31 protein-coding genes and 1 pseudogene are annotated in these 57671 nt (G+C 74.0%); 13 read left to right on the top strand and 19 right to left on the bottom strand.

From position 1 onward, the window contains the following. The first annotated feature begins 97 nt into the window (after positions 1 to 97). From ACZ6TD_RS40475 to ACZ6TD_RS40450, 6 genes are all read left to right on the top strand, one after another. Complete coding sequence (locus tag ACZ6TD_RS40475) at positions 98 to 895, top strand: IclR family transcriptional regulator (RefSeq protein WP_470014047.1); 798 nt, start codon at positions 98 to 100, stop codon at positions 893 to 895. 323 nt (positions 896 to 1218) lie between these two features. Continuing rightward, complete coding sequence (locus tag ACZ6TD_RS40470; protein WP_471346175.1) at positions 1219 to 2304, top strand: S-(hydroxymethyl)mycothiol dehydrogenase; 1086 nt, start codon at positions 1219 to 1221, stop codon at positions 2302 to 2304. Between the two features lie 95 nt (positions 2305 to 2399). Further along, positions 2400 to 4838 carry a GcvT family protein gene (locus ACZ6TD_RS40465; RefSeq protein ID WP_471346173.1) on the top strand — a complete coding sequence of 813 codons (2439 nt, stop codon included), beginning with the start codon at positions 2400 to 2402 and terminating at the stop codon, positions 4836 to 4838. Between the two features lie 128 nt (positions 4839 to 4966). Beyond that, complete coding sequence (locus ACZ6TD_RS40460; RefSeq protein WP_471346171.1) at positions 4967 to 6124, top strand: aromatic ring-hydroxylating oxygenase subunit alpha; 1158 nt, start codon at positions 4967 to 4969, stop codon at positions 6122 to 6124. After that, positions 6121 to 7587 carry an aldehyde dehydrogenase family protein gene (locus ACZ6TD_RS40455; protein ID WP_471346169.1) on the top strand — a complete coding sequence of 489 codons (1467 nt, stop codon included), beginning with the start codon at positions 6121 to 6123 and terminating at the stop codon, positions 7585 to 7587. Before ACZ6TD_RS40460 ends, ACZ6TD_RS40455 begins: the two co-directional genes overlap by 4 nt. Before the next feature lie 206 nt (positions 7588 to 7793). Continuing rightward, a complete protein-coding gene (locus tag ACZ6TD_RS40450; RefSeq protein WP_471346167.1) occupies positions 7794 to 17423 on the top strand; it encodes an Ig-like domain repeat protein in 9630 nt (3209 codons plus the stop codon). A 27-nt stretch (positions 17424 to 17450) separates the two neighbouring features. On the opposite strand, the gene ACZ6TD_RS40445 is transcribed toward ACZ6TD_RS40450, so the two are convergent. The 8 genes from ACZ6TD_RS40445 to ACZ6TD_RS40410 form a co-directional block, all read right to left on the bottom strand. Next, positions 17451 to 23279 (bottom strand): hypothetical protein, encoded by a 5829-nt coding sequence (locus ACZ6TD_RS40445; RefSeq protein ID WP_471346165.1) that lies wholly within the window; start codon positions 23277 to 23279, stop codon positions 17451 to 17453. A 62-nt stretch (positions 23280 to 23341) separates the two neighbouring features. After that, on the bottom strand, positions 23342 to 24202 hold the full coding sequence (locus ACZ6TD_RS40440; RefSeq protein WP_471358486.1) for a hypothetical protein: 861 nt from the start codon (positions 24200 to 24202) through the stop codon (positions 23342 to 23344). 67 nt (positions 24203 to 24269) lie between these two features. Continuing rightward, complete coding sequence (locus tag ACZ6TD_RS40435; protein WP_471346163.1) at positions 24270 to 25802, bottom strand: hypothetical protein; 1533 nt, start codon at positions 25800 to 25802, stop codon at positions 24270 to 24272. A 130-nt stretch (positions 25803 to 25932) separates the two neighbouring features. After that, positions 25933 to 27057 carry a DUF2891 domain-containing protein gene (locus tag ACZ6TD_RS40430; RefSeq protein WP_471346161.1) on the bottom strand — a complete coding sequence of 375 codons (1125 nt, stop codon included), beginning with the start codon at positions 27055 to 27057 and terminating at the stop codon, positions 25933 to 25935. Next, on the bottom strand, positions 27054 to 27698 hold the full coding sequence (gene pcp, locus ACZ6TD_RS40425) for a pyroglutamyl-peptidase I (RefSeq protein WP_471346159.1): 645 nt from the start codon (positions 27696 to 27698) through the stop codon (positions 27054 to 27056). Before pcp ends, ACZ6TD_RS40430 begins: the two co-directional genes overlap by 4 nt. Before the next feature lie 14 nt (positions 27699 to 27712). Then, entirely contained in the window at positions 27713 to 28681 is a 969-nt protein-coding gene (locus ACZ6TD_RS40420; RefSeq protein WP_471346157.1) for a DUF979 domain-containing protein, read from the bottom strand. Next, complete coding sequence (locus ACZ6TD_RS40415) at positions 28678 to 29400, bottom strand: DUF969 domain-containing protein (RefSeq protein WP_470014066.1); 723 nt, start codon at positions 29398 to 29400, stop codon at positions 28678 to 28680. The genes ACZ6TD_RS40420 and ACZ6TD_RS40415 overlap by 4 nt, the downstream gene beginning before the upstream one ends. 140 nt (positions 29401 to 29540) lie before the next feature. Further along, on the bottom strand, positions 29541 to 30296 hold the full coding sequence (locus ACZ6TD_RS40410) for a GntR family transcriptional regulator (protein WP_471346155.1): 756 nt from the start codon (positions 30294 to 30296) through the stop codon (positions 29541 to 29543). 223 nt (positions 30297 to 30519) lie between these two features. Between ACZ6TD_RS40410 and ACZ6TD_RS40405 the strand changes: the two genes are divergently transcribed. From ACZ6TD_RS40405 to ACZ6TD_RS40395, 3 genes are read left to right on the top strand one after another with little or no spacing between them, the layout of a single operon-like run. Continuing rightward, positions 30520 to 31299, top strand: coding sequence for a LamB/YcsF family protein (locus ACZ6TD_RS40405; protein ID WP_471346153.1), 780 nt, complete (start codon positions 30520 to 30522; stop codon positions 31297 to 31299). Further along, complete coding sequence (locus tag ACZ6TD_RS40400) at positions 31296 to 31946, top strand: 5-oxoprolinase subunit B family protein (RefSeq protein ID WP_471346152.1); 651 nt, start codon at positions 31296 to 31298, stop codon at positions 31944 to 31946. Before ACZ6TD_RS40405 ends, ACZ6TD_RS40400 begins: the two co-directional genes overlap by 4 nt. Next, positions 31943 to 32854, top strand: coding sequence for a 5-oxoprolinase subunit C family protein (locus ACZ6TD_RS40395; protein WP_471346150.1), 912 nt, complete (start codon positions 31943 to 31945; stop codon positions 32852 to 32854). The genes ACZ6TD_RS40400 and ACZ6TD_RS40395 overlap by 4 nt, the downstream gene beginning before the upstream one ends. Here the strand turns inward: ACZ6TD_RS40395 and ACZ6TD_RS40390 are convergent. From ACZ6TD_RS40390 to ACZ6TD_RS40360, 7 genes are all read right to left on the bottom strand, one after another. Next, positions 32851 to 33117, bottom strand: coding sequence for a WhiB family transcriptional regulator (locus tag ACZ6TD_RS40390; RefSeq protein WP_471346149.1), 267 nt, complete (start codon positions 33115 to 33117; stop codon positions 32851 to 32853). The genes ACZ6TD_RS40395 and ACZ6TD_RS40390 overlap by 4 nt on opposite strands. Before the next feature lie 220 nt (positions 33118 to 33337). Next, entirely contained in the window at positions 33338 to 34330 is a 993-nt protein-coding gene (locus tag ACZ6TD_RS40385; RefSeq protein ID WP_471346148.1) for a hypothetical protein, read from the bottom strand. Beyond that, entirely contained in the window at positions 34327 to 37971 is a 3645-nt protein-coding gene (locus ACZ6TD_RS40380) for a hydantoinase B/oxoprolinase family protein (protein ID WP_471346146.1), read from the bottom strand. Before ACZ6TD_RS40380 ends, ACZ6TD_RS40385 begins: the two co-directional genes overlap by 4 nt. Continuing rightward, positions 37968 to 39227 carry an SGNH/GDSL hydrolase family protein gene (locus tag ACZ6TD_RS40375; protein ID WP_471346144.1) on the bottom strand — a complete coding sequence of 420 codons (1260 nt, stop codon included), beginning with the start codon at positions 39225 to 39227 and terminating at the stop codon, positions 37968 to 37970. The genes ACZ6TD_RS40380 and ACZ6TD_RS40375 overlap by 4 nt, the downstream gene beginning before the upstream one ends. Beyond that, the gene (locus tag ACZ6TD_RS40370; RefSeq protein ID WP_471346142.1) at positions 39224 to 40480 is read right to left on the bottom strand and encodes a glycosyltransferase; all 1257 of its coding nucleotides are present in this window, start codon (positions 40478 to 40480) and stop codon (positions 39224 to 39226) included. Before ACZ6TD_RS40370 ends, ACZ6TD_RS40375 begins: the two co-directional genes overlap by 4 nt. 118 nt (positions 40481 to 40598) lie before the next feature. Next, positions 40599 to 41765 (bottom strand): glycosyltransferase family 4 protein, encoded by a 1167-nt coding sequence (locus tag ACZ6TD_RS40365; protein WP_471346140.1) that lies wholly within the window; start codon positions 41763 to 41765, stop codon positions 40599 to 40601. A gap of 383 nt (positions 41766 to 42148) precedes the next feature. Then, positions 42149 to 43573 (bottom strand): HEAT repeat domain-containing protein, encoded by a 1425-nt coding sequence (locus ACZ6TD_RS40360; RefSeq protein WP_471346138.1) that lies wholly within the window; start codon positions 43571 to 43573, stop codon positions 42149 to 42151. A gap of 313 nt (positions 43574 to 43886) precedes the next feature. Between ACZ6TD_RS40360 and ACZ6TD_RS40355 the strand changes: the two genes are divergently transcribed. Then, positions 43887 to 45416 carry a PP2C family protein-serine/threonine phosphatase gene (locus tag ACZ6TD_RS40355; RefSeq protein ID WP_471346137.1) on the top strand — a complete coding sequence of 510 codons (1530 nt, stop codon included), beginning with the start codon at positions 43887 to 43889 and terminating at the stop codon, positions 45414 to 45416. 192 nt (positions 45417 to 45608) lie between these two features. Here the strand turns inward: ACZ6TD_RS40355 and ACZ6TD_RS40350 are convergent, their stop codons facing one another. Continuing rightward, positions 45609 to 47117, bottom strand: coding sequence for a DNA-binding protein NsdB (locus ACZ6TD_RS40350; RefSeq protein WP_471346135.1), 1509 nt, complete (start codon positions 47115 to 47117; stop codon positions 45609 to 45611). A 247-nt stretch (positions 47118 to 47364) separates the two neighbouring features. On the opposite strand from ACZ6TD_RS40350, the gene ACZ6TD_RS40345 reads away from it, so the two are divergent. Both ACZ6TD_RS40345 and ACZ6TD_RS40340 read left to right on the top strand, forming a co-directional pair. Then, positions 47365 to 48468, top strand: coding sequence for an aminoglycoside phosphotransferase family protein (locus ACZ6TD_RS40345; RefSeq protein WP_471346133.1), 1104 nt, complete (start codon positions 47365 to 47367; stop codon positions 48466 to 48468). 168 nt (positions 48469 to 48636) lie between these two features. Continuing rightward, on the top strand, positions 48637 to 50661 hold the full coding sequence (locus ACZ6TD_RS40340; protein WP_471346131.1) for an N-acetylmuramoyl-L-alanine amidase: 2025 nt from the start codon (positions 48637 to 48639) through the stop codon (positions 50659 to 50661). Between the two features lie 102 nt (positions 50662 to 50763). Here ACZ6TD_RS40340 and ACZ6TD_RS40335 read toward each other — a convergent pair whose 3' ends face one another. Together ACZ6TD_RS40335 and ACZ6TD_RS40330 are read right to left on the bottom strand one after the other, a co-directional pair. Further along, a complete protein-coding gene (locus tag ACZ6TD_RS40335) occupies positions 50764 to 51264 on the bottom strand; it encodes a hypothetical protein (RefSeq protein WP_020873536.1) in 501 nt (166 codons plus the stop codon). A gap of 61 nt (positions 51265 to 51325) precedes the next feature. Next, a pseudogene (locus tag ACZ6TD_RS40330) lies at positions 51326 to 54253 on the bottom strand (ATP-binding protein). A 252-nt stretch (positions 54254 to 54505) separates the two neighbouring features. Between ACZ6TD_RS40330 and ACZ6TD_RS40325 the strand changes: the two are divergent. Further along, entirely contained in the window at positions 54506 to 55660 is a 1155-nt protein-coding gene (locus tag ACZ6TD_RS40325) for an isoafricanol synthase (protein ID WP_471346129.1), read from the top strand. Here the strand turns inward: ACZ6TD_RS40325 and ACZ6TD_RS40320 are convergent. Beyond that, complete coding sequence (locus tag ACZ6TD_RS40320) at positions 55648 to 57480, bottom strand: AMP-dependent synthetase/ligase (protein WP_471346127.1); 1833 nt, start codon at positions 57478 to 57480, stop codon at positions 55648 to 55650. The two genes, ACZ6TD_RS40325 and ACZ6TD_RS40320, sit on opposite strands and share 13 nt — an antisense overlap. Positions 57481 to 57671: the final 191 nt, after the last annotated feature.

The raw sequence follows: 57671 nt of genomic DNA, 5'->3' as shown, positions 1-57671 counted from the left end.
GCGATGCGCAACAGAATCCAGATTGGGAAGGCAGCCGTCAAGAGTTCCCCGGCCCGAGGGGCCCCACGCAGAGCCGCCGGATGGTGAGATCAGAACCATGACGAACACGACCGAGGATCGGGCCGAGGAGAAGCGGGGGGCCGCCGGGGCAGTGCAGTCGGTGGACAGGGCGGTCAGCGTCCTGGAGATCCTTGCCAGACTCGGCGAGGCCGGAGTGACCGAGATCGCCGACGAGCTGGGGGTCCACAAGTCGACCGCCTTCCGGCTGCTCGGCGTACTGGAGAACCGCGGACTCGTCGGGCAGGAGCGGGACCGGGGGAAGTACTACCTCGGCGCCGGGGTGCTCAGACTCGCGGGCGCCGCCGCCATCCGCCTGGACATCTCGCAGGAGGGCGCCCCGGTGTGCCGGGCACTGGCCGACGAGACCGGCGAGACGGCCAACATCGCCGTCCTGGACGGGGACGCGGCGGTCAACATCATGCAGGCGCGCGGCGCCGCCGCGGTGACCGCCTTCAACTGGCTGGGGCGGCGCACCGCGCTGCACGCGACCGCGAGCGGCAAGGTGCTGCTCGCGCATCTGTCGGGCGAGCGCCGGGAGCGGCTGGTGACGCGGAAGCTGCCGCGGTTCACCGAGCACACCATCACCACCTCCGCCGAGCTGCGGCAGCAGCTGGAGACGGCGGCCGAGCGCGGGTTCGCCTACTCCTGCGAGGAGCTGGAGATCGGGCTGAACGCGGTGGCGGCGCCGGTGCGCGGCCACGACGGCGCGGTCATCGGGGCGATCGGCGTCTCGGGACCGGCGTACCGGATGGCGCAGAGCCGGCTGCCCGATCTGGCCGAGTACGCCGTGAAGACCGCCGAGGAGCTGTCCCGACGGATGGGCTTCCCGGGCTGAGCCACCCCACCACCCCACCCACCCGACGAGGGGGCCGGACGACTCCGGCCCCCTCGTCGCGTCCGTGACCAGGGGCACCGAGAGGCGTGCGAGCTACGCGAATTCCCCCGTCAGCACCGGTTCACAGACGGTTTACGCGCACCCCTTGACCGCACGGGGCGGCGACTTTCAGGATGTCTCCCATCGCGCAACACGCCGCGCTATACGCAACTGGGGGGTAACCGGCGGCCGTTGAACGGCCTCGGCCTCACCCTCCTTCGAGGCAGTCATGCCAGCTCCCGTGCACCGGTCCCTGCGAGCGCAGGAGAACAGAGGAGTGAGCCATGCCGCAAGAAGCCCGCGCCGTCGTCGCGGTCAAAAGGGGCGCCCCGGTGGAGGTGGTGCCCGTCCTCGTGCCCGAGCCCGGCCCCGGTGAGGTGCTGGTGGGAGTGCAGGCGTGCGGCGTGTGCCACACCGACCTGCACTACCGGGACGGCGCGATCGGTGACGAATTCCCGTATCTGCTCGGGCATGAGGCGGCCGGAATGGTCGAGGCCGTGGGCCCCGGCGTCACCGCGCTCGCCCCCGGTGACTATGTGGTCCTGGCCTGGCGGGCGCCGTGCGGCGGCTGCCGCTCCTGCCGCCGGGGCCGCCCGTGGTACTGCTTCGACAGCCGCAATGCCGCCCAGCCGATGACCCTGACCGACGGCACCCCGCTCAGCCCGGCCCTGGGCATCGGCGCGTTCGCCGAGAAGACGCTGGTCGCGGCCGGGCAGGCGGTGAAGATCGACCCCTCGGCGCGCCCCGAGGCGGCGGGCCTGATCGGCTGTGGGGTGATGGCCGGGTACGGCGCGGCCGTGCACACCGGCGGGGTGTCCAACGGCGACACCGTCGCGGTCATCGGCTGCGGCGGCGTCGGCAACGCCGCGATCGCCGGGGCCTCGCTGTCCGGGGCGCGCCGGGTGATCGCCGTGGACATCGACGACGCCAAGCTGGACGCGGCGACCCGCTTCGGCGCCACCGACACCGTCAACTCCCGTGGTACGGACCCGGTCGAGGCGGTGCGCGAGCTGACCGGGGGCTTCGGCGCGAATGTGGTCATCGACGCGGTGGGCCGCCCCGAGACCTACACCCAGGGGTTCTACATGCGCGACCTGGCCGGGGTGCTGGTGCAGGTCGGGGTGCCGGACCCGGAGATGCGCATCGATCTGCCGCTGATCGATCTGTTCTCGCGGGGCGGCGCGCTCAAGTCGTCCTGGTACGGCGACTGCCTGCCCAGCCGGGACTTCCCGGTCCTGGTCGACCTCCACCTCAGCCGGAAGCTGGATCTGGAGGCGTTCGTCAGCGAGACGATCACGCTGGACGAGGTCGAGGCCGCGTTCGCGAAGATGCAGCGCGGCGAGGTGCTGCGGTCGGTGGTGGTCCTGTGAGCGACGCGCGCGCGGCCGCCGGGCCGCAGACGACGACGAAGCCCGCACCTGCGCCGCGCGGGCGGAGAAGCGAACAAAAGGGTCCTGTGAACACCGTGGATGCCCGAGTCGTGATCGTCGGGGCCGGGATCGTCGGCTGCTCGCTCGCCGATGAACTGACCGCCCGTGGCTGGCGGGACGTCACCGTCCTGGAGCAGGGCCCGCTGCTCGCCCCCGGCGGCTCGACCTCGCACGCCCCCGGCCTGGTCTTCCAGACCAGCCCCTCCAAGACCCTGACCGACTTCGCCCGGTACACCGTGGAGAAGTTCTCCTCCCTCGAGGTCGACGGGCTGCCCTGCTTCAACCCGGTGGGCGGTCTGGAGATCGCCACCAGCGAGGAGCGCTGGGCCGATCTGCACCGCAAGGCCGGTCTCGCGGCCTCCTGGGGCGTACGGGCCGAGCTGCTCGGCCCCGCCCGGTGCGCCGAGATGTGGCCGATGCTGGACCCGGAGCGGATCCTCGGTGGCCTCCACACCCCGGACGACGGGCTGGCCCGGGCGCTGCTCGCCTCCCGCGCCCAGATGGAGCGGGCCACCGCGCACGGCGCCCGCTTCCTGGACCGGCACACCGTGACCGCCATCGAGCGGGAGGGGGGCCGGGTGACCGCCGTCGTCACCGACCGGGGCACCTTCCCGGCCGACATCGTGGTCTCCGCCGCCGGCTTCTGGGGCCCGCTGATCGGCGACATGGCGGGGGTTCCCGTCCCGCTGCAGCCGCTGGCCCACCAGTACGCCAAGACCGGGCCGCTGCCCGAGCTCGCGGGGGTGAACGACCCCCGTACGGAGGCGAGCAAGCCGATCCTGCGCTTCCAGGACCGCGATCTGTACTACCGCGAGCACACCGACCGCATCGGCATCGGCAGCTACGCCCACCGCCCGCTCCCCGTGGACCCGGCGCGGCTGCCCGCGTACGACGACGCCCCGGTGATGCCGTCCTCGCTGCCGTTCACCCCGGAGGACTTCGCCCCGAGCTGGGAGGACAGCGTCCAGTTGCTCCCCGCGCTCGGCGCGAGCCGGGTCGAGGAGGGCTTCAACGGCGTCTTCTCCTTCACCCCCGACGGTATGCCGGTGATCGGCGAGTCCCGCGAGGTGCGCGGCTTCTGGCTGGCCGAGGCGGTGTGGGTGACCCACTCCGCGGGCGTCGCCCGGGCCGTGGCCGAGTGGATGACGGACGGGCGGCCGGGCATGGACGTCCATGAATGCGATCTGTACCGCTTCGAGGACGCCCAGCGCTCCCCCGCCTACGTCACCGAGCGCGGGCAGCGGAACTTCGTCGAGGTCTACGACGTCATCCATCCGCTGCAGCCGATGGAGCAGCCCCGCCCGCTGCGGGTCAGCCCCTTCCACGTCCGGCAGCAGGAGTTGGGCGGGTACTTCCTGGAGGCGGCGGGCTGGGAGCGGCCGCACTGGTACGAGGCGAACGCCGCGCTCGCCGAGTCCGTCGAGCTGCCCCCGCGCGACGCCTGGTCGGCCCGCTACTGGTCGCCCATCGCCGCCGCCGAGGCCAGGGCCACCCGGGAGCGGGTCGCGCTGTACGACATGACGCCGCTCAAGCGGCTGGCGGTCACCGGGCCCGGCGCGCTGGACTTCCTGCAGCGCATGACCACCAATCAGCTGGCGAAGAAGCCCGGCGCGGTCACCTACACCCTGCTGCTGGACGAGGCCGGGGGCATCCGCAGCGACCTCACCGTCGCCCGGCTCTCCGAGCACCATTTCCAGGTGGGCGCCAACGGCGGGCTGGACCTGGACTGGCTGCTGCGCCACGCGCCCGATGACACGTATGTCGCGGACATCACCCCGGGCACCTGCTGCGTCGGCGTCTGGGGCCCACTGGCCCGGGAGCTGGTCCAGCCGCTGACCCGCGACGACTTCTCGCACGAGGCGTTCGGCTACTTCAAGGCGAGGCAGACCTATATCGGCCATGTCCCGGTGACCGCGATGCGGCTGAGTTACGTGGGCGAGCTCGGCTGGGAGCTGTACACCACCGCCGATATGGGCCTGCGGCTGTGGGACACCCTGTGGGAGGCCGGACAGCGCCACGGGGTGATCGCCGCCGGGCGCTCGGCCTTCAACAGCCTGCGGCTGGAGAAGGGCTATCGCGCCTGGGGCCATGACATGACCACCGAGCACGACCCCTACGAGGCCGGGGTCGGCTTCGCCGTCCGGATGAACAAGGGCGACTTCATCGGGCGCGCGGCGCTCGAGGGCCGCTCCGAGGAGACCGCGGCGCGCAGGCTGACCTGTCTCACCCTGGACGACCCGGCCGCGGTCGTCCTGGGCAAGGAGCCGGTGTACGCCGATGGCGTCCCGGCGGGCTATGTGACCAGCGCGTCGTACGGCTACACGATCGGCCGGACCGTCGCCTACGCCTGGCTGCCCGCCGCGGCCGCGGTGCCCGGCACCGCCGTCCACATCGAGTACTTCGGCGAGAAGGTGCCGGCGACCGTCGCCGCCGAGCCCCTCTTCGACCCGCGCATGGAGCGCATCCGCCGCTGACACCGAGCGCCGCGAGAGCGGGAAACGACCGCTTGGAGGACCCCTTGGCACTCACCGGTGACACCGCCCACCCCATCGAGCTCTTCGACCCCCGCCGGCTGATCGCCGCGCCCGCCTGAGGAGAACCCATGACCGTGGCTCCCGAGTCCCCCGCCGTCACGACCTCCAGTCTGCTCGCCACTCTCCCCGGCCACTGGTACACCGCTCCCGGGGTCTTCCGCCGGGAGCAGGAGCACCTGTTCGAGGCCATGTGGTTCTGCGCGGTGCGCGGGGCCGACCTGGACCGGCCGGGCGCCTTCCGCACCGTGCGGATCGGCCGGGAGAGCGTGCTGATCACCCGCAACCGACGGGGTGAGCCGCGGGCGTTCCTCAACATCTGCCGCCATCGCGGCGCCCGGCTGTGCACCGAGGAGTCCGGTACGGTGCGGCGCTCGCTGCAGTGCCCGTACCACGCCTGGACCTACGATCTGGACGGCCGGCTCACCGCCGCCCCCAACCTATCGAAGATGCCCGATGTCGACCGGACCGAGCGCGGACTGGTGCCGGTACGGCTTCGCGAATGGCTCGGCTATGTCTGGGTCTGCCTGGCCGAGGAGCCACCGTCGTTCGAGGAGACGGTCATCGGGGCGGTGGCCGAGCGGCTCGGCGACGGGGAGTCCGTGGAGCGCTACGGCGTGGCGGGGCTCGCGCTGGGCCGCCGGATCTCCTACGACGTCGAGGCCAACTGGAAGCTGATCGTCGAGAACTTCATGGAGTGCTACCACTGCGCGACGATCCACCCCGAACTCACCGAGGTGCTCCCGGAGTTCGCCGACGGGCTGGCGGCGCAGTACTTCGTCGGGCACGGCGCCGAGTTCGCCGAGGAGGCCCAGGGATTCACGGTGGACGGCAGCGAGGGGTTCGACCGGTTCGCGGGGATCGCCGACGAGCAGGACCGCCGCTACTACGCGATCACGGTACGGCCGCAGGTCTTCCTCAATCTGGTCCCCGACCACGTGATCATGCACCGGATGTTCCCGCTCGCCCCCGATCGCACGCTGGTCGAATGCGACTGGCTCTACGCACCCGAAGTGGTGGCGTCCGAACGGGATCTGTCGAAGTCGGTGGAGCTGTTCCACCGGGTCAACACCCAGGACTTCGACGCCTGTGAGCGCACCCAGCCCGCCATGGACTCCCGCGCCTACCGCGACGGCGGGGTGCTCGTCCCCAGCGAACACCACATCGGCGCCTTCCACCGATGGGTGACCGACCATGTCCCGACACCGGAAGCGGAGGAATGCCCGTGACGGACCTCTTCATCGGTGGCCAGTGGACCGGCGCGATCGACGAGCGCACCCGGGAGATCCGCTGCCCGGCCGACGGATCGCTGGTGGCGGTCGTCGACGAGGGCGGCGGCAAGGACGCGGCCGAGGCGGTGGCCGCCGCCCGGGTGGCGTTCGACCAGGGGCCCTGGCCCCGTACCCCGGTCGGGGCGCGCGGCGATCTGCTGCTGCGCGTCGCCGGTCTGGTGGAGCGCGACAAGGCCGCGCTCGCCCGCGCCGAATCCCTGGACACCGGGAAGCGCCTGGCCGAGAGCGACGTCGACATCGACGGTGTGGTGGCGTGCTTCCGCTACTACGGGCAACTGGTGCGCACCGAGGCGGACCGGGTCGTGGACACCGGCAGCGAGCACGCCGTGAGCCGGGTGGTCTATGAACCGGTCGGGGTCTGCGCGCTGATCACGCCGTGGAACTACCCGCTGCTGCAGACCGCGTGGAAGGTGGCGCCCGCGCTCGCCGCGGGCAACACCTTCGTGCTGAAACCCAGTGAGCTGACCCCCAGCACCGCGATCGCCCTGATGCGGCTGCTGGCGGAGGCCGGGCTGCCGGACGGGGTGGCCAATCTGGTGCTCGGCCCGGGCGCCGAGGCCGGGGCCCCGCTCACCGACAACCCCGATGTGGACATGGTGTCCTTCACCGGGGGCCTGCGGACCGGGCGCCGGATCATGGCCGCGGCCGCGGGCACGGTCAAGCGGACCTCGCTGGAGCTGGGCGGCAAGAACCCCAATGTGGTCTTCGCCGACGCGGACTTCGACACGGCCGTGGACTACGCGCTCACCGCGGTCTTCCTGCACTCCGGGCAGGTCTGCTCGGCCGGGGCCCGGCTGCTGGTGGAGGACCCGGTGCACGACGCCTTCGTCGAGGAGGTCGTGCGCCGCGCCCGCGGGATCCGGCTCGGCGGACCGTTCGACGAGCGGGCCCAGACCGGCCCGCTGATCTCGGCCGCGCACCGGGCCAAGGTCGAGGCGTATGTGGCGGCCGGGCTCGCGGAGGGTGCCCGGCTGCGCTGCGGCGGCACCCGCCCCGACGATCCGGCCCTGGCCGACGGCTACTACTTCCTGCCGACCGTCCTCGACCGCTGCCACAGCGGGATGTCGGTGCTGGCCGACGAGTCCTTCGGGCCGGTGCTCACGGTGGAACGTTTCGCCGGTGAGGACGAGGCGGTACGGCTGGCCAACGACACCGTGTACGGGCTCGCCGGGGCCGTATGGTCCGGCGACGAGGGGCGGGCGCAGCGGGTGGCCTCCCGGCTGCGGCTGGGCACCGTCTGGATCAACGACTACCACCCCTGTCTCCCGCAGGCGGAGTGGGGCGGGTTCAAACAGTCCGGGACGGGGCGGGAGTTGGGGCCCAGCGGGCTCGCGGAGTACCGGGAGGCCAAGCACATCTGGCGCAATACGCGTCCGCGTCCGCAGGGCTGGTTCGCCTGACCCCCGCGGGGGGTCACCTGGCCCGGGCACAGGCCCAAGAGGACGGCGGGAGGAGGCGGCGCGCGGTGCGCTGCGCCATTCGGGTGAGCCCCGGTCAAGGATGTTGCCCGGGTCCCACCGGAATGGGTTACTGAATCCGTCCGATTCCGGTGGGCTGCCCATCCTTTCCGGCGGAGTGGAAGACGCCTTGCCAGATCGGAGCCGTCATGCCCCGTCGCCCGTTGGGACTCATCATCGTCACCGACCCCGGTGAGAACTGCATCGCCGTCGTCGATCCGGAATCCCACAGGCTCGTTCCGACGCTCAGCGCCCCGATCCCGCTCCCGGCGCGGAGCATGCCCGACCGGCTGGTGGTGCGCACCGCGCGCGACCGCCTCGACGCGCTGGCCTCCCTCCACCGCGGCACCCTGATGGACCCCCTCCCCGGTGGCCCGGACCGGCCGGTGCTCCCCGGGACGCGGACGGGCGTCGATGCCGTTCGCCCCCTGGGCACGTACGAGCTCTTCAACCAGTTCGCCGGGATCTTCCCCGACCAGGGCCCCTACAGCGGCGGCACGCTGGTGACCGTCATCGGCAGCCACTTCTCGGGCGCCACGGACGTGTTCTTCGGCACCCGCCGGGCGGCGAGCTTCTCCGTCCTCGACGACCAGACCATCGTCGCGGTGAGTCCCTCGGGGACGGGCTCGGTCCCGGTGTATGTCACCACCCCGAGCGGAACGGCCCCCATCGGCTCCTTCTTCTACCTCCCGTGGCCCACCCTGACCGGCATCGCGCCCGTCGCCGGACCGATCGGCGGGGGTGACATCGTCGAGCTCACCGGCGTCAATCTGGGCACCGCGCGGCTGGTGCGCTTCGGCGACTCCGTCGCCCACCCCACGGCCGTCTCCGACCAGCACCTCCTCGTGGCCGCTCCCCCGGCCTCGGGGCCCGGCACCGTTCCGGTGTACGTCATCACGGTGGGCGGGGTGAGCAACCGGCTGCTCTACACCTACGCCGCCGTGCCGGTCGTCACCGACGTCAGCCCGGCCACGGGGTCCACCGCGGGCGGCGAGCCCGTCGTCCTGACCGGCACCGGGCTCAGCCATGTCACCGCCGTCACCATCGGCGGCGTCCCCGCCACGTCCTTCGGGTCGATCTCCGACACCCTGCTCGTCGTGGTGACACCCCCGAACGTCCCCGGCCCCGCCGACATCACCGTCACCACCGCCGGGGGCAGCATGACGGTTCCGGACGGCTTCGGCTACGTGGCGCCGTCCACCACGGCCGTCACCTCCGCGCCCGACCCCTCCGTCGTCGGCCGGCCGGTGACCTTCACCGCCGTGGTGGCGGGCGTTCCGCCCACGGCGGGCACCCCCACCTCCACCGTCACCTTCGACTTCGGCGACGGAAGCCCGACCGTGGCCGTCTCCCTCACGGGTGGTACGGCCACGGTCGGCCACGCCTACGCCGCCCCGTCGATCGTCCCGTACGCCGTCACCGCCGAGTACGGCGGCGATCTGTACTTCACGGCCTCGACGGGCACGGACACCCAGACCGTCGGCCGGGCATCGACCACCACTGCGGTGAACTCCACCCCCGATCCGTCCGTGCCCGGACAGCCCGTCAGCTTCGTCGCCCAGGTGGCCCCCGCGCCGCCGGGGGCCGGTGCGCCGACCGGGACGGTGACGTTCGACTTCGGCGACGGCACCCCGGCCGTCACCCGGCCGCTGGCGAACGGTGCGGCGACGGTGACCCACGCCTACGCGGACGTCTCCGGGAGCCCGTACCCGGTCACCGCCACCTACGACGGGGACGCCAACTTCACGCCCTCCACAGGCACGGACGCCCAGACCGTCGAGCCGGCGGGGACGGCCACCGCGGTGGGCTCCGCACCGGGTCCGTCCGTCGTCGGCCAGCCGGTGACCGTCACCGCCGCGGTCACGGCCGTACCGCCCGGCGCGGGCACTCCCACCGGCACCGTCACCTTCGACTTCGGCGACGGCACCCCGACCGTGACGGAACCCCTCACCGGCGGCACGGCGGCCACCAACCACACGTACACCGACACCACCGGCAGCCCCTACACCGTCACCGCCACCTACAACGGCGACACCAACTTCACCGCCTCCACGGGGACGGACCTCCAGTCGGTGGGGCGGTCCTGGACCGCGACCGCCGTGTCCTCCGCACCCGATCCTTCGGCAGTGGGCGAGCCGGTGACCGTCACCGCCACGGTCACGGCGGTCTCCCCGGGGGCGGGAACGCCGACGGGCACGGTCACCCTCGACTTCGGCGACGGCACCCCGACCGTCACCCAGCCCGTGTCCGCGGGCCAGGCGGCGGCCACGCACACCTACACCGGCGCCTCCGGCAGCCCGTACGCCATCACCGCCACCTACAACGGCGCCGCGGACTTCCTGACGTCCCTCGGCACCGACTCGCACACCGTCCAGCCGGCCGCCACCGCGACCGCCGTGACCACCGCGCCCGACCCCTCGGCGGTGGGCGACCCCGTGACCTTCACCGCCACCGTCACGGCGGTGCCGCCCGGCGCGGGCACCCCCACCGGGACGGTCACCTTCGACCCCGGGGACGGCGCCCCGCCCCTCACCGCGCCCCTCTCGGGCGACACCGCGACCGCCACGTACACCTACACCGACAGCGCGGGCAGCCCCTACACGGTCACCGCCACCTACAACGGCGACGTCGACTTCACCGCGTCCAGCGGCACCGACACCCAGACCGTCGAACCGGCCGCCACCGCCACCGCCGTGGCCTCCGTGCCCGACCCGTCCAGCGTGGGGCAGTCCACGACGTTCGTCGCGAAGGTCACCCCCGGAACCCCGGGGGCCGGTTCGCCCACGGGCACGGTGACGTTCGAGTTCAGCGACAGCACGCCACCCGTCACGGCGCCCGTGGCCGGTGGCACGGCCACGGTGGCCCACACCAACCCGGAGTCGGCGACCCCGTACACGGTCGCGGCCACCTACAGCGGCGACACGAACTTCCACCCGTCCTCGGGGACGGACACCCATCAGGTCGTCCAGGGCGTGTCGGCCACGGTGGTGACCGCCTCGCCGTCCCCCTCGGTGACCGGCGAGCCGGTGACCTTCACCGCGACCGTCGCGGCCGTGCCCCCCGCCTCCGGCACGCCGACCGGCACGGTCACCTTGGACTTCGGCGACGGCACCGCGCCCGTCGCCCTCCCCCTCACCGGCGGTACGGCGACCACGGATCACGCCTACACCACCGCGGCCGGCAGTCCGTACACGGTCACCGCCACCTACGACGGCGACGCCGACTTCGTGGCGTCCGTCGGCACCCGGCTCCACCCCGTCGACCCGGCCGGGACCGCCACCACGATCACCGCCACGCCCGACCCGTCCGTCACGGGCGAGCTGGTCACGGTCACCGTGGCGCCCACCGGGCCCGGCGCGGGCACCCCGACCGGGCCGGTCACCCTCGACTTCGGCGACGGCACCCCGACGGTCACCGCCGAGTTGGTGAACGGCTCGGCCTCGGTCACCCATGCCTACGCCGGCACGGCGGGCAGCCCGTACACCATCGCGGCCGAGTACGGCGGCGACGCCGACTTCGCCCCGTCCGAGAACGCCCTGGTCCACGCCGTCGCACCGGCCGCGACCACCACCGTCGTGACCTCGTCGCCGACTCCGTCGGCCGTGGGCCAGACCGTGACGCTGATCGCGCGGGTGGCGCCGGTGCCGCCCGGCGCGGGCGCGCCGACCGGCACCGTGACCTTCGACTTCGGCGACGGCACCACGACCGCCACCGTGCCGGTCGCGAACGGTGTGGCCACGACGGCGCACGCCTACACCTCGACCGCGGGCAGCCCGTACACCATCACCGCCACCTACGGCGGTGACGGCAACTTCGCCACCTCCACCGGCACCGCCGTCCAGCAGGTGGAGATGAGCGTCTCCGCCACCGCGACCACGGTGACCACCACCCCGGACCCGTCCGTCGTCGGCGAGGCGGTGACCGTCTCCGCGACCGTGGCGGTCCTCCCGCCCGCCGTGGGCACCGCCACCGGGACCGTGACGTTCCACTTCGGCGACGACGCCCCGACCGTCACCGTCCCGCTGACCGGCGACACGGCGACGACCAGCCATGCCTACGCCTCCACCGCGGGCAGCCCGTACACCATCACCGCCGTCTACAGCGGGGACGACGACTTCACCGGGTCGACCGGGCTCGACATCCAGAGAGTCACCCCGGCCCCGTCGTCCACCACGGTGAGCTCCGCGCCGAATCCGTCCGTGACGGGCGAGCCGGTCACCTTCACCGCGACCGTGGCGTCGGGCCAGGCGGGCGCGGGGACCCCGACCTCCACGGTGACCTTCGACTTCGGCGACGGCAGCCCGGCGGTCCGGGCGCCCCTCACCGCCGGGACGGCGATCGCCGTCCACGCCTACCCGCACCCCGCGGGCAGCCCGTACACCGTCACCGCCACCTACACCGGGGACGCGAGCTTCACCGGATCCACGGACACCCTCACCCAGACCGTGAACCCGGCGGCCACCTCCACCACCGTCTTCTCCTCACCGGACCCGTCCCACGTCGGCCAGCCCGTGACCGTCACCGCCAACGTGGCGGTCACCGCCCCGGGTTCGGGCACCCCGGGCGGCACCGTCACCTTCGACTTCGGCGATGGCACCCCGGCGGTCACCGCCCCCAGCGTGGCCGGAGTGGCGACGGTGACCCACGCCTACACGGACACCTCCGGCAGCCCGTACACCATCAGCGCCACCTACGGCGACGACGGCGACTTCGCGCCCTCCACCGGCACCGACGTCCACACCGTCCATCCGTCCTCGACCACCACCACGGTGACCGCCGATCCCGATCCGTCGGTGGTGGGCGAGGAGATGACCGTCACGGCGACGGTCGCGCCGGTGCCGCCGGGGGCCGGGGTGCCGTCCGGCACGGTCACCTTCGACTTCGGCGACGGCACGGCACCGGTCATCGTGCCCCTCGCCGGTGGAGCCGCCGTCCTCTCGCGCGCCTACGCGAGCAGTCTCGGCAGCCCCTACACGATCACCGCGACATACGGCGGCGGTGATGACTTCCGGTCCTCGGTGGACACCGAGACCCAGACGGTTCTGCCGTCCGCGACGCTCACCACGGTGAGCCCCGCGCCGGAGCCGTCCGTCGTGGGCCGGCCGGTCACCTTCGCGGCGACCGTGGCGCCCGTGGCACCGGGCGCGGGCTCGCCGTCCGGGACGGTGACGTTCGACTTCGGAGACGGCAGCGCCCCGGCCGCGGCCCCGGTCGTCGACGGCCTGGCGACGGCAGTGCACGCCTATACGACCGCGGCGGGCAGTCCGTACCCCGTCACCGCCACGTACGGTGGCGGCCCCGACTTCACGGGCTCCAGCGACCTCGTCACCCACTCCGTCGGCCGGGCCCTCACCACGACGGCGGTGGTCTCGGCACCGGATCCGTCGGTGGCGGGCCAGCCGGTGACCGTCACCGCCACCGTCACGGCGGTCTCCCCGGGGGCGGGCACCCCCACCGGCACGGTGACCTTCGGCTTCGGCGACGGCACCGCCCCCGCCACCGCGCCGGTCACGGCCGGGGTCGCCACCGTCACCCACGCCTGGGCCGGCACCTCGGGCAGCCCGTACACCCTCACGGCGGACTACGGCGGCGACGCCGACTTCACCGCCTCCACCGGCACCGACACCCACACCGTCGCCCCGGCCGCCACCCACACCGATGTGGCCTCCGCTCCCGATCCCTCGGTGACGGGCCAGCCGGTGACCCTCACCGCCACCGTCTCGGCCGTCTCCCCGGGAGCCGGGACCCCCACCGGAACCGTCACCTTCGACCCCGGCGACGGCACGGCCCCCGTCACCGCGCCCATGACCGGGGGCGTGGCCACCCTCATCCACGCCTACACCGACGCCACCGGCAGCCCGTACACCATCACCGCCACCTACGACGGCGACACCAACTTCCTGACGTCCCTCGGCACCGACAACCACACCGTGGGCCGCGCCTCGGCCACCGTCGCCGTCAGCGATCTGCCGGATCCGTCGGTCACCGGCCGGCCGGTGACGTTCTTCGCGAGGGTGGCGCCGGTCGCCCCGGGTGCGGGCGCGCCCACGGGCACGGTGACCTACGACTTCGGCGACGGCACTCCCACGGCCGACGTCCCGGTGACGGACGGTGTGGCGACGGCCGCGCACACATACGCCACCGCGGCGGGCAGCCCGTACACGGTCACCGCCACCTACGGCGGGGACGCCCACTTCATCGGCTCGGTGAACACGGAAAGGCACCTCGTCGAGCGGGCGTCGTCGACCACGACGGTCGGCTCGTCGCCGAATCCGTCGGTCACCGGCCAGCCGGTGACCGTCACCGCCACCATCGCGGCCGTCTCCCCCGGAGCCGGAACCCCCACCGGCACGGTCACCTTCGACTTCGGCGACGGGACGGGGGCCGTCACGGCGCCGGTCAGCGGCGGGGTGGCGACCATCACCCACGCCTATCCGATCGCCTTCGACAGTCCGTACACCATCGCCGCCTCCTACAGCGGCGACGCCGACTTCACCCCGTCCACCGGCACCGCCATCCAGACCGTGAACCCGGCCGCGACCGGCACCACGGTGACCTCGACCCCCGACCCCTCGGTGACCGGCCAGGCGGTGACCATCGGCGCCACCGTGTCACCGGCCGTACCAGGAGACGGGATCCCCACCAGCACCGTCACCTTCGACCCCGGCGACGGCAGCCCACTGGTCACCGCGCCGCTCGTCCAGGGCTCGGCGAGCATCACCCACACCTACACCGGCACCTCCGGGAGCCCCTACGCCATCACCGTCTCCTACAGCGGCGACGCCGACTTCACCGCCTCCACCGGCACGGACACCCAGACGGTCGGTCGGGCGGACTCCGCCACCGCCCTGGTCACCTCTCCGGACCCGTCCGTGGCGGGTGAGCAGGTCACCTTCACCGCCAGGGTCTCCGCCGCGGCCCCGGGGGCGGGCAGCCCGACCGGCACGGTCACCTTCTCCTTCGGGGACGGCTCGCCGACCGCCACCGCACCGGTCAGCGGCGGGGTGGCCACCGTGGTCCACCCCTACGCGACCTCGGTCGGCAGCCCCTTCACGGTCACCGCCTCCTACAGCGGCGACGCCGACTTCGCGCCCTCCACCGCCACCAGGACCCATACGGTGCTGGTGAGCGCCGCCACCACGTCGACCACCGTGACCTCCTCCCCGGACCCCTCGGTGACCGGCCGGGCGGTGACCTTCACCGCGACCGTGGCCCCGACCCCGCCCGGTGCCGGGGTGCCCACCGGCAGGGTGACCTTCGACTTCGGCGACGGCACACCGACCGCCACGGCGCCGCTCTCCGCCGGGGTGGCGACCGTGGTCCACGCCTACACGACCGCGGTGGGCAGCCCGTACACGGTCACCGCCACCTACAGCGGTGACGTCAACTTCAGCTCATCCGCGGGCACGGACACCCAGAGGGTCAACCCCGCGTCCACGACCACGACGGTGGCCTCCGCGCCCGATCCCTCCGTGGTCGGGCAGCCGGTGGCCCTCACGGCGACGGTGGCCCCCGTCGCCCCGGGGGCGGGGGTGCCGACCGGCACCGTCACCTTCGACTTCGGCGACGGCACACCGGTCGCCTCGGCGCCGCTGGCCGGCGGGGCGGCCACCATCAACCACACCTATACGAGCGCCGACGGCTTCACGGTGACCGCGACCTTCGACGGTGGCCCCAGCTTCCTGTCGTCCAGCGGCACCGACGTCCAGACCGTGAACCAGGCGGCCACCACGACGGCGGTGGTCTCCTCGCCGGATCCCACGGTCAGCGGTCAGCCCGTCACCCTCACCGCGACGGTGGTGCCGATCGCCCCGGGGGCGGGGGTGCCGACCGGCTCCGTGACCTTCGGCTTCGGCGACGGAACGCCGACCGTCACCACTCCGCTCACCGATGGCCTCGCGTCCGTCACCCACTCCTACGCGGGGACCTCCGGCAGCCCGTACACCGTCACGGCCGCCTACGGCGGGGACGCCGGGTACACCGCGTCCATCGGCACCGATGTGCACAGGGTCAACAGGGCGGCCACCACGACGGCGGTGTCCTCCTCGCCCGACCCCGGCGTCACCGGGCAGACCGTGACCCTCACCGCCACGGTCTCCGCGCTCGCCCCGGGCGCCGGAACGCCCACCGGCACCGTCACCTTCGACCCCGGGGACGGCACCCCGGCCATCACCGCGCCGCTGTCCGGTGGCACGGCCACCGCCACCCACGCGTACGCCGGCGCCGCGGGCAGCCCCTTCACCATCACCGCCACCTACAACGGCGCCACCGGCTTCGCGCCCTCCACCGGCACCGACACCCAGACCGTGGGCCGGGCGGCCACCACCACGACCGTGATCTCCGCCCCCGACCCCACCGTCGCCGGCCAGACCGTGACCCTCACCGCCACCGTCACCGCGGTCGGGCCCGGCGCCGGAACCCCGACCGGCACCGTCACCTTCTCCTTCGGCGACGGCACACCGGCCGCCACGGCGCCGGTCGCCGGGGGCGTGGCCACCGTGACCCACACCTACGCGGGGACCTCGGGCAGCCCGTACACCGTCACCGCCACCTACAACGGGAACAGCGGCTACACGACCTCGACCGGCACGGACACCCAGACCGTGGGCCGGGCGGCCACGACGACGACCCTCGCCTCCACGCCCGACCCCAGCGTCACCGGCCAGACCGTCACGCTCACCGCCACGGTGGCATCGGTCCTCCCCGGCGCCGGGATCCCGACCGGGACGGTCACCTTCTCCTTCGGGGACGGCACGCCGACCGTCACCGCACCGGTCACCGGCGGGGTGGCCACCACCACCCACGCCTACACCACCAGGACCGGCAGCCCCTACACGGTCACCGCCACCTACAACGGCGACACCAACTACACGACCTCCACCGGCACGGACACCCAGACCGTGGGCCGGGCGGCCACCACCACGACCGTGGTCTCCGCCCCCGACCCCTCGGCGGCCGGCCAGTCGGTGACCCTCACCGCCACCGTGGCGCCCCTCTCCCCCGGCGCCGGAACCCCCACCGGCACGGTGACCTTCAGCTTCGGCGACGGCACGCCGACCGTCACCGCACCGGTCACCGGCGGGGTGGCCACCACCACCCACACCTACACCACCAGGACCGGCAGCCCCTTCCCCATCACGGCTGCCTACAACGGGGACATCGACTTCAACGCGTCCAGCGGTACCGACACCCAGACCATCAACACCAAGACCGCGACCACCACCGCGGTGACCTCGACCCCCGACCCGTCGGTGGTCGGCCAGCCGGTGGCCATCAGGGCGACGGTCTCGTCCGCGTCCGGCACCCCGGCCGGAGCGGTCACCTTCTCCTTCGGCGACGGCACCAACACCGCCGGGGGAATCCTGTCCGGCGGCATCGCGACCGTCACCCACACCTACACGACCACCACCGGGAGCCCGTTCACCGTCACGGCCGCCTACAGCGGGGCCGAGAACTTCGCCGCCTCCAGCGGCACGGACACCCAGACCGTGGGCAAGGCGGCCACCACGACATCCGTGGTCGCCTCCCCGAACCCCTCGACGGTGAGCGATCCGGTGACGGTCACCGCGACCGTGTCCCCCGTCGCCCCCGGAGCGGGGACGCCCACCGGGACGGTCACCCTGGCCATCACCGAGCGCACCCCCCAGGTGGTGACACTGGTGAACGGCACCGCCTCCGCGACGTTCAACCGCTGCAGAAGGGGACGCACACCGTCACCGCCAACTACAACGGCGACGTCGACTACGCGAACTCCTCGGCGTCCATCACCCAGACGGTGAACACCGGTCCGGGGTAGCCCGCCGGGCTCACGGCCGGTCCACCGCCTCGGCGGGCGCCTCCGCGTCCGCCTCGGGGCGGCGGTACATCCGGGTGGCGGTGATCTGGCCGTGCACCTGCTGCTCCTCCTCCGGCTCCCGGACCGGAAGGCCCGGCCGCAGATGCTCCTCGACGCTGATGTACTTCAGCCCGGCCCGCAGATCCGCGTCATTGCGCAACCGGATCACCAGCGGGAACTCGGCCAGCGCCGTGGTGTCGAACAGCCCCGTCGTATAGAGCAGCTGCACCCCCAGCGCGTCCGCCACCGCCCGCTGGAGCTCCAGCAGATAGGTGGCGTTGGCGCGGCCGATGGGGTTGTCGAGGAAGAGGGTGCCCGCGTGGCGGTGCTTGTCGCGGCCCCGGTCGTTGCTGCGCAGGGCCGCCATCGTGCAGTACAGCGCGATGGCGGCGGTCAGCAGCTGGCCGCCGGAGAACACATCGCCCATCTGCCCCACCGGCACCCGCTCGGCCCGCAGCACCGCGTCCGGCTTGAGGATCTCCACGGCCACGCCGCGCGGCTGGAGCGCGGCGTGGACCCCGCGCAGCAGCAGTGACATGCCGTCCCGGCGCAGATCGGAGTTCTTCCGGACGGCGGAGCGGGTGGCCTCGTCGATGACCTCGCCGAGCCGCTCGGTGAGCGTGGCCTGGTCGGGGTCCTCGAAGCGGATCCGCAGGAACTCCTGGCCGGACCACTCGCCGAGCCCCTCCGGGAGCCGGGAGAGCCGCTGCGCCGAACGCAGCGTGGCGAGGCAGGACTCGACCAGGCCGCGCAGCCGGTCCACGATCGAATCGCGGTTGCGCTCCAGCTGCTCCAGCTCGTCGGTGAGCACGCGCAGCCGGGGCGCGAACGCCTCCGCCCAGGCGGCGGCGTGCTCGGGCAGCGCGGCCGCGGGGAGTTCGCGGATCTGCTGGCGGGCGGGGGTGCGCACCTGCTCGTAGCGGGTGGAGTTGGCGTGCCGTACGAGGACGTCGCTCGCCTCCCGCACCGAGGACTCGGCCGCAGACAGGTCGGCGGCGCAGCCGCGCAGTGAGCGGCGGGTCTCGGCGGCGGCCTGACGGGCCTCGGCGAGAGCGCCGGCGTACGGCTCGGGCCGCTCGCCGTCGTCCTCCGCGCCGGGGCCGTCCCGCAGCAGGTCCCGCAGCAGGGCGGCGGTCTCGTCGAAGCCGCCCGCCGCGTCCTCGGCGGCGCGGTGGGCGCGCACCAGGTCGGCGTGGGCGGTGCGAGCGGTGTCCAGGGCGTCCGTACGGGCGGCCAGTTCGCCGTTGGCGGTGCGCAGCAGCTCCTTCGCCTGCTCGGCGTCGGCCGGGACCATCTCCTCCGGCAGCTCGGTGTGGGCGTCGCCGTCGGCGGGGGCGAGCCGCTCGGCCTCGCCGCGCAGCCGGCCCAACTGCTCGCTCGCCGCCGACGCGCGGCTCTCCAGCATCTGCACGAGCGACTCGGCGCGGGCGGCGGCGGCCTGCCGGGAGGGGCCGTCGGCGCCGTCGGTGCCCTCCAGGAGCTGGGCGGCGCGGGTGCGGACCTTGTTGGTGAGCCGGTCCAGGGAGGCCAGGGCCGCGCTCTCGTCGCTTTCGGCGCGGGCCTGTTCGGCGCGGAGGTCGGCGCCGACGCCGACCTTCTCGTAGACCTGGGAGGCGGCGCGGTACGCCTCGCGGAGCGCGGGCAGCGAGGCGGAGGGCGGCTCGGCGTCCTCGCCGAGGTCGTCGGGGGCGCCCGCGATCTCCGCGCGCTCGGCGCGCAGGGCGCGGGCGGTACGGCGCGCGTCGTCGGCCGCGCGCTGGGCGGCGCGCCGGTCCTCGTCGGCGGCGCGGGCCCGGTCCACGCAGCCCGCGGCGCGCTCCTCGTACTCGGCGGCCTCCTCGGCCAGTTCACGCAGCCGGGTCTGCCAGGTGGCGCGCTCCCGCAGCCGGTACGCCAGACCGGCCAGCGCGTCCGCCACCCGGCGGGCTCGCTGCGCCGCCTCCTGGCGCTCGTCCCGGACGCGGGCGGCCTCGGTGGCGGCCTCGTCGGCCTCGGCCCGTGCCGTACGCGCCTCCACGAGGTCGCTCTGCGCGGTGTCGGCGGTCTCCCGGGCGGTCTCGGCCGCGGCCGCGAGCTCCGCGAGCCGCCCGGGCGGGCAGCCGGTGCGCCAGGAGGCGAGCCGCGCGGACAGCGCCCGGTCCCCGGCCAGCCGGGCGGCGAGCGCCCTGATCTCCTCGTCCCGCGCGGTGGCACGGGCGCGCAGCTCGCGCCGCTCGTCGTCGGCGGCGCGCTCGTCGTGCATCGCCGGGTTCGGCGGCACGAGGAAGACCCCGCTGTCCTCGGCGCCGGGCGCGGGCGTCGGCGCGAGCAGCGCGGCCGACGTCCCGACGGCCACGGCGGACCGCGGCAGCAGCGACGCCTGGCCGAGCACCTCACGGGCGCGGGCGTGGGTGCCGGGGTCGGTGATGACGACACCGTCGACCAGCTCGGGCCGGGCCGCGAGCACGGCGGCGTGGTCGACGGGGTCCACGGCCTGGGCGAGATAACGCCAGCCGGGGAGCGCGGGGATGCCGTGCTCCCCGAGGAACTCGACGGCCGCCAGCACATCGGCACTGGGCGGCAACAGCCCCCCGTCACCGAGCGCGCCCAGAATCCGCGCGTCCTCGGCGGCAGCGGTCCGCAACTCGAACAACTGCCGCTCGGCGGAGCCCACGCTCTCCTCGAGCAGCTCCCGCAACGCCTCGGCGTTCCGGTCCAACTCCTCGGCGGTGAGCGGCCCGCCCGCGAGGGCCCGCGGGGCGGGCCGGGGGTGGCGACTACGGTCGCGGTCGCGTTCGAGTTCGGGTTCGCCGCCGGGCTCGGGGCTCCAGCAGTCGGAGTCGTCGGGGGCGGAGTCGGAGTCGGCGTGGGCGAGGGCGTCGGCGGGGGTGGCGTCGGCGTTGTCGGCGCCGATGTCAGCGGCGCCCTCCGACTCGACCGGACCGCCGTGGGCGACGTCGGCGGCGCCCTCCGCTTCACCCTGACCACCGTCAACGTCCCCGACCCGAGCGGACACCTCCCCGGGCGGCCGGGAATCGGCGGCCACGACCCGGGCGCCGCCGCGCGGGCCCTCCGGGCGCGGGCCGTCATCGCCCGAGGGGGCGCCCTCGACGTCGTCGAGCCGCACCGTCACCCGCCCCGCGGGCCGCGACTCCGCCGCGAGCGGACGGCGCCGGTGGGCCTCCCCCGGGCCCACCTCCGCGTCCTCGGCGGCCGCTCCGTGCCGAGCGGGGCGCGTCTCTTCCGCCTCACCACCGACGACAGCGGTGTCCCCCGCCTCGTCAACCCGACCGGTGCCCGGCCACCGGTCCCCCACGGAAGGGACGTCGCGCTCCACGCGCTCCGCAGGACCTGCCTCGCCCACCGGGCCCGGGGCGGCGCCCTCATCCGCGAGGCGCGCCGGGGCGGCGCCCGGCATGCCACCGGCCCTCGCCCCGTCACCCTCCTCGACCCGAGCCACAGCCCCGCCCGCCGGGCACGGCCCACCGACCGCACAGGACGCGGAAACGCCGTCACCGGGCACCGGTCCGGCACCTGGGAGCCGATCGCCCGCAACGGCGGGGGCACCCTCCGTGCCCGCGACGGCGTCCGCCGACCGGGCCACCGGGCCCGGGGCGGCGTCTGTCCCGGCGTCGTTCTCTCCCGCGAGGTGTTCGCGGGTGTCGGTGGGGGGCTCCTCGGGGGCGTAGGCGTGGTCGTGGGGCGCGGGTTCGCCGTCCGCGGGGATCGTGTGGGCGGAGGGGTCCGCGCGGAAGGCGGCGGGGAGTTGGGAGAGGCCGACGTCGTCCGCGTCCTCCTCGTCCACGTGGACCGTGATCCACCCGGCCCGGTCGGAGTCGGTCGGCAGGGCGCGGGTACCTCGGCGGCCCGCGGCGTCCGCGTCCGGAATCCGTACCGTCACCCCGCGCGCCCCGCGCCCGTCCGCCGGTGACGGGCGGGGGGTGGTGGAGCGTGGGGCGGGGACGGCGGCGGACGGCTGTGGCAGGCCGAGCAGTTCGAGCAGGCGCTGCTCCGCGCCCAGCGCCTCCGCGGCGCGCCGCTCCGCGTCGTACGCGGACTCCGCGGCCCGCGCCGCGTCCACCGCCCGGGCCGCGGCCAGTTCGGCGCGGGCCTCCTCCGCGGCGGCCGACTTCGCGTGGTCGGCGGTGCGCCGGGCCGTCTCGCGGGCCTCCTCGAAGGCGGCCACCGTGGTCTTCTCGGCGTCGCTCGCGGCGAGCGCGGCGCGGGCCGGGTCGGCATCGGGGGCGGAGTCGTCGAGCCATCCGGCGCGGACGGCCTCGGCGGTCTCCTGCTCGACCTCGGCGAGCCGCTGGCGCAGATGCTCGGCGTCGCTGCGGGCGCGCTGGGCCGCCGTGGCGGCGGAGGTGGCGTCGCGGTGGGCGGCCTCACCGGTCTCCTGGAGGGCGGCGGAGCGCTCCTCCTCCTCGTTGGCGACCCGCTCGCCGTCCTCCGCCGCCGCGTGCAGGGCGCGGACGAGGTCGGCGGCGGCCTTGGCGCGGGCGGCGAGCGCGGGGGCCGCGTCCCGCTCGGCCTCGCGGATGGCGGCGGCCACGCGCGCGGAGCGGTCGGCGGCGGCGCGGTGGCGCAGCACCGTCTCGGCGGCCTGCCAGGCGGAGTGCAAGGTGCGGGCGTCGTTGAGTTCGCGGCGCTGCGCGGCGGCGCCCTTCTCGGCGGCGGCCAGCGCCAAGGAGGCGTGCCGGTAGGCGAGTTCGGCGGCGACGAGATCGCTGCGACCGCGCGCTCCCTCGGCGGCGGTGACGGCCTCGGCGGCGGAGGCGACCCGCTCCGCGAGCTCGGCGGCACGCGCCCGCTCCTCCGCGCCGCGCGCGGACAGCCGCCGGGCGAGCGTACGGGTGCGGCGCTCGGCGCCCGCGTGCACACCGCGCGCCTGCTCACGCCGCTCCGCGGCGTCCGCGATGCGCTGGAGCAGATCGAGCGAGCCGGCGGTGAAGTCACGCTCGGCGGTCAGCTCGGCGCGGCGCCCCAGCTTGTGGGCGAAGCCGTGGACGAGGTCGGCGAGCCCGTCGGTGTCGCGGGTGTCGGTGACGGCGCGCAGCAGGAGGTCGGTGAAGTCGGAGTCGTTCTTGACCGCGAAGAGTCCGGCGGCCTCGCCCTCGTCGGCGTTCATCTCCCGCTGGTAGCGGAAGAGTTCGGGGTCGAGGCCGAGCTCGCCGAGGTGCTCGTTCCAGCGCTCGTGGATCTCCACCCAGACCACGTCCAGATGCGGGTACGCCTTGCCGGCCTCCGTAAGGGCGTCACGGAAACCCTTCATCGTGCGGCGGCGGCCCCGTGCGGTGGAGGCGCCCTCGACGGCGGGCCGCACCGCCGCGGACTCGGCGACCGGCAGCGAGTCCAGGCTCATCCCGGGGCCGGGCCGGAAGGAGTACCACGCCTCGGCGAACTTCCGCGGGTCGTTGGAGACCTGACGGCCGCGCCATTCGCTGACCTTGCCGACGACGACGGTCTCACCGGTGACGGTGTGCTGCCACTCCAGCGCGACATGCCCGCAGTCGTCGGCGAGCAGGAACTTGCGCAGCACACCGGAGCTGGCGCCGCCCAGGGTGTTGCGATGGCCGGGCAGCATCACCGAGAAGATCAGCTTGAGCAGGACGGACTTGCCGCCGCCGTTCTCCAGGAAGAGGACCCCGGCGGGGGCGGGGCGGCGCGGCGGGCCGACCGGCTCCTCCTCGAAGAACTCCGCCTGGGTGGGCGCGGGGCTGGGCACCGGCTCGCCGACTCCGCGCAGGTCCAGCACGGTGTCGGCGTACCGCGCACCGGCCGGCCCGATGGAGTAGAGGCGGATCCGGGACAGCTCGTACATGGCGGCGGACTCTCGTTGTCGGAAGGGGTGGTGATGTCAGGCGGGGCGCGGGGCGTCGGGGTTCAGGAGTGGAAGGGGAGACCGGCGTCGGCCACCAGGTCGAGGTCGTCGCCCTGGTCGGGGGGCAGCAGGGTGGCGCCGCCGTCGCTGACGGGGACGACGCCGAGCTCCAGCAGCTCGGCCATGGCGGCGGAGGCCGCCATGTCGCGCACCTGGAGCTGGTAGCGGGCGGTCGTACGGTAGGTGCCGCCGGATTCGTCCCCGGTGCGCTGGAGGAAGCCGGAGTCGACCAGGAAGGCGACGGCCTTGCCGACGATGCCGGTGGTGGAACCGGCGAGCCTGCGCGCGTCCTTGGTGGCGCCGGTCGCGCTGCGCCGGGCGTAGACCCGCCAGGCGGACTCCAGCCCGGGCGCACCGGTGGCGGGGTCGGTGTTCTCCCCCTGCTCCTCGGCGCGCTCCTCCAGCCGCCGGCACGCCTGGCGGACGAAGGCGTCGACGCCGTTGACGGTGACGCGGCCGATATAGCCGTCGTCGGCGAGGTCCTCGGGGCGGGGGAACGCCAGGGCGGCGACGGCGAGATGGGCGAGGCCGTGCAGGAAGCGGTCGGCGGAGTCGGTGGCGGCCCGGCGGGCGTAGTCGCCCATGCGGACGGCGAAGACGGAGTCCTCGGCGGCGGTCACCGCCATTCCGGCGCGGGTCGACACCTCCAGCACGATGAGCCCGAGCCCGGCGGCGATGGCGTCGGTGAGGCGCGCGAACGCCGGTTCGTCGCGGTGGCGGCGCAGCAGCTCGGCGTATTCGACGTCCCGCGCGGGCAGCAGCTTGGGCTGGAGCCCGAAGGCCACCAGCCGCGCGGCGTCGGCCGCGTCGGCGGGCGTCAGCCCGGCCGACGCCGGGGCGGGGGCCGCGTCCGGCGGTGTCATCTCGTCGATGTCGTACTCGGTCACGGCTGAACCTCCTCGCGCGGGGCGTACTCATGGGTCGCGGCCATCACGCCACCTCGGCGCGGTCGGCCGCCATACCGGCCGCGTCCAGCAGGGCGGTGCCCACTATCAGGTCGGCGCCGCCGAATTCGGGGTCGGCCAGCTCGGTGCCGTCGTCCACGGCGAACAGCAGCCGCTGCTCGCCCTGGCGGTAGGCGGTGCCGACCGGGGGGCTGGCGGCGTGGACGGCGAGGAGGGCGATCAGATAGGGCAGATCGGGGTCGCGGCGGCGGGCGTCGGCGAGCAGCCCGGACAGCCGGCGCGGGGCGTCCGCGGGCAGTTCGAGCAGCTCCATGGCCACCGCGAGCTGCTCCTCGCTGAAACGGCTGTCGTCGGGGGTGGCGATGAGGTCGGGCTCGGGCATCTCCGCGCCGAGGTGCTCCCGCTCCACCGGCGGGGTGAGCAGCATCTCGACCAGGTCGCTCATCCGCACCGAGGTCGGGGTGCGCAGCCCCGTGCCGCGGGCGAAGAACGCGTCGGTGACCCGGCCCGCGCGCTCCAGCGGCAGCGGGAGGACGGGGGCCAGCAGCTGTCCGTACAGGTCGTATCCGGAGCGCGGGGCGGGGGGCGCGAAGGCTTGGCGGTCCTGCTCGGCGCGGAACAGCGGACCGGCCTCCAGCAGCCGGGACTGCAGCTGGGTGTGGCGCCGGATGCAGTCCTTGACGATGTCGACGAGCTCGGCGGCGCGCCGCTTGTGCTCGGCGCCCTCGGCCTCGTCGCGCGCCTTGCGGATGTTGGTGAGGATCGCGTTCTCGTGGCGGTAGCGGTCGGCGACGTGGTCGAGCGCCTCGCTGATCAGCTCGGGGACGGTGCTCAGCCAGTCGACGGCGCGGACGTTGCGCCGGGTGGCGTCGAGGGTGCGGCGCAGCGTCTCCGAATACTGCACGGTGCGGTAGCGGGCCTGCTCGGCGGCGAGTTGGGCATCGGCGAGGCGGCCCCGGCTGATGAGGACCTCCAGCTTGACCTCGGCGGCGATCTGCGCGCTGGTGACGTCCGTGTCGAGGGCGCCGACCAGGACGTTGACCGCCTCGTCGGTGGTGCGCAGATAGACGCTGCCGCCGGGCCCCGGCACCTCCTCGATCAGCTTGAAGTCGTAGTCCCTGCGGACATATACCCCATCGGGCCCGAAAGTGCCGTAAACGGCGCGGAAGCCGCGGTCCACACTGCCGACGTTGATCAGGTTCTCCAGCACCCAGCGGGCGACCCGGTCGTGCTCGGCGGCGGGGCGCCCGGGGGCCTGGGCCGCCACCCGGGGCAGCAGCCTGGCCACTATCTGCTCGTGGTCGGCGCCGGTGTCGAAGTCCATGTGGAGCGTGACGAGGTCGATGGCGGCGAGGGCGACCTCCGCCATCGCGTACACCCCGTACTCCCCCGCGAGGTTGGCCTTGCGCGCGTCCAGGTCGTGCAGCGGCGCGGTGCAGGCGAGCGCGCGCAGCCGCCGGGCCAGGCCCTCGTCGGCGGCCGGGCCCGGTGCCGGCCGGGCGGCCCCTTCAGCGGTGTTGAGCTGGGGCGCGGCGGCCCCCGGGGGTGGAGATGTCACGTCGCACAGAGTAGGCGGTCGCACCGACAACGTACGAAACGGCACGGAGATCCCGCTATGGCACACCAGGTCCCCCGCGCGTGCACACGCGTACACCGGCGCGTCCCCCGCACCTCACCGATCCGTCAGTCTACGGCTCACCGGCCGGTGGTCCGTCCAGGGCGAGCGCCGCGAAGGTGGCGAGCCAGTGGTCGCCGGTGAAGTCCCCGGAGACGGTGGCCGGGAGCCCGGCGGCCAGGTGGTCGCGGGCCGCCGTCCGCAGCACGTCCGCCCGTGGATCGCCGTGCGGCAGGGCGGCGGCCAGGCGGCGGAGCGCGGCGGCCCGGCTGAGGACGAGGCCGAGGAGGTGACCGATCTGCGGATCGGCGGGGTCGGAGACGATGGGCGGGGTGAGCACGGTGACGGGCGCGCCCCATTCGACGCCGGGGAGGAAGCGTTCCAGCCAGCGCGCGAACTCCTCTTCCGGCAGCACCCGGCAGACCGCCTCGGCCTCGGTGAGCGCGGGCGAGAGGAAGTCCTGCCCGGAGGGCTCCCAGTGGACAGGGGCGTCGCGGTCGTCGGCGAACCAGCCGAGGACGGCCTCGGTGACCGGCTCCACGATCCCCTTGGCGCCCGCGGCGGCCGCGCTGTCCAGGACCAGGCCGAGAGCGAAGGCGCTGTTGGTGTGGACGCCGTGCCGCACCGGATAGGTGGCGCGTTCCAGCCATCCGCTCAGCAGTGCGCAGACGGCGTCGGCGGCCGGTTCCAGGGCCTCGGCCCAGCGCTCGCCCGCGGGCCCCGGCAGGCTCCGGCACTCGGCGGTCAGCGCGAGCAGCCAGGCCCATCCGTAAGGGCGCTCGAAGGAGGGGTGGGCGCGCAGATAGTCCGCCTCGGCGGCGAGGGCGCCGGCCGTAAGGTGCCCGTCCAGTACGGCGGTGACCTCGTCGGCGCGGACACGGTCGGGGCAGCGGCGCAGCAGCCGGACCAGCAGCCAGTGCATATGGACCGCGGAGTGCCAGTCGTAGGAGCCGTAGAAGGCGGGGTGGTGCCGGCGCGGCTCGACCAGGTCCTCGGGCCCGCGCAGCAGATGCGCGGGGGCGTTGGGGTAGGACCGGGTGACGTTGGCGGTGGCGAGGGCGGCGAACCGGGCCGCGTACCGGCCGAGTCCGCCCCCCGTCCCGTCCGGCTCGTCCGGCTCGTCCGGCTCGTCCGGCTCGCCCCGCTTGTCCGGCTCGCCGCGCTCGTCCGGCTCGTCGAATTCATGAGGCGCGTTCAATGCGTTGCCCCCTCGGCGACGCGCAGATCGGTCCGGGTGCTCACGGCCGCCCCGATGATCGCCCGCAGCGCGTCGGCGGCCATGGGGGCGGGCAGTGCGGGTTCGGCGCCGTCCACGACCTGTTCGGGCGCGTACGGGAGGTGGACGAAGCCACCGCGCAGGGCGGGCCGCTCGGTGGCGATGAGATGGGCCAGACCGTAGAAGACGTGGTTGCACACAAACGTTCCGGCAGTCTGCGAGACGGCGGCCGGGATCCCGGCCTCGCGGACGGCCGCGACACACGCCTTGACGGGCAGGGACGCGAAGTAGGCGGCGGGACCGCCCTCGACCACCGGTTCGTCGATGGGCTGACGTCCCGCGTTGTCGGGTATGCGGGCGTCGTCCACGTTGATCGCGACTCGCTCGACGGTGACACCGGGACGGCCGCCCGCCTGGCCCACGCACAGCACCAGGTCGGGGTCGGCCTCCGCCACGGCGGCGGCCAGCTCCTCCAGCGCGGTGCCGAAGACGCAGGCGAGTTGTACGGCCGTGACCTCGGTGCCGGGCGGCGGATCGGCGGCCACGAGGGAGGCGGCCTGCCACGACGGGTTGACGGCCGAGCCCGCGAAGGGTTCGAAGCCGGTGAGAAGCACGCGGGTCACAGCAGCGGCCCCCTTCAGAAGGCGAACAGCGAGATGATGGCGATGTTGCAGACCAACAGTGCCCCGGCGGTGGGGATCTGCGCCTTGATGGGCCCGTACTGGTCCTTGAGTTCCAGCAGGGCGGCGGGCACCAGGTTGAAGTTGGCGGCCATGGGTGTCACGAGCGTGCCGCAGAATCCGGCCAGCATGCCGACGGCCAGGACGACGGGCGCGTCCCCGTGCATCTGCTGGATGAGCACGGGCCAGCCGATGGCGGCGGTCATCACCGGGAAGGCGGCGAAGGCGTTGCCCATGATGACGGTGAACAGGGCCATTCCCACGCAGTAGACGGCCACGGCGACGTACTTCTGGCCCTCCGGCAGCACCTGTTCGGTGATCTTGCCGACCTGGGTGCCGACCCCGGCCTCCTGGAAGATGGAGCCGAGCACGGCGAGCAGTTGGGGCAGCAGCAGCGCCCAGCCCATGGATTCCAGCAGGCTCCGCCCGGCGTGCAGCGGCACCGTGGGCCGCCGCTCGCGCACCACGACCATGCCGACCAGCAGCCCGACGATCGCGCCGAAGCCGAGGCCGAGGATGGTCTCGCTGCCGGCCTCCAGGACCGGCTCGCCCCCGATGTGCCAGTGCTTGACGGCCGAGGCGCAGACGACGGCGACCAGCGGGATGGTGAGCGCCGGGACGAACAGCCTGCTGCCGAGCCGGGCGGCCGAGGCGGTGCGCTGCTCGGGCGTGGTGGTGCGCGGCACACCGCGCCCGGTGAGCTGGAAGCCGCCCAGGCAGACCATGGCGAGGACGGCGACGCCCAGCGGTTCGGCCGGGGCCTTCTTCTCCACCACCCAGCTGCTGTAGAAGAAGCAGCCGCCGAGCAGCCCCCAGAAGGCGGCCGAGCCGAGGCGCTTGGGGTTGGTGCGGTCGACGACCATCTGGGCGGCCATGGCGAGGAAGACCGCGCCGACGAGCCAGTAGAACCACTCCGCCTTGATCACTTGGCTTCCTCCGCGGTGCGGCTGCCCTCGGCAGCGGATCGGCCGCCGGAGGCGGCGAAGTCGTGGTCCAGCGAGCGGTCCAGGCGCAGCAGCCGGAAGCCGTGGATGAGGAACGCGCAGACGGCGGTGGGGATGGCCCACAGCGCCAGCTGAAGCGGCTCCAGGTGGGTGTGGTACGTGGTGTTGACGAACCCGGTGATCAGCAGGATCGAGCCGATGGCCAGGAAGCAGTCCTCGCCGAAGAACAGCCCGACCGTGTCGGCGCTGGCGGAGTACGAGCGGACGCGCTCGCGGACCCGCTCGGGCAGCGGGCCGTGGCGGCGCTCCGCGGCGCCCTCGGCCATCGGCGCGACCATGGGCCGGACGCTCTGGGCCGGGCCGCCGATGCTGGTGAGGCCGAGGGCGGCGGTGAGCTGGCGCAGCAACAGGTAGAGGGCGAGGAACCGGCCGGTGGTGAGCTTGCCGAGCCGGCCGATGAGGGTACGGGCCTGTTCCTGGAGGCCGTTGCGCTCCAGGAGGCCGATCACGGGCAGGGTGATGACGAAGATCGTCACCGAGCGGCTGGAGGCGAAGCCGTTGCCGAAGGCCGCCAGGATCTCCTGGGGCGAGAGCTTGGCCAGCAGTCCGGTGGCGATGCCGGCGACCCCCACCACCAGCAACGGGTTGCGTCGTGTGGCGAATCCGAGGATCACCACGAGGACGCCAAGGAGAACGATCATGCGTCCGGCCTTCCGCGCACAAGGACCTCACGGGGGCGTGAGGAGGGTGCACCGGAGGCTAGGCGTTCGTTCAACGATCCGACAAGAGCCTGAAACGAACTTGTTCCGGCACCGCCGGATCGTTTACCGCTGGGAAACCTCTATCGCCGGGACATCTTCCGCCCGTAGGCGTCGGCCAACTGTCCCTGGGAATCGTCCAGATAGGAGGCGAGCAGCCGCTCAGCCTCCACCGCGTCGCCGCTCTGCAGCACCTCCAGGATCTGGCGGTTGCGCACCAGATAGGGGGCGTGGAAGCGGCGGGGATCGGCCATGACGTGGAAGACCAGCCGGAGCTCGGCCAGCACCGCGCGCATCAGTTCGTCGGCGCGGGGACTTCCGGCGAGGGAGACGATCGCCTGATGGAAGCGGATATTGGCGGTGGACAGGTCCTGCCAGGCCCGGTCCCGGGCGGCGCGCTCGCCCGCCAGGACCGCCGCCTCGACCGGCCGCACCTCGTACGGCGGCTCGCCCAGACCGCGCACCGCCGCGCATTCGACGAGCCGGCGCACGCGGTAGATGTCGTTGAGGTCGTCGACCGTGACGACGCGGACGAAGACGCCGCGGTTCAGCTCGTGCACCAGCAGCCGCTCATGGGTCAGCAGGCGGAACGCCTCCCGGAGGGTGTTGCGCGAGACGCCGAGCGCGCCGCCCACACTGTCCTCGGACAGCCGGGTGCCGGGCGGGAAGAACCCCTCGGCGATGCGGTCGCGCAGGATGTCCGCGACGCGCTCCGCCGTGCTGGTACGCCCCAGCAGCGCCCGGTCGGCCTCGAGCCCGGCGGCGAGACCGGGGACCGGGGCGTACCCGGCCGGCTCCACCGGCTCCGCGGCCTCCGCCGACTCCGGCGCCTCCGACATCTCCGGCGACTCGTCCGACGACTCGCCGGAACGGCGCTTTGCACCCTTTGCCCCGTTCGCCACATCAACCCCTGTTCGGTGTCTCGTTCGTCCCGTATAGCGAGAAGTCAAGCCCAGAAACCGCCACCGGACAACAACCATCTTGTCGGATCGTTCAACGATCGCTTACCTTGTGGTGCCATCCGCAACCCCTCACGTATCCCCCACGCCCGAACGGACGGATATGACCGCATCCTTGGCGAACCTGTCCATCGATCTCAACGCCGACCTCGGCGAGGGGTTCGGCCGCTGGCAGCTCACCGACGACGAGGCCCTGCTGTCCATCGTCACCAGCGCCAATGTCGCCTGCGGCTTCCACGCCGGGGACCCCTCGACCATGCGCCGGGTGTGCGAGCTGGCCGCCGAGCGCGGAGTGCGGGTCGGGGCCCAGGTCTCCTACCGGGACCTGGCCGGGTTCGGCCGGCGCAGCATGGACGTCCCGCCCCGGGAGCTGGCCGACGAGATCGCCTATCAGGTCGGCGCGTTGGAGGTCTTCGCCCGCGCCGCCGGGACGCGGGTGCACTACGTCAAGCCCCATGGCGCGCTCTACAACCGCAGCGTGCACGACGAGGCGCAGGCCGCCGCCGTGGTCGAGGGCGTCAAGCTGGCGGCCGGCGGTCCGCTGCCGGTGCTGGGGCTGCCCGGGTCCCGGCTGCACGAGGCGGCCCGCGCGGCCGGGCTGCCGGTGATCGCCGAGGCGTTCGCCGACCGCGCCTACACCGCCGCCGGGACGCTCGTGCCGCGCGGCGAGCCCGGCGCCGTGGTCCACGACCCGGACACGGTGGTCAAGCGCGCCCTCGGCTTCGCCCGCGACCGCGCGGTGACCTCGATCGACGGACGGCGCATCGAGGTGGACGTGCGCTCGCTGTGCGTCCACGGCGACACCCCCGGCGCCGCCGACCTCGCCCGCCGGGTGCGGTCCGAGCTGGCCGCCGCGGGGGTGCGCGTGGCGGCGTTCACATGACAGTGCGGACCCTGCCCGTCGGCGAGCACGGGCTGCTCATCGAGCTCGACAGCGGTGAGGCGGCGGAGGCGCTCCACGCCGAGCTGCTGCGCCGCGCCGCCGCGCGGCGGCTGCCCGCCGTGCGCGAGATCGTGCCCGCCGCCCGCACCGTGTTCCTCGACGGGCTCGCCGACCCCGGGCGGCTCGCCGCCGAGCTGCCCGGCTGGCGGATACCACCCCTCGACCGCGGCGACAGTGAGATCGTCGAGGTGCCCGTGCGCTACGACGGGCCCGATCTGGACGAGGTCGCGCAGCGGTGGGGGGTGACGCCCGAGGAGGCCGTACGGATCCACTCCGGCGCCGAGTTCCGGGTGGCCTTCTGCGGCTTCGCGCCCGGCTTCGGCTATCTGACGGGGCTGCCCGAGCGGTTCCACGTACCGCGCCACGCGACGCCCAGGACCCGGGTGCCGGTCGGCTCGGTGGCCCTCGCGGGCGGGTACACGGGCGTCTATCCGCGCTCCTCCCCCGGCGGCTGGCAGCTCATCGGCACCACGGACGCCGTGCTGTGGGACACCGCGCGGGAACCGGCGGCGCTGTTCACCCCCGGCACTCGCGTCCGCTTCCTCCCGGTATGGGATAGCGCGGCCCCGGAAGGGGCGGCGCCGTGACCGACAGCGCCTTCGTCGTCGTACGGCCGGGAGCCCTGACCACCGTCCAGGATCTCGGCCGCGCCGGCCACGCCCATCTCGGGGTGCCCCGCTCGGGGGCGCTCGACCAGCCCGCCCACCGGCTCGCCAACCGCCTGGTGGGCAACGCCGAAGGGGCCGCGACCCTGGAGACCACGCTCACCGGCTGTGCGGTGCGGCTGCGCCGCCCGGCGACGGTCGCGGTCACCGGCGCACCCTGCCCGGTCACGGTCGACGGCCGCCCCGTCGCGTGGGGTGCGGCCGTACGGGTGCCGTCGGGCGCGCTCCTGGAGGCCGGGGCCGCCGCCCACGGGGTGCGCAGCTATGTGGCGTTCGACGGCGGTGTCGAGGCCGAGCCGGTGCTCGGCAGCCGGGCCACGGATGTGCTCTCCGGTCTGGGCCCGGCGCCGCTCGCGGACGGCGCGGTGCTGCGGCTCGGGCGTCCGCGCGGGCCGGTGCCCGCTGTGGACGGGGTGCCGCATCGGGGCGTCGCACCCGAGCTGGTGCTCCCCGTGGTGCTCGGCCCGCGTGACGACTGGTTCACCCCCGCGGGGCTGCGCACCCTCTCCACCGGGGGCTTCCGCGTCTCGGCCGCGAGCAATCGCATCGGACTGCGGACCGAGGGCCCCTCGCTGGAGCGGGCGCGGGACGGTGAACTGGCCAGTGAGGGCATGGCGCTCGGCGCGCTCCAAGTCCCGCCGGACGGACGGCCGGTGCTCTTCCTCGCCGACCATCCGACGACCGGCGGCTACCCGGTCGTGGGCGTCGTGCCGGAGCGGTATCTGGCCGCCGCGGCGCAGGCCGTCCCCGGCACTCCGGTGCGGTTCACGCCGCTGGGCCGGGCCTCCTGGAGGCCGTCTGCCGGGCGGACCTTCCGGGACGGCGCCTAACGGGCGCGCCGTGCGCCGACGCGCTCCCTGCGCTGTGCCTTGCGGCGCAGCGCGCGGCGCTCCTCCTCACCGGTGCCGCCCCAGACCCCGTGGGTCATTCCGCTCTCCAGCGCGTGGTCCAGACATTCCTGGATCACCGGACAGCGGTGGCAGACCTCCTTGGCCAGGGCCTCCTGCCGCCGGGCCGCTGGGCCCGCCACCCCCACGGGGAAGAACAGCTCCGGATCCTCGTGCGTGCATTCGGCGTTATGCCACCAGGCCATGGCTGCCCCTTCCAGGAACGACGTTGCTGAAGCACCCGCCGTCAGGCTGACGCGCTCACGTGCGCGGGCGGGCGCCCGTGAGTCATGCGGGCGCGTCCGGGCGGGCTTTGACAAGGTTCGGGTTTCCGATCGTGGCGGTGGCAAACGGACCGAACACGCCATGCCTCGTATCGGGCTGCCTGGTTGGGCCCCGGGGCGGTCCCGGCCCCTCCAGGGGGCGTCAGTCCCGCAGCCGCTCGGGCAGCAGGATCACGCTGCTGCCCGGCCGGCCGATCCACCGCGGCCCGCCGTCGACCGCGACCCCGGTGACCGCGGCGGCCATCGCCAGCGCCCGCGCCGTCCAGCCGGACGGATGCCCGCCGTCCCCGAAGCGATAGCGCCACGCCTCCTCCGGATCGCCCTGCTCGGGGTCGAGCATGACCTCCTCTGAGGAGCACATCACCCCGTCGCGGGCTATCGAGGGGTGGATGAACGCGTCGGGGTGGTCGAAGACCGAGACGGCCACGGTGCCCCGGGAGAGCGGTGCCAGCACCTCCTCGCCATGGATGGCGATCCCGTCGAACTGCTGGAGCACCACACCGCCGGGTGCCGCGCCGACCAGCACCCGCCCCTCCTCCTCCAGCAGGACGTCCGCGTAGTCGGCCTCGCCGCCTTCCTCGCCGTCCTCGTCCTCCCCGATGGTGGCGACGACGTTTCCGCCCAGCGCGGCCACGACCTCCGGCACGCTCCGCCCGGCCACGAACGCCACACAGCCCCAGTCCTGATACTCCCCGCCCTCGCCGTCGAAGGCGGCGATCAGCTCATCGGCCGCCCGCTGCGCGGCCCGCTCCTCGGAGGACGGCTCCCGGGCGCCGGGCACCCCGGCCACCAGGTCGGCCAGCGGCGTCCACCACGCCAGCTCGCCCGGGCACCGCCCGTCGGCCTCCCGGGGCCGCCAGGGGTCGGCCCCGGCCGCGATGAGCGCCGACGCCTTCTCTCGGTCCCAGGTGCGCACCGCGTGCCACAGCGAGGTGCGGCCCGCCGCGTCCGGCTGGTCCACCTCCCGTGCCACCGTGAGCAGTTCGGCCAGCACTTCGGCGCTTCCCGAGCAGGCCGCGGAGTGCAGCGGCGCCATATGGCCGCCGAGGATGCGGTCGGGGTCGGCCCCCGCGGCGAGCGCGGCGCGCACGGCCCTCAGATCCGTCCAGTCGTGGATGTCCTGCCAGTCGGTCATGCGTCCAATCTGGCATCCGCCACCGACAATCCGTCCCCGGCCTCCTCCGGCGGGCCGTAACCGCCGCCGCCCGGGGTGTGGACGACCAGGACGTCCCCCACCCCGACGTCCGCCACGTCGCGGCCGTCCAGGCGGTCCACCGAACCGTCGGCGCGCTCGATCAGGTTCGCGCCCAGCGCGCCCGGTTCGCCACCCGCCATGCCGTACGGGGCCACCCGGCGGTGGCCGGTGAGGAGGGCGACGGTCATCGGCTCCAGGAAGCGGATGCGGCGGGTGACGCCATGGCCGCCGCGCCAGTGGCCGCGGCCGCCGCTGCCCCGGCGGATCGCGAAGCTCTCCACCCGCACCGGATAGCGCCACTCCAGCACCTCGGGGTCGGTCAGCCGGGAGTTGGTCATATGGGTCTGTACGGCGTCGGCGCCGTCGAAGCCGTCCCCCGCGCCGGAGCCGCTGGCGACCGTCTCGTAGTACTGGACGCGGTCATTGCCGAAGGTGACGTTGTTCATCGTGCCGGAGCCCTCGGCCTGGACGCCCAGGGCCGCGTACAGGGCGCCCGTGACGGCCTGGGAGGTCTCGACGTTCCCGGCGACCGTGGCGGCCGGGAAGACGGGCGCCAGCATGGAGCCCTCGGGGATGCGGACCTCCAGGGGCTTCAGACAGCCGCTGTTGAGCGGGATGTCCTCGGCCACCAGCGTCCGGAAGACATAGAGCACGGCCGCCATCACCACCGAGCTGGGCGCGTTGTCGTTGCCCGGCCGCTGGGGCGAGGTGCCGGTGAAGTCCAGGACGGCGCCGCGCGCGCCGCGATCCACCGTAAGGCTGACGCGGATGACCGCCCCGCCGTCGGTCTCGTAGCGGTACGAACCGTCGCGCAGCCCGGCGACGATACGGCGCACCGACTCCTCGGCGTTGTCCTGGACGTGGCCCATATAGGCGTGCACCACGTCGAGGCCGAACTGCCCGATCATCCGGCGCAGTTCCTGGATGCCCTTCTCGTTGGCGGCGATCTGGGCGCGCAGATCGGCGAGGTTGGCGTCCGGGGCGCGGGACGGATACGGCCCGCCGGTCAGCAGCTCGCGGGTCTCCCGCTCGCGCAGCGCCCCGTCCCGTACCAGCAGCCAGTTGTCGAAGAGGACGCCCTCCTCCTCGATGGTGCGGCTGAAGGCGGGCATGGAGCCGGGGGTGATGCCGCCGATCTCGGCGTGGTGGCCGCGCGAGGCGACGAGGAAGAGCAGTTCGTCCCCCGCCTCGTCGAAGACCGGGCTGACCACGGTGACATCCGGCAGATGGGTGCCTCCGTGGTACGGGTCGTTGATCGCGTACACATCGCCGGGCCGCATCGCGTCCCCGTTGCGCCGCAGCACCTCCTTGATGGACTCGCCCATGGAGCCCAAGTGGACCGGAATGTGCGGGGCGTTGGCGATGAGGTTGCCCTCGGCGTCGAAGAGTGCGCAGGAGAAGTCGAGCCGCTCCTTGATGTTGACCGAGTGGGCGGTGTGCTCCAGGCGGACGCCCATCTGTTCGGCGATGGCCATGAAGAGGCTGTTGAAGACCTCCAGCATCACGGGGTCCACCTCGGTGCCGACCGCGGTGGTGCTCGGGCGCGGCCGCACCCGGGTGAGCAGCAGATGGCCACGCTCGCCCATGGTGGCCTGCCAGCCGGGGTCGACCACGGTGGTGGCGTCCTCCTCGGCGACGATCGCGGGCCCGGTGACCCGGTCCGACGGGCGCATGCGGTCGCGTTCGTACAGCTCCGTCCGCTGCCAGTGCCCTTCCGAGAACATCCTTACGGTCGTCACGGGCGCCAGTCCGCCCTCCCGGGGCGGGCGTTCCACGGCATGGCCGCCAGTGGGTCCGGACGCGCCGACCGCCTCGACCGACACCGCCTCGACGACCAGCGGCTTGTCCATGGTGAAGGCGTAGCGGGTGCGGTGCGCCCGGACGAAGTCCTCGGTCATCGCGGGGGCGGAGTCCAGCGGGACGGGGATGCTGGAGTCGGTGCCCGCGTACCGCAGATGGACCCGGGTGACGGTGTCCAGGGTGTCCTCCGGGACCCCGTCCGCGAGCAGTTCGCCGCGGGTCTGATCGGCCAGCCGCGCGCACAGCTCGCGCACCCGCGGCAGCGTCTCCCCGCCCAGCTCCGCCTCGACGGCCTGCTCGCGCATGGCGGTGGCATCGGCCACCCCGATGCCGTACGCGGAGAGCACCCCCGCGAGCGGCGGCACGATCACCGTGCCGATGCCGAGCGCGTCGGCGACCGCGCAGGCGTGCTGGCCGCCCGCGCCACCGAAGCTGGTGAGCGCGTAGCGGGTGACGTCACGGCCGCGCTGCACGGAGATCTTCTTGACCGCGTTGGCCATGTTGAGCACCGCGATGTCCAGGAAGCCCGCCGCGACCTCCTCCGGTCCGCGCCGGTCGCCGGTCGCCTCCGCGATCTCCTCGGCGAGTGCGGCGAAGCGCTCCCGGACCGTCGCCGCGTCCAGCGGCTGGTCGGCGTGCGGGCCGAAGACCGCGGGGAAGTGGTCCGGCTGGATCCGGCCGAGCATCACATTGGCGTCGGTCACGGTCAGCGGGCCGCCGCGCCGGTAGCAGGCGGGGCCGGGGACGGCTCCGGCCGAGTCCGGCCCCACGCGGTAGCGCCGGCCGTCGAAGTGGAGCACCGAACCGCCGCCCGCCGCCACGGTGTGGATGTTCATCATCGGCGCGCGCATCCGCACCCCGGCGACCTCGGTGCCGAAGATCCGCTCGAACTCGCCCGCGTAGTGCGAGACATCGGTCGAGGTGCCGCCCATGTCGAAGCCGATGACCCGGTCGTGTCCGGCCTCGCCCGAGGAGCGCGCCATGCCCACCACACCGCCCGCGGGTCCGGACAGCACCGCGTCCTTGCCCCGGAAGTGCGCGGCCTCCCGCAGCCCTCCGTTGGACTGCATGAACATCAGCCGGATACCGCGCAGTTCGGCGGCCACGTCCTCCACATAGCGGCGCAGGATGGGCGACAGATAGGCGTCGACCACGGTGGTGTCGCCGCGGGACACCAGCTTCATCAGCGGGCTGACCTCGTGCGAACAGCTCACCTGGGCGAAGCCGAGGTCGCGCGCCACCGCCGCGACCTGCTGTTCGTGCGCGGCGTGCCGATAGCCGTGCAGCAGGACGACGGCGGCGCCGCGGAAGCCGTCGCGGTGAGCGGTGCGCAGCGCCTCGGTGGCGGCGTCGAGGTCCAGGGGGCGGACGACCTCGCCATGGGCGTCCACCCGCTCGGGGATCTCCACCACCCGGTCGTACAGCGCCTCGGGGAGCAGGATCCGGCGGTCGAAGAGGCGGGGGCGGTTCTGGTACGCGATGCGCAGCGCGTCCCGGAATCCTTCGGTGACGACGAGGACGGTCGGCTCACCCTTGCGCTCCAGCAGGGCGTTGGTGGCGACCGTGGTACCCATCTTGACGACGTCGATCCGGTCGGCCGGGACCGGATCGCCGGGGCCGAGCCCCAGCGTCCGCCGGATCCCGGCGACGGCGGCGTCCGTATAGCGCTCGGGGTGGTGGGACAGCAGCTTGCGGGTGACCAGGCGGCCGTCCGGACGCTTGCCGACGACGTCCGTGAAGGTTCCGCCCCGGTCGATCCAGAATTCCCAGCGACCCGTCACCCCGCCATTGTCGCAGCGGACGGCGGTGTGTCGGCGATGAGCGGATCGGCGGGCGGGTGGGGCACCGGATCGGTGGACGCGGGCGCGGACTGCCGGGTGAGCGGCTCGGCGGGTGGATGGGGCGGTAGGCCGGTGGTGGACGGGTGCGGGAGGAGGGTGGAGGCCGGGCCGCGGGTCACCGCGGTGAGCGCGGCGAGCGTCGCCCGCCGGTCCCGGTCCTCGAGCAGATGTCCGGTGCCCTTGAGGCGGTGGCGCCATTCCAGGGCCGCCAGCGCGACCAGACCGGGCAGGAGGTCGGTGCAGCGGTCCGCGATCCAGCGGGTGCCGCGGGTCGCGATCCACCACGCGGAGGCGGCGCGCGAGGGCGCGGGGCCGTCGAGCTCCAGGGACGGCGGGGCGCCGGTCGCGATGGACCGGGCGCGCAGGGCGCTGTGGAACTCCCTGGCCAGCAGCCGGTGGCCGAGCTCGCTCGGATGCAGCCGGTCCACGCTCCACGCCCGCCGGTCGGCGACCCAGGTGTGGTCGCTCAGCTCCACATGGACCGCCTCGTGGCGCCGGGACAGCGCGTGCACCACGGTGTTCACCGCGCGCATCCGGCGCCCCAGGGGGCGCGCCAGCGCGGACGGCAGCCCCAGCATCCGCCCGGGGTCGGGCAGGCAGGCGGTGAGCACCACGGCGCCGTCGGCGCGCAGCGCGCCGATCGTGCGGTCGAGGGCCTCGGCGACCCGGTGGATGTCGAACGAGTCGCGCAGCGTGTCGTTCCCGCCGACCACGACCGACACCAGGTGCGGGCGGGCGCGGCGGGCGGCGGGCAACTGTTCGTCGGCGACATCGGCGGCCAGCGCCCCGCTCCGGGACAGATTGACGAACTCCACGGGCTCATCGGGGTGCGGCCCGGCCGCCGCCGCCAGCAGCGCGGCCCAGCCACGCCATCCGCCGCCGGGCGCCGGGTCGCCGAGCCCCTCGGTGAGCGAGTCGCCGAGGGCGGCGAACCGCAGCCTGCGCGGCTCCGCGACCACGCCCTCGCCCGCGACCACGCCCTCGCCCGCGACCGCGCACTCGTCCGTGGCCTCCCCGTCGCCCGGCGTCGTGCCCGGCGTCCGGCCCGCCCGGTGCGGGACAGTGGTCGCGTCCTGCCCCGCACACCCCGTCTCCGTAAGGACGGCCTCCCCGTGGACGGCCTCCGTAAGGGCGGCCTCCTTACGAGACGGTTCCGTACCAGCGCGGTCCCCCGTGTGAGCGCCGGCTGGGCTCACCGCACACCGCCGACGGCCCGGGGCGCGGAGACCGCCGGAGCGGCCGGGAGCGCGGCGGCCGGGAGCCGGCCGCCGTCGGCGCACCGGACGCCCTCGGTGGACGCGTCGTGGGCGGCCAGGAAGGAGGCGACCGCCGCGGGCCAGCCGTAGCGCTCGGCCCGGGCCCGGGCCGCCGCCCGGCGCAGGGGCTCCGAGCGGCCGAGGACGCGCTCGACGGCGTCCGCGAAGGCCGGTCCGTTGTCGGCGGCGGTCTCGCCCGCCGCGCCGACGATGTCCGGCAGCGCGGAGAGCGCGCTGACGACGACGGGCGAACCGCAGGCCAGCGCCTCCAGCGCGGCGAGGCCGAAGGTCTCGGCCGGGCCCGGCGCCAGCACGACATCGGCGCTCGCCTGGATGGCGGCGAGCCCCGCCCGCTCCGCCACATGGCCGAGGAAGACGGCCGGAAGCCCCTCGGCGCGGGCGCGGGCCTCCAGGCGCGGCCGGAGCGGCCCGTCCCCGGCGACCACGAGCGCCGCGGAGACGCCGCGCCGCCGCAGCTCGGCGAGCGCGTCGAGCGCCCGGCCCGGCCGCTTCTCGGGCGAGAGCCGCGAGCACATGGCGATGAGCACGGCCGCCTCACCGCGGTGGTGGTCCCGCAGCGCGGCGTCGTGGTGGGAGGGGTGGAAGTGGCCGAGATCCACGCCCAGCGGGGCGCGTACGACATTCCGCGCGCCGATCCGTACGAACTCGCGCGCCGCCCATTCGGTGGTGCAGACGATCCGCGAGTACGCCCGCGCGGTACGGAGGTTGAGCCGGTCCGCGGCTCCCTGGGCGAACGCGTCGGGCACACCCCAGGTGCGCAGCACGGCGTCCGCGCTCTCGTGGGAGACCATCACGGCCGGTACGCGGGCGCGCCGCGCCCACTCCCCGGTCCAGCGGAGGGAGGTGCGGTCCGACACCTCGAGCCGGTCCGGTGCGAGGCCGTCGAGCAGCCGGGTCAGCCGCCGCCGGTCGGTCAGGACGCGGTAGCCGCCGGTGCCGGGGATGGTCGGCCCGGGCAGCGTGATCACCCGCCCCTGCCGGGTGTGCTCGTCCGAGACCCGCTCGCCCGGCACCACCAGGACGGCCTCGTGCCCGGCCGCCTGGTATCCGGCCCCGAGCTCGCGCAGCGCGGTGCGGAGGCCGCCGGAGGCGGGGGTGACGAAGTTGGCCAGCCGGACGATGCGCAGCCCCTTGCCGTCGCTCATGTTCTGCTCCCCTCCCACGGCGCTCATGTTCTGCTCTCCTCCCAGGGCGCTCATGCCGTGCCCCCTTCATTCGCTTCTCCGCCCGCGCGGCGCAGAGGCGCGCGCATCGCCATCCACCGCGGCCCGGCGGCCGCGCGTGCGGCGCTCATGCGGCGACCGCCGTGCGGGCCGCCAGGACCTCGGTGTAGTGGTCAATGAGCTGGTCGCCGATCGCCGCCCAGGTGCGGCCCTCGACCGCCTCCCGGCCGACGTGCCCCAGCGCCGCGCGCAGCTTCGCGTCGGCCGCGAGCAGCGATACGGCGTCGGTCACCTCGGTCGCGTCGCCGGGCGGCACCAGCAGTCCGGTGCGCCCGTGGTCGATGAGGTCCAGCGGGCCGCCCGCCGCGGGCGCGATCACCGGGACGCCGCTGGCCTGGGCCTCCTGCACGGTCTGGCAGAAGGTCTCCTGGGGGCCGGTGTGGGCGAAGACGTCCAGCGAGGCGAAGACCCGGGCCAGGTCGTCGCCGGTGCGGCGGCCGAGGAAGCGGGCCCTCGGCATGGCCGCCCGCAGCGCGGGTTCGCTCGGCCCGTCCCCGACCACGACCACCTGGATGCCGGGGAGCTCGCTCAGCGGCGCGAGCAGCTCGACGTTCTTCTCCGGGGCGAGGCGGCCGATGTATCCGACGATCAGCTCACCGCCGGGGGCGAGCGAGCGGCGCAGCTCCGGGTCGCGGCGCGAGGGGTGGAAGCGCTCGGTGTCGACCCCGCGCGGCCACAGCCGGATCCGCGGCACGCCGTGCTCGTCCAGGTCGCGAGCGGCGGCGGTGGAGGGGGCGAGGGTGCGGTCGGCGGCGGTGTGCACGGCGCGGATGCGCCGCCAGGCCGCGTTCTCGCCCGCACCGAGGTAGGTGCGGGCGTAGGAGCCCAGGTCGGTCTGGTACACGGCCACCGCGGGTATCCGCAGCCGGAGCGCGGCCGTCATCCCGCGCGCGCCCAGGACGAAGGGGCTGGCGAGGTGGACGACATCGCTGCCGTGGGCGGTGATCGCGGCCGCGAGCTTCCGGCTGGGCAGCGCGACCCGCACCTGCGGATAGCCGGGCAGGGGCAGGGACGGGATACGGACGACGGGGTACGGATGCGACCGGTCCATCTCCCCTTGGCTCTCGGGTGGCCCGCCGGCCGCGGCGGGGGGTGGGCCTCCGGGGGGACCCGCCGGTGCGATGACCAAGGGGTGATGACCACGGCGGTGGAGGTGGTCCGCGGTCTGCAGCGTGCAGTGAGCGACGCCGTTGATGTCGGGTGGGAAGGATTCAGTCACGATGGCGACACGCATACCGGTGTTGTCGGCGTACGAAGGGTGGCCCCGGCATCGCGAACGTTTCGCGCCGTAGAACGTCCCATGAGCGTTGACCCCCGCACCCCGCGGGGCCCGCTCAGGGCCCTGGAGGGATCACCGCAAACCCGTATGAACCCGCTGGGATCGGCGGCCGGTCACTCGGCGTGAATGTTTCGCTGCGAGCACCCTGTTCGGGGCCGGAGCGGGGACACGGAGGGTGATGAACCTTTCACCTGTGCCCGGAAAGACGCGCCCCGCGCCTTGAGGGTTGCCTGCGCCCGACTCCTTGGAGTGTGCCTGCGCCCGACTCCTCGGGGGTGCCTGCCCCCTGGTCCTGAGGTGCCTGCCCCCGGGGCCGTGCGCCGGGGGCGGCCCGGGGGTCAGAAGCCCGGGGTCTCGGGCCCGATGCGGCTGCGGACCGCCGTCTGGACCTCGGCCTCCTCCGCCGGGTCGGCGGCCAGCCGGCGGAGCTGTTCGACGACGCGGGCGTCGGCGGTGGCGGCGTGCCGGGCGGCGACTTCGCGGGTGCTCTCCTCGCAGTCCCAGAGGCATTCGACCGCGAAGCCCGCCGCGAAGGACGGATCGGTGGCGGCCAGCGCGCGGGCGGCTAGGCCGCGGAGGTGGGAGGAGGCCGTCTCCCGGTAGATATGGCGCAGGACGGGCGCGGCGCAGGAGATCCTCAGGCGCCCGGCACCGTCGACCAGCGTCCACAGGGTCTGGGCGTCCGGGCCCTCGGCCCGGACCGTGCGGCGGAGGGCGGCGAGCACGAGCGGGGTGTCGTACTGACCGCCGCGGCAGGAGAGCATCGCGGCCGCCGCGCCCCCGAGGGCGTCGGGGCGGTGGGCCCAGACCCGGGCCCGGTCGAGGGCGGCGATACTGCGCATGCGTTCGAAGGCGGAGAGGGCCGCCTGGGAGACCAGTTGCGAGGCGTCCGGCTCGGTCACGGCGGCCTCGATCAGGTCGAGCACCTCGGGGTCACCGATCTCCGCGAGGTGCCGCAGCGCCGCGGCGCGGGCGGCGTCGGGGGCCGACGCGGCGGCGGCGAGGAGCTCGGGCCGGTCCTCGGGACCGGCGACGGCGGCCAGACAGCGGGCGGCCGCGTCGGGGCGGCGGGCGTCCGGCTTCAGATCGTGCTCCCGCTGGGCCCACAGCAGGATGTCGTGGACGCTCCAGCCGGGGCGCGGCCCCGAGGGCCGCAACTGGCGCTGCCATCGGTCGAAGGCGCCGCGCTCGGCCGCCGCACGCACCCGCGGCCCGTGGTCCGGATCGTCGGCCCACAGCCGCCAGGGCCGGGGTTCGTAGGCGCCGCGCACGACGGCGGCCAGTTCGGCGTCGCCGTCGGGGGTCCGGGGGAAGTGGGCGAGGATCGCGGGGGCGAGGCCGCGCAGCCCGGTGTCGTCGTCGCGCAGGGCCAGCTCGTCGAGGGCCCATTCCCAGTTGCTGCCGGCCGCGGCGTAGCGGCGCAGCAGCCGTAGCGCGTCGGACCTGCCGTAGGCGGCGAGGTGGCCGAGGACGGAGAGGGCGAGCCCGGTGCGCGCCTCGTCGTCGTTGACCAGGTCGTCGGGGTGGAACAGATGCTGTTCGATCTCGTCGAGCCCAGCGTCGAGGTCCAGACAGAGCCTGGCGTAATAGAGCGAGCGGTTCTCGACCTGCCAGTCGCGGCGGGGGTCGCGCAGCACACAGTGGTGCAGTGCCGCGAGCGCCTCGGCCCGCGGCGCGGCGAGGGCGTGCAAGGTCCCGTCGCCGCGGCCTCGCTGCAGGAGGCCGAGCAGGGTGCCGCTGGGCGCTATGTCTGGATCGAACATGAGGTCAGCATCCGGTGCGGGAGGTTCGCTGGCAACGGGATTTCCGTCGATCGGCATTCTTGCCGATGTCCTGCCGCCGTATGCCTGATGAACGGCGTGGGACTGAGGGACTCCCGAGCGCCGCAGCCTACCCGGAATCGCGCCCTCCGCCGATTCCCGCCCGACCTGCCCCCGGAAGGCCAACGGCATATGCCGCAAGCACCACCGGATCGGGTATTGCCAAACCGCTTACGGGATGTCGCAGCCTGTGCAAGAGTCGTTACCGGTCCCTCCCTCAAGACCCGGCCGCGCCGCGCCCGTATCGGAGAACGTCATGCCGTCCCCCCGCTCCGCGGACCATCCCGCCGTGCCGCCTCCCCAGCGTGACACGGTGGACGCCCTCATCTCGCAGACCCAGCGGCTCCGCGGCGGGCTCGACGCCGTCCGCCGCGACACCGTCGCGGACCTGGGCGGCACGGATGACGCGCAGGTGCGCTGGCAGCGCGCGTTGTGCGAGCTCGCCGTCCACCAGCTGGACGACCTGGGCCGGCATCTGGGCGAGCTGCGCGAGGGACTGCCCGCCGAGCCCTCCGAGACGGTCGATCACCCCGAGACGGTCGATCACCCCGAGACGCAGGCCGACGCGACGGCCGGGGCCCCGGCCCGGAGCGAGGCCGCCGGTCACGCTCCCACCGGCCGCGGTTCGCTGCTGAGCCGGGTCGGCAGCGCCGAGTGGAACCTCCTCACCGACGAGGTGACCTGGTCCGACGAGCTCTGCCGGATCTTCGGCCGCGACCCCGGGGACGGCGGGCTCACTCTCGATGAGCTGCCCTCCTGGGTCTTCTCCGAGGACCAGCCGATCCTGACCGCGATGGTCACGGACTGCCTGGTGGACGGAAAGCCCATCGACGGCGAGTTCCGTGTCGTGCGCGAGGACGAGGTGGTGCGCACCGTCCATATGGCGGGCGAGCCGGTGCTCGACACCGACGGCAGCACCGCCTCCATGTGGGCCGTGCTCCGGGATGTGAGCGAGCTGCGCCGCAGCGAGCGGGCGGTGCGCGAGAGCCGGGACACGCTGCGCCACCAGCGGCGGATCGCCCGGACCGAGCGCCGGCTGGCAGTGGAGGTGCAGGAGGCCGTACTGCCGCCGTGGCGCGGCTCCCTCCGGCTCCCGGCCCGTGACGGCTTTCCGGGCGCCGGCCCGGCGGCCGACGGCGCCGCCCTCGACCTCGCAGCCCACTACCTCCCCTCCGAGTCCAGCGCCCAGATCGGCGGCGACTGGTACGACGCGCTCGAACTCCCCGATGGACAGACATCGCTGAGCGTCGGCGGCCTCACCGGCCACGGTGTGACCGCGACCTGCGGCATGGCCATGCTGCTGGGCGCCGTGCGCGGCATGGCGGTGGCCGGGATCGAGCCGGGCGCGCTGATGGGGCGGCTCAACCAGCTGCTCGCCGTCTCCTCCCAGCCCGCGCTGGTCGGCGCCGTCTGCGGGCAGTACGACCCGCGTACCCGCACCCTGGTGTGGGCGCAGGCCGGACACCCCGCCCCGCTGCTGTTCCGCGACGGGACGGGGCGCCCGCTGCGCTCTCCCGACGGCGTGCTGCTCGGCGTCACGGCGGGCGCCGCGTACACCCAGTCCGAGGAGCGGCTGGAGCCGGGCGATCTGCTGGTGCTGCACACCGGACGGCTCGCCCGGGACGCCGAGGGCGCCACCGAGCGGCTGCTCGCGCTCGCGCCACGGCTGACCGCCGCCCACGGCGCACAGGAGTGCGTACGGACGGTGGCCGAGGCGTTCGGCGACGAGCCGCGCGAGAACGACGCCTGTGTGCTGATCGCCAGGGTCACCGGCGGCCGCGCATGACGCGGCGCCCCGCGTCGGCGTGACGCGGTGAGTGGCCCCGCGCAAGGCGTCGGCTCTCCGTAAGGCGTTGACCCCGCGTAAGGCGTCGGCCCTTCGTATGACGTCGGCCCCTCGTATGGCGTTGACCCCGCATAAGGCGTTGACCCCGCGTGCTGCCCCTCGTCATGCCCTTCGTACGGCGTGGCCCGGCCGCTAGACGACCGCGCTCTTGGCGATGGAGCCGGACCCTTTCAGCCCCGTGCCGCCCCTCCCCGCGCCTCCCTTCGGCATCACCTGCTGGATCTCCTCGCGCAGCTCCCGGATGGCCGGTGAGGTGCCGTACCGCCCGGTGAGCCGGTACATCTCGCGCAGCCGGTCCCAAGTGCGGTGCGAGGAGTTCTGCTCGATCGTCAGCAGCGCCATCCGGGCGTAGCGCTCGGCCTGCTCGGGATCGTCGCCGATGAAGCAGGCCGAGGCGATGGAGATGTGGTCGAAGATCTGGGACCGCTGGCGCCCGCCCTCCCGCATCCGCAGCGCCTTCTTGGCATGGCTCTGGGCGATCCCCGCCGCCCCCGGCTCGTGCTCGGCGAGCGTGCGGTAGACCAGCCCCTGCATCCCGTGCAGATCCGCCTCGTTGAACAGCTGCATCCAGCTCGGCGCCGGCCCGTCGTCCCGGTCCGAGACGAACAGCTCCTCCGCCTCGCCCAGGGCACGCCGCACCGCCTGGCCGTGGCCCTTGGACGCCTGCGCCCATGCCTCGATGGTGCAGAACATGGAGCGGGTGCGCGGCAGCGCCGCCTCGCCCGCACCGGACTTGGCCAGCCGCATCAGCTCCAGGGCGTCGTCCGGGCGGCCCAGGTGCACCATCTGCCGGGCGGCCCGGGAGAGCGCCTCGCTCGCCCGGGGCCGGTCGCCGCCCTCGCGGGCCGCGTGGGCGGCGATGACGAAGTACTTCTGGGCGGTCGGCTCCAGGCCGACGTCATGGGACATCCAGCCGGCGAGGACGGCCAGATTGGCCGCCACCCCCCACAGTCTGCGCTGCAGGTGCTCGGGGTGGCGATAGGCGAGCATGCCGCCCACCTCGTTGAGCTGACCCACCACGGCCTTGCGCTGGAGCCCGCCGCCGCGGGCCGCGTCCCAGGCGCGGAAGACCTCGACCGAGGTCTCCAGGGCGTCGATCTCCTGGGAGCCCACGGGGGCGGCCTCGTAGCGGTCGAAGCCCACGGGCTCGACGGAGAGGGGGTTGTCGGTACGGGGCGCGTCGGTGGCGAGGGTGGGGTCGGAGAGCAGAAAGTCGCTCATGGCACCGGTGATGGCGGATCCCGCGGCGAGCGCGGCACCCGCACCCACCAAGCCGCGTCGGTTGAACATAAGGTCCATTCCCGTGAATTCGGTGAGGACCGCGGCCGTGGACTCGGGCGGCCAGAGCAGCCCGTCGCCGGACTGCCCCTTTCCCGCGCGCCCCCCTCGTCCGAACCCGAGATCCTCGATGGTCACGACTCGACCGAGGCGCTCGGTGAACAGGGCCGCCAGCACCTTGGGCACGGGATCGCGCGGCGTCTCGCCGGTGTCGATCCAACGCCGCACCCGCGAGGTGTCGGTCGCCAGCTGCGGATGGCCCATGGCCGCCGCCTTCCGGTTCACGAGCCTCGCGAGCTCCCCCTTGGACCAGCCGGCGAGGCCGAACAGGTCCGCAAGACGGGTGTTGGGTTCCCTCGTCACGTCAAGCCCCCAGGTTCCTCGGCTGACTTGACAGTAACGGTCCCGTCACGAGCCGTGCGACTATTCGCCAGGGTTCGCCAGGGTCCGCCAGATGGTGTGCCACCCGCACAGGGGTGTGATGTAGGAGCGCGTTACCCGGCCCGGTGGCGGCTCGAGTTCGACCGAACCGCATTCCCCAGGGTGCGGCCCCGCCCCGGGGCCGGGTGCGTACGCAATTCGTCGGCACACGAAGGGATCTGTCTCGCCCATGTACGCAGCATCGTCCTCCGTGTCCGCCCCGCCCCGGCCGTACCGGCGGCAGCTGCCCGGCAATGGGCCGTACCTCGATCCCGCCCCCGGCGGCCGGGCCCGGCGGACCGGCGCCCTCGGCCCCGTGCCGCCCCGCGGGAGACTCGACTTGTCCGGTCCCCAGGGTGCGCAGCTGCGCACCGCGATCACCTCGATCCACCGCATCTGCCCGGAGTTCAACCCGGTGCAGGTGCTGCGGCGCAGCGGACGGTCCGTGCTCCTGATCGGGGCGACCGGGCGCAGCACGGCGGTGGCCAAGTGCCTGCTGGACCACTCCCCCGCGTGGGCCGAGCGGTTCCGCCGGGAAATAGCGATGTACCGGACGTTCGTCCGCCAGCGCCCGCCGGTGCGGGTGCCCCGGCTGATCGCCGCGGACCCGGACAACTGCGCGCTGGTCATCGAGCGGATGCCCGGGCGGATCGCGGCCGCCCAGCGCCACCCCACCGAGCCCCCGCCGCGCGCCGATCTGGGCGCGGTGCTGGGTGCCATCCGCCGGGTCAACCAGTGGCGCCCGCCCGCCGATCTGTTCGACGCCCCCATCGACTACGCCGCCCGGCTGGCCCGCTATCACGAGCTCGGGCTGCTGACCGACCGGGACATGGGCGATCTGCAGAAGCTGCTGCGCGGCGTCTCGCACGCCTGCGGGCGGCAGACCCCGGCGCAGTTCTGCCACGGCGACGCCCTGTTGAACAACGTCCTGCTGTCCCCGGCGGGCCCGGTGCTCCTCGACTGGGACCACGCGGGCTGGTATCTGCCCGGCTATGACCTGGCCACGCTGTGGACGGTGCTGGGCGACGCGCCCGTCACCCGGCGCCAGATCAGCCAGTTGGCGCAGGCCGCGGGCCCGGCCGCGCGGGACTCCTTCCTGGTGAATCTGATGCTGGTGCTGACGCGGGAGATCCGGCAGTACGAGACCGCGGTGCAGCGCACCATGCACGACCCCGCTCCCGTGGTGCCGGGCGCGGTGCCGGCCGGTGAGGAGCAGCGGCTTCTGCTGCGCCGGCTGCACGACGACTGCGCGCTGGCCCGGCGCGCGGTGCGGGCGGCGGTCGGCACCCGCTGAGCGGAGGCGGGGTGGCGGCCGCCCGGCGCGTCACCGGTCTGGACCGGTGACGCGCCGCAGGCGGGCGACCATGCGAACGTCCGTCCGGGTGACGGCGATTGACGCCACGCCTGGCAGCGCATATCTCTAAGTGGCTCGGCTCGGCCCGGCCCGCTTGAGGAGGCTGCAATGCCAGGATCCGCACAGGACAGCGCGCAGGACGCGAACAGAACCCCGTCCGGTCCCACCCGGAGAACCACGCTGCGCACCGCGGGAGCCGCGGCGTCCGCCGCTCTTCTGCTCCCGATGGTCTCCGCCACCCCCGCCGCCCATGCCGACCAGCGGCGGGCCGATGGACCTGGTGCCGACGGCGGCGCCCTGCAGCGCGCCTTCGCGGCCGCCGCCGCCGAGTACGGCGTTCCGCTGAGCGTGCTCCTGGGCGTGTCGTATCTGCAGTCGCGCTGGGACGGCCACGGTGGCGCGCCCAGCGTCACCGGCGGCTACGGCCCCATGCACCTCACCGACGCCCACACCGCGCTGCTCACCGCCCCGCACCACAGCCAGGGCACCGAGGACGCGCGCGGCGATCTGGCCCGGCCGCTGAGGGTGCCCCATGCCTCCGTTCCCCAGCCCCGGCGGCTGCCCGCCCGGCTGCGCACCCTCAGCCGCGCCGCGGACCTCACCGGGCTGTCCGCGGAGGCGCTGCGCGGCGACGAGAGCGCCAATGTGCGCGGTGGCGCGGCCCTGCTGGCCGCCACGCAGAAGCGGCTCGGGCTGCCGTCGAGCGAGGACCCCGCCGACTGGTACGCGGCGGTGGCGGCCTACTCCGGCGCCGATGACGCCGCGGCCGCGGCCTTCTTCGCCGACGAGGTGTACGGGGTGATCCGCGGCGGTGCCGCGCGGACGACCGCCGACGGCGAGCGGGTCTCCCTCGACGCGGCGCCCGACGTCGCCCCGGACACCCGGCAGCTGCGGACGCTCGGTCTGCCGTCCCGGGCGCGGGATCCGCGGGTCGAGGCGCCCGAGGACGTGTCCTGCGAGTGGATCCCGGCGCCCTACGAGGAGTTCGGGGACGGCGACTACGGCAACCACGACCTGGGCGACCGCCCCTCCTCGCAGTCCGTCGACTACATCGTCATCCACGACACCGAGGGCTCCTGGGACACCACCATCAAGCTGGTCCAGGACCCCACCTATGTGTCCTGGCAGTACACCCTGCGCTCCTCCGACGGGCATATCGCCCAGCATGTGCCGCTCAAGGACGTCGCCTGGCACGCGGGCAACTGGTACGTCAACGCCAAGTCCATCGGCCTGGAGCACGAGGGGTTCCTGACCGCCCCGGACGCCTGGTACACGGAGGCGATGTACCGCTCCTCGGCACGGCTGGTGCGCTACCTCGCCAAGCGGTTCGAGATTCCGCTGGACCGCCAGCACATCCTGGGCCATGACAATGTGCCGGGCACCACCGCCTCCACCATCAAGGGCATGCACACCGACCCCGGCCCCTACTGGGACTGGGCGCACTACTTCACCCTGCTCGGCGCGCCCTTCCGGCGCACCGCGGGCTCCTCCGGCGGGCTGGTCACCATCCGCCCCGACTACGACACCAACCGGCCCGTCTACACCGACTGCGAGACGGCGGGCCAGGCATGCGCCCCGCACGGCTCGTCCGCGGTGCGGCTGCACACCGCGCCGAGCGCGGACGCCCCGCTGGTGAAGGACATCGGACTGCGCCCGGACGGCTCGGACTCGACGACCGGGGTGAATGACACCGGCGCCCGCGCCACCACCGGGCAGCAGTTCGCGGTCGCGGGGCACGAGGGCGACTGGACGGCGATCTGGTACCTCGGCCAGCGGGCCTGGTTCCAGAACCCCAAGCGGCGGCCGACGGCGGTGAGCGTCAAGGGGCTCGTGGTGACGCCCAAGGCCGGGGCGGCGGAGGTTCCGGTCTACGGCCGCGCCTACCCGGAGAAGGAGGCGTATCCGGAGGGTGTGCCGGTGCAGGCGGTCTCGCCGCTGCCGTACAAGCTGCTCGCCGGGCAGTCCTATCCGCTGGGGCTTCGGACGCGGGGCGAGTACCTGTGGGCGACCACCTTCGATCCGGCCGGTCACAAGGTGGTGCGCGGCCAGGACGTGTACTACCAGATCCAGTTCGGGCACCGGGTGGCGTTCGTGCGGGCCGCCGATGTGACCGTCCGGCGCTCGGGGAAGTGAGCCCGACGGCCCGTCAGTCCGCCGTATGACGGACGGCCGGGGGCCGTGAGCGACCGTACGGGCGTCTCACGGCCCCCGGCGAAGGTCTCGGCGCTGCTTCTCTCAGCGCTGCTGGAACATCTCCGCGGGCAGCGGCTTGAGCAGCCGGTACAGATCGTCGGTGATCGGCCGGTCCCAGCTGGCGATGGTGACGAGCACCCCGTCGCTGCGGTCGAACTGGGCGCAGGAGATCCGGCCCTCGGAGAGCTTGATCCGGCGGACGATGAGCAGATTGTCCTCGTGCATGACCGGGCTGTCCTCGGTGTCCACCACCTGAACCGGCTCGTCGTTCCCCAGCGCCGCCAGCAGCTGGGTCACCTCGAACGGCGGCTGGCCCTCGGCCACCTCCCGGGCCGGGGAGCCCTCGGGCAGATTGCCGATGATCATCGCCGGGCCGCGGCCGCCGAACAGGTCGTAGCGCAGGAAGACGCCCTGGCAGGTGCCGTCCGGAGCGGGCAGCAGCCCCGCCCCGAGATCGCCGGGCCAGTCTCCCGGGTCCATGGCGAGGACGTCGAAGTCCGGCCCGGTGGGCGTGGCGGCGCTGCGGCGGCGGAGGAAGGACATGCCGACATGGTACGTGGCCGCGCGCCGGTTGCCGTGCCGGGGAGCGGCCGGGCCGCACCCCTCATCCGGGGTCGGGCGCCGGGCGCTGGGGAAGGCCGACCGCGGGGGTGATGAGCCGCTTGGCCAGCCCGGCCCGGTCGGTGCCGACCTTACGGTAGACATCGGACAGCAGCCGGGCGACCTCGCGCTCCTCCAGCCCCGTGGCCTCGCCGATCCGGGCGTCCGACCAGCCCTCGGCGGCCCGCTCGGCGACGGCCTGCTCCTGTGAGGTGAGCGGGCTGGTGTGATCGACACGCAGTTGCATGGGGCGCAGCCCGGCCGCCGACAGCTCGTCACGGGCCCGGGCCGCGAGCGCGTCGGCCCCGCAGCGCACGGCTCCCTCCAGACCGCGGTAGAGCCGGTCGCCGGCCTCCTGGGGCAGGCCGATGCGGCGCAGCGCGGCGCCGTGGTCGACCAGCGCCACGGCCAGGTCGTAGGCGGCCGGTGACCGCATCAGATGGCTGACGGCCTCGGCCAGCAGCTTGATCCGGTCCGGCCCCTGGGTCACGGTGGCGGCGGTGTGCAGCGCCTTTCCGATGGCGGAGTGGGTGCCGAACTGACGGGCGCGGCGCACCGCGTCGTCGGCGACCTCGGCGGCCTGCCGGGGATCGGTCAGCGCGAGGCTCTGGGCGAGGTGGAGCTGCCAGGGGCACCAGGCGGGGTTGCGCATACCGCGTCCGTCCATGCGGCGGCCGACCTCGGTGAGCTGGCTCCGGGCCTCGCGGTGCAGATTGGTGGCCAGCAGCAGCTCGCCGCGGACCGCCGGCACATCGGGGCAGAGCGTGGCCTGCGGCAGGGTCTCGCCGCGGTGCCGGGCCGCGAACTCCTACGCCTCCTGGACCCGGCCCCGGCAGATCAGCGTTCCGATGAGGGTGCCGACCGCGGTCCAGTGCGCGGGGGTCGAGGAGCCCACCAGGTCGGCGATCCGCATCCCCTCACGGGCCAGCTCCTCCGCCTCGCCGAGGGCGCCGCGGCGCAGACGGGCGTAGCCGAGGAGGGTGAAGCCGAACGCCAGGTGGGAGCCGCGCCAGCCCTTGCGCTCGCATTCGGCGATGCCCTTGTTGAACAGCTCCTCGGCGCGTCCGGGCTGGTCGCAGTGGAGGAAGACCAGGGCCACCAGGGTGGGAACCTCGAAGCCCCAGTCGTCGTCGGTCCAGCTGAGGCCGTCGCCGAGGGCTTCTTCCGCGTAGTGCAGGGCGGTGGCGACCGGCTCTCCGCGCGTCATCGCGTCCCAGGCGCGCAGCCCCATCAGATAGCGCTCGGCCATGCCGCGGCCGGTGAGGTGGTCGGCGAGCCGGGCGAGCCGCCGGGAGCGGGCGGGCGACTCCTTCTCGTCGGCGCGGAACATGTTCCACATCAGCTGCTCGGTCTGCATCCGCAGCCGGGTGCGGGCGCTGGTGGCCCGCCCGACCTCGTCGGCGAAGACCCGGGCGGCCTCCTCCATCCGGCCGCTGTGGCCGTACGCCTGGGCGAGCCGGTAGGTGATCGCCTCGCGCAGCTCGGGGCCGAGCGCGGGCTCCTCGAGCGCGGCCCGCAGATGGTTGACGGTGACGTCGGGCTCGGTGAGCTGGGCGGCGCAGCCCAGCTCGTACAGCACGGCGGCGCGCTCCTCCAGGGCGGGTGGTTCGCGCAGGGCCCGGGCCAGACAGCGGCGCCCGGCGTCGGGGGCTCCGGCGCGCAGATATTCCTGGGCGGCCGCCCGCAGATGGCGTACCACCCAGGGGTCGCCCTCGGGGTGCATCTCCAGCAGATGCCGGCCGGCGGCCGCGGAGCCCAGGCCCGCGCCGAGCACCACGGTGGCGGCCTGACCGTGCATGGCCACCCGCAGGGCGCCGGGGATGGCCTGGTAGACGGCGGTGGCGATGAGCGGGTGGAGGTACTCCAGGGGCCGGGTGCCGTTCCCGGGGCGCGGCGGGGCCAGGATCCGCGCGTCGACGAGCCGGGCCACCACATCGGCGGCCTCGGTCTCGCTGAGCCCGGCGACATTGGCGGTCAGCGCCGGGGTGGCCTCGATGCCGAGGACGGCGACGGCCCAGGCGAGGCGGACGGCGGCGGTGCCGAGACGGGTCAGCCGGTCGTTGAGCCCGCTGTCCTTGGCCGAGGAGACCAGCTCGCGCAGCGCGGGCAGGTTCTCCGACTGCGGTTTCAGCCGGCGGTCGCGGATCTTGGCGGTGAGCTCGGTGACCTCCCAGGGGTTGCCGCCGGTCATCGCCCAGCACTCACGGCAGAACGCCTCGTCGGCGTGGTCCCCGAGGACCTCACGGACGATCCTGCCGACTCCGCTCGGGGTGAGCGGTGCCAGCACATGCGGCCGTGATCCCTGGCGCTCGACCAGGGTCCGTATCGCGGCGACGTCGGCGGTCAGGTCCTCCGGGCGGTAGCCGACGGCGAGCAGCAGGGGCAGGTCGGCGGTGCGCGGGGCGAACCGGATGAGCCAGTCCAGTGATTCGGGGTCGGCCCAGTGGACATCGTCGAGGATCATGACGACCGGGGCGTGCTCCACGGCGAAGCGGGTCACCAGCCAGTCGAGGCCGTCGCGGACGCCCTGCGGATCGGGTGCCCCGCCGTGGCCCGAGACCACCAGGCCGACCGCGGGCGCGACGATCTCGTACCAGCCGCCGAGGATCCTGCGGTGCTCGTCCTCGCCGGTCGCCGCGAGCACCGGCTGGAAGAGCTGGCGCACCACGTGGAAGGCCGCGCCCCGTTCGTGCTCGCCGCCGCGGGCCCGGAGCACGGTGCAGCCGCGGGCGGCGGCCCGTCGGCGCGCCTCGCCGAGCAGCGCGGTCTTGCCGACGCCGCCGGGCCCCTCGAAGGCGATCACTCCGCCGCTGCGGGTGTCGGCCCCGTCGACGGGATCCGTGCCGCACAGTTCGGTCAGCGCGGCGTCCACCGCGCGCAGCTCCCGCTCCCGCTCCAGCAGTGTCCGACGCGTCCGGTTCTGTTGGCTCATGTACTCCGCCACGTTGCTTCCCCTCCGGCAGGTGACGCCGAGCGTAGCGCGGATGGCACGCTGCGTAGCTCCCCCACGGGGGGATTTCCGCCGGGCATTGCCAGTGGCACACGCCAATTCACCACCTCCTCTATCGATGCCACGTCGCGCACGCGAGGATGACCGGATTCAACGGGTTGGCCAGATACCGCTTTCGCCCGTGGTATATGCGGGCTCGGGCCGCCCGAACGACGAAGGGGGCGGACACGACTCATGCACACGCACGCTGCGCGACCACACGCCCGGCGGACGGCACTGCTGCGCCGGGCGGCCCTGTTCGGCTTTCCGGCCTCCGCGGATCTCAGTCCCGGCACCGAGGCGGCCAGGCACCACACCATCCAATGGCTCTCGCGGTTCGGCGTCTTCGAGGACCACGCGTCCGTCGCCGAGTACGACGCGCTCCGCTTCGACGTGCTGGCGGGCCTGTTCTACCCCCGGGCGACCGGCGCCGACCTGAACCTGGGCAGTGACCTCGTGGGCTGGTACTTCGTCTTCGACGATCAGTTCGACGGGGAGCTGGGCTGCCGTCCGGAGGCGGTGGCGCGGCTGGTGGCGGACGTCATACGGATCACCGACGAGGACCTGGCGCACGGCAGGGCGGGCGGCGACGACGGGCCGCTGCTGGAGAGCTTCCGCGATCTGTGGCGCCGGATCAACTCCGGGCGGCCTCAGGTGTGGCGGGACCGCTTCCGCCACCACTGGCTGGAATACCTGCGCTCCTACTACCGCGAGGCCCTGGAGCGGACCGGCGCGCTGCCCGGGGCCGGCGGCGCGGACGCGCCGCGCACGGTGGAGGCCGTACTGGCGCTGCGGCGCCACTCGATCGGCGTACAGCCCTGTCTCGATCTGAACGAGCCGTTCGGCGGCTACACCCTGCCGCCCGCGCTGCACGGCGGCTTCCCGCTGGAACGGATGCGGGAGGCTACGGACGATGTGGTGGTCTTCACCAATGACATCGCCTCCCTGGACAAGGAGCTGGCCGTCGGCGACGTCCACAACAGCGTCATCGTCCAGTGGGAGCGCGCGGGTGGTGAACTGGAGGACGCGGTACGCCATATCGCCGACCTGGCCAATGCCCGGTACCGCTGGTTCGAGGAGACCGCGGCCGGGCTGCCCGCGGTGCTCGCCGAGGCGGGGGCCGACCCGGACACCCACCGCGCCGTGGCACGCTATGTGGACGGCATGCGGCATGTGATGACGGGCAATCTGGGCTGGTCGCTGCGTACGGCCCGGTACGACGAGCAGGGCACCGAGGCGGTCAGCGGGGGGCGGCAGCGGCCCTGGGCTCAGCTGACCGGGGGCTCAGCTCGCGTAGCGCCGCTCGACCGCTCGGACGCCGTAGCGCCGCCGACCGGTCAGTTCGCGTAGAGCTGCTCGATCTGCGCGGCGCAGACCTTGTACACCGCGTCGCGCCGCAGTTTGAGCGAGGGCGTCAACAGCCCGTCCGCCACGGTGAATTCGTTCGGGAGGATACGGAAGGCCCTGATCGACTCAGCCCTGGACACCGAGAGGTTCGCCGTGGAGACCGCCTGCTGGATCTCCGCGTGCAGCGCCTTGTTCGCCGACGCGTGCTCCCGGCCGACCGGGAGCCGCGCGTCGACCACCTGGTGCCAGCGCCTCAGCATCTCGGCGTCCAGGGTGATCAGCGCCCCGACGAAGGGGCGGTTGTCGCCCACCAGGACGCACTGCGAGATCAGCGGATGCGCCCGCAGCCGCTCCTCCAGGGGCAGCGGGGAGACGCTCTTGCCGCCGCTGGTGATGATGATGTCCTTCTTACGGCCGGTGATGGTCAGATAGCCCTCGCCGTCGAGGAATCCGACGTCTCCGGTGCGCAGCCAGCCGTCGCGCAGCGCGGCCCCGGTGGCCTTGGGATCGTCCACGTAGCCGGCGAAGACGGTGCCGCCGCGCACCCATACCTCGCCGTCCGGCGCGATGCGCACCGCCGTGCCCGGCATCGGGCGGCCCACGGTGCCGTGCCGGGGGCGGCCGGGCGGCTGCGCGGTGACGGCGGCGGTGGTCTCGGTAAGGCCGTAGCCGTTGTAGACGGTGATTCCGGCGCCCGCGAACGTCAGCCCCAGCTCCCGGCTGAACGGTGAGCCGCCGGTGACCGCGTAGCGCACCCGGCCGCCCAGGACGGCTCTCAGCCGCCGGTAGACCATGTGGTCGAAGACGGCGTGGGCGGCTCTGAGCCCGGGGCCCGGCCCCTTCCCGGCGCCCTGTGCCTGCTGCTCGACCGCCGCGGCGTAGCGCACGGCCGTGTCCATGGCCCGCTCGAAGAGCGAGCCCTTGCCCGCGTCCTGGGCGGCGGTCCGGGCGGCTCCGAGGATCCGCTCGAAGATGTAGGGCACCGCGAAGACGCAGGTCGGGTGGAAGGACTGGAAGGACGGCAGCAGCGACGCCGGGCTGAGCTCGGGCTCGTGCCCCATGAGGATGCCGCCCCGCACACAGAGCACTTGGACCATCAGTCCGTAGATGTGCGCCAGCGGGAGGAACGCGAGGATCGCGGGCCGCTGTCCGGGCTCGGCGAACAGTCCGCTCCAGCCCGCGAACAGGGTGTCGCATTCGGCGGCGAGATTGGCGTGGGTGATCATGCATCCCAGGGGCCGTCCGGTGGTGCCCGAGGTGTAGCAGATGACCGCCGTACCGCGCGGTTCGACGAGCCAGCGCCGCTCGGTGACCAGTTCCTCGTGGACGCCGGCGCCGCGCCGCCACAGCTCCGTGACGCAGCCCTGGTCCAGCTGCCAGATGGAGCGCAGCGCGGGAAGGGTGTCGCAGACGGCGCCGACCGTCATGGTGTCGTCCTCGCCCTCCACCACCACGGCCACGGCCCGCGTCTGGGCCAGGATCCAGCGCACCTGCTCCGCCGAGGAGGTGGGGTAGACGGTCACCACCTGGGCGCCGACGGACCACAGGGCATAGCTGAACAGCGTCCACTCGTAGCGCGTCCGGGCCATCAGGGCCACCCGGTCACCGAACCGCACTCCCTCGGCCAGCAGGCCCTTCGCCAGCGCCAGGACCTCGTCCCGGAAGGCCGCGGCGGTCACCGGATTCCACTGGCCGCGGTCGGCGGCGTCGCGCCGGGCGAACTGGATCCTGTCCGGTTCGCGGTCCGCCAGTTCGTACACCGAGTCCGCGAGCCCGCCCGCGCGCAGAGGTTCCACCATGTGAGGGAGACTGAATTCGCGCACGACACCCCCTTTTCAGCCGACTTTCCGCCCCGCACAACGGGGAGGTGGGAGGGAAAACTACCTCCCGGGGCCGGGGCTGCATAGAGCGTGGACGATTCTGTCCCGCCCACGGAGACCCGGCGCGACCTGCCGGTGTTACCGTGAGTCACGCTCATGTTGAGGCATGGGGTGTGAAGGTTTGGCGAATCCGC

The sequence above is a fragment of the Streptomyces yongxingensis genome, assembly GCF_055597465.1.
This window is presented reverse-complemented; position numbering and strand designations above follow the sequence as displayed.

Coding starts and splice junctions, on each gene's coding strand:
- ACZ6TD_RS40475 (WP_470014047.1), top strand. CDS start 98: ATGACGAACACGACCGAGGATCGGGCCGAGGAGAAGCGGGGGGCCGCC.
- ACZ6TD_RS40470 (WP_471346175.1), top strand. CDS start 1,219: ATGCCGCAAGAAGCCCGCGCCGTCGTCGCGGTCAAAAGGGGCGCCCCG.
- ACZ6TD_RS40460 (WP_471346171.1), top strand. CDS start 4,967: ATGACCGTGGCTCCCGAGTCCCCCGCCGTCACGACCTCCAGTCTGCTC.
- ACZ6TD_RS40450 (WP_471346167.1), top strand. CDS start 7,794: ATGCCCCGTCGCCCGTTGGGACTCATCATCGTCACCGACCCCGGTGAG.
- ACZ6TD_RS40445 (WP_471346165.1), bottom strand. CDS start 23,279: ATGTACGAGCTGTCCCGGATCCGCCTCTACTCCATCGGGCCGGCCGGT.
- ACZ6TD_RS40440 (WP_471358486.1), bottom strand. CDS start 24,202: ATGACACCGCCGGACGCGGCCCCCGCCCCGGCGTCGGCCGGGCTGACG.
- ACZ6TD_RS40415 (WP_470014066.1), bottom strand. CDS start 29,400: ATGATCGTTCTCCTTGGCGTCCTCGTGGTGATCCTCGGATTCGCCACA.
- ACZ6TD_RS40410 (WP_471346155.1), bottom strand. CDS start 30,296: ATGTCGGAGGCGCCGGAGTCGGCGGAGGCCGCGGAGCCGGTGGAGCCG.
- ACZ6TD_RS40405 (WP_471346153.1), top strand. CDS start 30,520: ATGACCGCATCCTTGGCGAACCTGTCCATCGATCTCAACGCCGACCTC.
- ACZ6TD_RS40400 (WP_471346152.1), top strand. CDS start 31,296: ATGACAGTGCGGACCCTGCCCGTCGGCGAGCACGGGCTGCTCATCGAG.
- ACZ6TD_RS40390 (WP_471346149.1), bottom strand. CDS start 33,117: ATGGCCTGGTGGCATAACGCCGAATGCACGCACGAGGATCCGGAGCTG.
- ACZ6TD_RS40385 (WP_471346148.1), bottom strand. CDS start 34,330: ATGACCGACTGGCAGGACATCCACGACTGGACGGATCTGAGGGCCGTG.
- ACZ6TD_RS40370 (WP_471346142.1), bottom strand. CDS start 40,480: ATGAGCGCCGTGGGAGGGGAGCAGAACATGAGCGACGGCAAGGGGCTG.
- ACZ6TD_RS40365 (WP_471346140.1), bottom strand. CDS start 41,765: ATGCGTGTCGCCATCGTGACTGAATCCTTCCCACCCGACATCAACGGC.
- ACZ6TD_RS40360 (WP_471346138.1), bottom strand. CDS start 43,573: ATGTTCGATCCAGACATAGCGCCCAGCGGCACCCTGCTCGGCCTCCTG.
- ACZ6TD_RS40355 (WP_471346137.1), top strand. CDS start 43,887: ATGCCGTCCCCCCGCTCCGCGGACCATCCCGCCGTGCCGCCTCCCCAG.
- ACZ6TD_RS40345 (WP_471346133.1), top strand. CDS start 47,365: ATGTACGCAGCATCGTCCTCCGTGTCCGCCCCGCCCCGGCCGTACCGG.
- ACZ6TD_RS40340 (WP_471346131.1), top strand. CDS start 48,637: ATGCCAGGATCCGCACAGGACAGCGCGCAGGACGCGAACAGAACCCCG.
- ACZ6TD_RS40335 (WP_020873536.1), bottom strand. CDS start 51,264: ATGTCCTTCCTCCGCCGCCGCAGCGCCGCCACGCCCACCGGGCCGGAC.
- ACZ6TD_RS40325 (WP_471346129.1), top strand. CDS start 54,506: ATGCACACGCACGCTGCGCGACCACACGCCCGGCGGACGGCACTGCTG.